The 57671-nt window shown below is 44.0% G+C and carries 52 protein-coding genes and 1 tRNA gene (2 of these 53 only partly in view); 4 read left to right on the top strand and 49 right to left on the bottom strand.

The window, feature by feature from the left end:
• The 18 genes from GH808_RS05545 to GH808_RS05460 form a co-directional block, all read right to left on the bottom strand.
• Positions 1-40, bottom strand: partial view of a DUF7973 family transport facilitator gene (locus GH808_RS05545; protein WP_186841786.1) — the 5' end (the start) only. It extends 917 nt beyond the left edge of the window; only the first 40 of its 957 coding nucleotides appear in the window; it begins with the start codon at positions 38-40; its stop codon lies off the left edge, out of view.
• A gap of 24 nt (positions 41-64) precedes the next feature.
• Positions 65-1390, bottom strand: a complete 1326-nt coding sequence (locus tag GH808_RS05540; protein WP_186841785.1) for a 4Fe-4S dicluster domain-containing protein — start codon at positions 1388-1390, stop codon at positions 65-67.
• Positions 1391-1404: 14 nt separating this feature from the next.
• The gene (locus GH808_RS05535; protein WP_186841784.1) at positions 1405-2814 is read right to left on the bottom strand and encodes an aldehyde dehydrogenase family protein; all 1410 of its coding nucleotides are present in this window, start codon (positions 2812-2814) and stop codon (positions 1405-1407) included.
• A 170-nt stretch (positions 2815-2984) separates the two neighbouring features.
• A complete protein-coding gene (locus GH808_RS05530; protein WP_186841783.1) occupies positions 2985-4001 on the bottom strand; it encodes a cob(I)yrinic acid a,c-diamide adenosyltransferase in 1017 nt (338 codons plus the stop codon).
• A 12-nt stretch (positions 4002-4013) separates the two neighbouring features.
• On the bottom strand, positions 4014-4292 hold the full coding sequence (locus tag GH808_RS05525; protein ID WP_186841782.1) for a EutN/CcmL family microcompartment protein: 279 nt from the start codon (positions 4290-4292) through the stop codon (positions 4014-4016).
• A gap of 16 nt (positions 4293-4308) precedes the next feature.
• On the bottom strand, positions 4309-5148 hold the full coding sequence (locus tag GH808_RS05520) for a flavoprotein (RefSeq protein ID WP_243166124.1): 840 nt from the start codon (positions 5146-5148) through the stop codon (positions 4309-4311).
• A 24-nt stretch (positions 5149-5172) separates the two neighbouring features.
• Positions 5173-5997: an ethanolamine utilization protein EutJ gene (eutJ, locus tag GH808_RS05515; protein ID WP_186841780.1), complete on the bottom strand. Its 825-nt coding sequence runs from the start codon at positions 5995-5997 to the stop codon at positions 5173-5175.
• 4 nt (positions 5998-6001) lie between these two features.
• A complete protein-coding gene (gene pduL, locus GH808_RS05510) occupies positions 6002-6655 on the bottom strand; it encodes a phosphate propanoyltransferase (RefSeq protein ID WP_186841779.1) in 654 nt (217 codons plus the stop codon).
• 61 nt (positions 6656-6716) lie between these two features.
• Positions 6717-7079: a BMC domain-containing protein gene (locus GH808_RS15535; protein ID WP_186841778.1), complete on the bottom strand. Its 363-nt coding sequence runs from the start codon at positions 7077-7079 to the stop codon at positions 6717-6719.
• A gap of 11 nt (positions 7080-7090) precedes the next feature.
• Positions 7091-7459: a glycerol dehydratase reactivase beta/small subunit family protein gene (locus tag GH808_RS05500; RefSeq protein ID WP_243166115.1), complete on the bottom strand. Its 369-nt coding sequence runs from the start codon at positions 7457-7459 to the stop codon at positions 7091-7093.
• A gap of 7 nt (positions 7460-7466) precedes the next feature.
• Positions 7467-9281: a diol dehydratase reactivase subunit alpha gene (locus GH808_RS05495; RefSeq protein WP_186841776.1), complete on the bottom strand. Its 1815-nt coding sequence runs from the start codon at positions 9279-9281 to the stop codon at positions 7467-7469.
• Positions 9282-9317: 36 nt separating this feature from the next.
• Positions 9318-9821: a diol dehydratase small subunit gene (locus GH808_RS05490; protein ID WP_186841775.1), complete on the bottom strand. Its 504-nt coding sequence runs from the start codon at positions 9819-9821 to the stop codon at positions 9318-9320.
• Between the two features lie 15 nt (positions 9822-9836).
• A complete protein-coding gene (locus GH808_RS05485) occupies positions 9837-10490 on the bottom strand; it encodes a propanediol/glycerol family dehydratase medium subunit (RefSeq protein WP_186841774.1) in 654 nt (217 codons plus the stop codon).
• Between the two features lie 18 nt (positions 10491-10508).
• Positions 10509-12170, bottom strand: a complete 1662-nt coding sequence (locus GH808_RS05480; protein WP_186841773.1) for a propanediol/glycerol family dehydratase large subunit — start codon at positions 12168-12170, stop codon at positions 10509-10511.
• A gap of 46 nt (positions 12171-12216) precedes the next feature.
• Entirely contained in the window at positions 12217-13002 is a 786-nt protein-coding gene (pduB, locus tag GH808_RS05475) for a propanediol utilization microcompartment protein PduB (protein WP_186841772.1), read from the bottom strand.
• Between the two features lie 29 nt (positions 13003-13031).
• Complete coding sequence (eutM, locus tag GH808_RS05470; RefSeq protein ID WP_186841771.1) at positions 13032-13310, bottom strand: ethanolamine utilization microcompartment protein EutM; 279 nt, start codon at positions 13308-13310, stop codon at positions 13032-13034.
• A gap of 289 nt (positions 13311-13599) precedes the next feature.
• Positions 13600-14685, bottom strand: a complete 1086-nt coding sequence (locus GH808_RS05465) for a response regulator transcription factor (protein ID WP_186841770.1) — start codon at positions 14683-14685, stop codon at positions 13600-13602.
• A gap of 2 nt (positions 14686-14687) precedes the next feature.
• Positions 14688-15941 carry a sensor histidine kinase gene (locus GH808_RS05460; protein ID WP_186841769.1) on the bottom strand — a complete coding sequence of 418 codons (1254 nt, stop codon included), beginning with the start codon at positions 15939-15941 and terminating at the stop codon, positions 14688-14690.
• Between the two features lie 323 nt (positions 15942-16264).
• On the opposite strand from GH808_RS05460, the gene GH808_RS05455 reads away from it, so the two are divergent.
• Positions 16265-16340, top strand: a tRNA-Ala gene (locus GH808_RS05455).
• Between the two features lie 233 nt (positions 16341-16573).
• Here the strand turns inward: GH808_RS05455 and GH808_RS05450 are convergent.
• The 4 genes from GH808_RS05450 to GH808_RS05435 all read right to left on the bottom strand — a co-directional run bounded on the left by GH808_RS05450 (position 16574) and on the right by GH808_RS05435 (position 19483).
• Positions 16574-16888: a helix-turn-helix domain-containing protein gene (locus tag GH808_RS05450; protein ID WP_186841768.1), complete on the bottom strand. Its 315-nt coding sequence runs from the start codon at positions 16886-16888 to the stop codon at positions 16574-16576.
• 212 nt (positions 16889-17100) lie between these two features.
• Complete coding sequence (locus GH808_RS05445) at positions 17101-18549, bottom strand: ATP-binding protein (RefSeq protein WP_186841767.1); 1449 nt, start codon at positions 18547-18549, stop codon at positions 17101-17103.
• A gap of 297 nt (positions 18550-18846) precedes the next feature.
• A complete protein-coding gene (locus GH808_RS05440) occupies positions 18847-19266 on the bottom strand; it encodes a type II toxin-antitoxin system HicB family antitoxin (RefSeq protein ID WP_186841766.1) in 420 nt (139 codons plus the stop codon).
• Positions 19267-19312: 46 nt separating this feature from the next.
• Positions 19313-19483, bottom strand: a complete 171-nt coding sequence (locus tag GH808_RS05435) for a type II toxin-antitoxin system HicA family toxin (RefSeq protein WP_186841765.1) — start codon at positions 19481-19483, stop codon at positions 19313-19315.
• A 436-nt stretch (positions 19484-19919) separates the two neighbouring features.
• On the opposite strand from GH808_RS05435, the gene GH808_RS05430 reads away from it, so the two are divergent.
• A complete protein-coding gene (locus GH808_RS05430; protein ID WP_186841764.1) occupies positions 19920-20780 on the top strand; it encodes an SDR family NAD(P)-dependent oxidoreductase in 861 nt (286 codons plus the stop codon).
• 167 nt (positions 20781-20947) lie between these two features.
• Here the strand turns inward: GH808_RS05430 and GH808_RS15615 are convergent, their stop codons facing one another.
• The 10 genes from GH808_RS15615 to GH808_RS05380 form a co-directional block, all read right to left on the bottom strand.
• Positions 20948-23011, bottom strand: coding sequence for a tetratricopeptide repeat protein (locus GH808_RS15615; RefSeq protein WP_186841763.1), 2064 nt, complete (start codon positions 23009-23011; stop codon positions 20948-20950).
• Between the two features lie 198 nt (positions 23012-23209).
• A complete protein-coding gene (locus tag GH808_RS05420) occupies positions 23210-25864 on the bottom strand; it encodes a cation-translocating P-type ATPase (RefSeq protein WP_186841762.1) in 2655 nt (884 codons plus the stop codon).
• Between the two features lie 335 nt (positions 25865-26199).
• The gene (gene cls / locus GH808_RS05415; RefSeq protein ID WP_186841807.1) at positions 26200-27696 is read right to left on the bottom strand and encodes a cardiolipin synthase; all 1497 of its coding nucleotides are present in this window, start codon (positions 27694-27696) and stop codon (positions 26200-26202) included.
• Positions 27697-27943: 247 nt separating this feature from the next.
• Positions 27944-28864 (bottom strand): ATP-grasp domain-containing protein, encoded by a 921-nt coding sequence (locus tag GH808_RS05410; RefSeq protein WP_186841761.1) that lies wholly within the window; start codon positions 28862-28864, stop codon positions 27944-27946.
• Positions 28858-29784: an ATP-grasp domain-containing protein gene (locus tag GH808_RS05405; protein WP_186841760.1), complete on the bottom strand. Its 927-nt coding sequence runs from the start codon at positions 29782-29784 to the stop codon at positions 28858-28860. The genes GH808_RS05410 and GH808_RS05405 overlap by 7 nt, the downstream gene beginning before the upstream one ends.
• A 194-nt stretch (positions 29785-29978) precedes the next feature.
• Positions 29979-31754, bottom strand: coding sequence for an ABC transporter ATP-binding protein (locus tag GH808_RS05400; RefSeq protein WP_186841759.1), 1776 nt, complete (start codon positions 31752-31754; stop codon positions 29979-29981).
• Positions 31751-33490: an ABC transporter ATP-binding protein gene (locus GH808_RS05395; protein WP_186841758.1), complete on the bottom strand. Its 1740-nt coding sequence runs from the start codon at positions 33488-33490 to the stop codon at positions 31751-31753. The genes GH808_RS05400 and GH808_RS05395 overlap by 4 nt, the downstream gene beginning before the upstream one ends.
• On the bottom strand, positions 33491-35173 hold the full coding sequence (locus tag GH808_RS05390; protein WP_186841757.1) for a GH3 auxin-responsive promoter family protein: 1683 nt from the start codon (positions 35171-35173) through the stop codon (positions 33491-33493). It abuts the gene before it with no gap.
• On the bottom strand, positions 35167-36882 hold the full coding sequence (locus GH808_RS05385; protein ID WP_186841756.1) for a GH3 auxin-responsive promoter family protein: 1716 nt from the start codon (positions 36880-36882) through the stop codon (positions 35167-35169). The genes GH808_RS05390 and GH808_RS05385 overlap by 7 nt, the downstream gene beginning before the upstream one ends.
• A gap of 31 nt (positions 36883-36913) precedes the next feature.
• Positions 36914-37216, bottom strand: coding sequence for an STAS domain-containing protein (locus GH808_RS05380; protein WP_186841755.1), 303 nt, complete (start codon positions 37214-37216; stop codon positions 36914-36916).
• Between the two features lie 633 nt (positions 37217-37849).
• Here GH808_RS05380 and GH808_RS05375 point away from each other — a divergent pair.
• Positions 37850-40063, top strand: a complete 2214-nt coding sequence (locus GH808_RS05375; protein ID WP_186841754.1) for an Ig-like domain-containing protein — start codon at positions 37850-37852, stop codon at positions 40061-40063.
• Positions 40064-40179: 116 nt separating this feature from the next.
• Here GH808_RS05375 and GH808_RS05370 read toward each other — a convergent pair whose 3' ends face one another.
• The 10 genes from GH808_RS05370 to GH808_RS05325 all read right to left on the bottom strand — a co-directional run bounded on the left by GH808_RS05370 (position 40180) and on the right by GH808_RS05325 (position 52930).
• Positions 40180-43608 (bottom strand): pyruvate carboxylase, encoded by a 3429-nt coding sequence (locus GH808_RS05370; protein ID WP_186841753.1) that lies wholly within the window; start codon positions 43606-43608, stop codon positions 40180-40182.
• A 256-nt stretch (positions 43609-43864) separates the two neighbouring features.
• The gene (locus GH808_RS05365; RefSeq protein ID WP_186841752.1) at positions 43865-44119 is read right to left on the bottom strand and encodes a hypothetical protein; all 255 of its coding nucleotides are present in this window, start codon (positions 44117-44119) and stop codon (positions 43865-43867) included.
• Positions 44116-44415 (bottom strand): chorismate mutase, encoded by a 300-nt coding sequence (locus GH808_RS05360; RefSeq protein WP_311135754.1) that lies wholly within the window; start codon positions 44413-44415, stop codon positions 44116-44118. Before GH808_RS05360 ends, GH808_RS05365 begins: the two co-directional genes overlap by 4 nt.
• Positions 44416-44432: 17 nt before the next feature.
• Entirely contained in the window at positions 44433-45512 is a 1080-nt protein-coding gene (aroC, locus tag GH808_RS05355) for a chorismate synthase (protein WP_186841750.1), read from the bottom strand.
• Positions 45490-46791 (bottom strand): 3-phosphoshikimate 1-carboxyvinyltransferase, encoded by a 1302-nt coding sequence (gene aroA, locus GH808_RS05350; protein ID WP_186841749.1) that lies wholly within the window; start codon positions 46789-46791, stop codon positions 45490-45492. The genes aroC and aroA overlap by 23 nt, the downstream gene beginning before the upstream one ends.
• A 34-nt stretch (positions 46792-46825) precedes the next feature.
• Complete coding sequence (gene aroB, locus GH808_RS05345) at positions 46826-47893, bottom strand: 3-dehydroquinate synthase (protein ID WP_186841748.1); 1068 nt, start codon at positions 47891-47893, stop codon at positions 46826-46828.
• Between the two features lie 354 nt (positions 47894-48247).
• Positions 48248-49180 (bottom strand): ABC transporter permease, encoded by a 933-nt coding sequence (locus tag GH808_RS05340; protein WP_186841747.1) that lies wholly within the window; start codon positions 49178-49180, stop codon positions 48248-48250.
• Positions 49181-50245 (bottom strand): ABC transporter permease, encoded by a 1065-nt coding sequence (locus GH808_RS05335; RefSeq protein WP_186841746.1) that lies wholly within the window; start codon positions 50243-50245, stop codon positions 49181-49183. It lies immediately after the preceding gene.
• Positions 50242-51768 carry an ABC transporter ATP-binding protein gene (locus tag GH808_RS05330; protein WP_186841745.1) on the bottom strand — a complete coding sequence of 509 codons (1527 nt, stop codon included), beginning with the start codon at positions 51766-51768 and terminating at the stop codon, positions 50242-50244. Before GH808_RS05330 ends, GH808_RS05335 begins: the two co-directional genes overlap by 4 nt.
• Before the next feature lie 67 nt (positions 51769-51835).
• A complete protein-coding gene (locus tag GH808_RS05325) occupies positions 51836-52930 on the bottom strand; it encodes a BMP family ABC transporter substrate-binding protein (RefSeq protein WP_186841744.1) in 1095 nt (364 codons plus the stop codon).
• 238 nt (positions 52931-53168) lie between these two features.
• Here GH808_RS05325 and GH808_RS05320 point away from each other — a divergent pair, with 238 nt between their 5' ends.
• Entirely contained in the window at positions 53169-53786 is a 618-nt protein-coding gene (locus GH808_RS05320; protein WP_186841743.1) for a MarR family winged helix-turn-helix transcriptional regulator, read from the top strand.
• Between the two features lie 70 nt (positions 53787-53856).
• Here the strand turns inward: GH808_RS05320 and GH808_RS05315 are convergent, their stop codons facing one another.
• The 7 genes in view from GH808_RS05315 to GH808_RS05285 are tightly spaced (at most 28 nt apart) and all read right to left on the bottom strand, a layout consistent with a single transcriptional unit that may run on beyond the window.
• The gene (locus tag GH808_RS05315) at positions 53857-54540 is read right to left on the bottom strand and encodes a hypothetical protein (protein ID WP_186841742.1); all 684 of its coding nucleotides are present in this window, start codon (positions 54538-54540) and stop codon (positions 53857-53859) included.
• The gene (locus GH808_RS05310) at positions 54540-55127 is read right to left on the bottom strand and encodes a PilN domain-containing protein (protein ID WP_186841741.1); all 588 of its coding nucleotides are present in this window, start codon (positions 55125-55127) and stop codon (positions 54540-54542) included. Before GH808_RS05310 ends, GH808_RS05315 begins: the two co-directional genes overlap by 1 nt.
• A gap of 28 nt (positions 55128-55155) precedes the next feature.
• Positions 55156-56157 carry a hypothetical protein gene (locus GH808_RS05305; RefSeq protein WP_186841740.1) on the bottom strand — a complete coding sequence of 334 codons (1002 nt, stop codon included), beginning with the start codon at positions 56155-56157 and terminating at the stop codon, positions 55156-55158.
• Complete coding sequence (locus GH808_RS05300) at positions 56154-56582, bottom strand: hypothetical protein (RefSeq protein WP_186841739.1); 429 nt, start codon at positions 56580-56582, stop codon at positions 56154-56156. Before GH808_RS05300 ends, GH808_RS05305 begins: the two co-directional genes overlap by 4 nt.
• Positions 56566-57078 carry a hypothetical protein gene (locus GH808_RS05295; RefSeq protein ID WP_186841738.1) on the bottom strand — a complete coding sequence of 171 codons (513 nt, stop codon included), beginning with the start codon at positions 57076-57078 and terminating at the stop codon, positions 56566-56568. The genes GH808_RS05300 and GH808_RS05295 overlap by 17 nt, the downstream gene beginning before the upstream one ends.
• Positions 57075-57482: a type IV pilus modification PilV family protein gene (locus GH808_RS05290; RefSeq protein ID WP_186841737.1), complete on the bottom strand. Its 408-nt coding sequence runs from the start codon at positions 57480-57482 to the stop codon at positions 57075-57077. The genes GH808_RS05295 and GH808_RS05290 overlap by 4 nt, the downstream gene beginning before the upstream one ends.
• Positions 57472-57671, bottom strand: partial view of a GspH/FimT family protein gene (locus tag GH808_RS05285; protein WP_186841736.1) — the end only. It continues 316 nt past the right edge of the window; the window shows 200 of its 516 coding nt (coding positions 317-516); its start codon lies beyond the right edge, outside the window — the gene reads right to left on this strand; its stop codon occupies positions 57472-57474. The genes GH808_RS05290 and GH808_RS05285 overlap by 11 nt, the downstream gene beginning before the upstream one ends.

Genomic DNA, 57671 nt, shown 5'->3' with positions numbered 1-57671 from the left:
GGCCACCACCAAATGCGGCGATTAATAAAGAAAAGTCCATAATTATCCCCCTTTAAAATATGATTCAGGACTCGATGGTGATTTTTTCACCATCCACGGCAATTACCTTGCCGCTAATACTTGCAAAAACTTTCGAGCTCAGTTTCCCGTCTGGAATATCCCCGACGAGTTGTCCTCTTTCAACTTGATCTCCAACCTTCACCACTGCCATTGCCGGAGCACCTATATGTTGTGACAATAATAGGTTGACCTTGGTGAATGTTTTGTCCGTTTCAACCATCGGGGTCGGAAGATCATACTTCGTCAGTCCCAATCGTGATATTAAACGGTGAACATCCATCTGTTTGCCTTCTCTAAATGATTCGGCAGCGGTCGGAGCATTGTGATGAGGATTTTTTATCCCTTTGCTTCCAAGTTCTTGTTTCAGCATGGTATTGAACTTCCAAGGTTGTAGGTCCATTACACATGCATATTGACATAAGCCACATGCACAGCATAGAAAAGCGTTTGTGGCTTGGGTGGTCGTATCACAGGTTGAACCATATGCGGCAATACGCATCAGCTTGTGCGGTTGCAAATCATGTCCCAATGCGTATCTAGGGCACAATTCGGTACAGTAATTACACTGCATGCAGGCCATTGCTGCCATCTTTACGGTTTCATGAATCGACTTTGTTTTGGAAAGAATCAAAGGATGATCCTTTGCCAATACAATCAGTCCTTTTGTCGTTTTGGTAATCGTGGATTCGAGATCGACAATTTTTCCCATCATCGGTCCGCCATTAATAACAACGTAATCATCAATGGTTGTACCGCCTGCTAATTCCAAAGCTTCGCGAACCGTTATGCCCAAAGGCACTTTTGTTGTGATCTTATTTTTGACCTCACCTGTTAGCGTCAAATAGGTATCCATAACAGGTATATTGTTTACCATTATATCATAAATGTTCAACAGAGTCTCTACATTTATAACCAATGCTCCGACATTTAACGGAATTCCACCTTCCGGTACGATTCTTTTTGTCGTTTCATAAACAAGAACCTGTTCGTCTCCCGCGGGATAGAAATTCTTTAGGACATGTGTTCTTATTCCGGGAAATGCCGGCAATTCTTTGTCTAATGACTCAATTGCTGATTTGTATTTCTTTTTTAGGCCAATAATGCCTTCTTTTGCTTGTGTGTGATCCATAACGGCTCGGAGAGCTGTTAAGATCTTAACAGTCTCCTGTGCCATCAATTGTTGATCAACGCGCAATAATGGTTCGCATTCTGCACAATTGACAACGACCGTGTCAACCGTGCAATTAAGTTTGACCTGGGTAGGAAACCCCGCCCCACCGGCACCAACGATGCCGGCGTTTTGTACCAATTCAATTAAATTTGCGCTCATGAACAACACCTCGATTATTTAATATCAAATCCTCCCACTAATACACATCTTCTTTTGCGAGTAAATGTCTTAGCAGACGTCAGACCTTCACCGGTTGGTCCGGCAATCGTAAAGGTCGTATGACCTTCACCACCAACGCCGATACCTGCAAATGATGGACCATTTTTAACAAATATTGTGGTTTGAATTCTTTTCGCCATTTCAGTTAAGTTATTAACATTCGTTGAATGCATGATGGCTGTGTGTCGGTTACCATGTTCCAGGTTTACCGCAACGTCGATGCCTTCGCTGATATCTTTAACACGAACAACTGGAAGAATCGGCATCATCAGTTCTTCGACTGCAAAAAGATGATCTTTGCTGGTTTCCATCATGATGACACGAACTGAAGGATCCGCATCAATGCCAATTGCCTTTAGAATTGTAATCGCATCGCGACCTACAAAATCACGGCTTAGACGTCCATCAGGGTACACGGTCGCTGCCAGTTCTTCAATCTTTTTAGGATCCTTTAATTCATAGGCGCCATTCTTTTTCATGTTAAACATCAGATAATCAGCTACCTGGTCAACAACAACTACTTCTTTTTCAGCAATACATGGCAGGTTGTTGTCAAAACAGCATCCGTCAACAATGTCTTTAGCTGCTTTTTCAATATCCGCTGTTTCGTCAACCAGTGCGGGTGGATTTCCAGCGCCGGCGCCGATTCCTTTTTTGCCGCTCTGCAGTACCGCTTTTACGACTCCTGGGCCGCCGGTTGCACAGAGCATATTGATCTGGGGACTCGAAAATACCAGATTGGCACTTTCAAGCGATGGTTCAGCGGTTGTAACGATCAGGTTTTCTGGTCCGCCGGCTTCAATAATCGCTTTGTTTAACAGTTTTACACATAAAGCGTTTGTTTTTTTAGCACTTGGATGGGGCGCAAACACGACCGTATTTCCGCCAGCCAGCATCCCGATTGAATTACAGATGACGGTTTCACTGGGGTTGGTTGAAGGTGTTGAAGCTCCAATAACGCCAAATGGTGACTGCTCAATTAAAGTCAAGCCTTCATCTCCGGTCCATGCTTCGGCAACAAGATCTTCAACACCAGGTGTCTTTTTTACTGCCAGTTCATGTTTGATCAATTTGTGTTCATATTTGCCCATGCCGGTTTCTTCAACAGCCATGCGGCAGATGGTTTCCATGTTTTCTTTTTTGAGCATTTCCGCTCTCATGGCGGCAATCATTTTGCGTCGGAATGCCAGCGTTTCACGCATATAGGACTTTTGAGCAATTTGAGCTGCATCGATAGCATTCTGCATATCGTCGAATACACCCAACTCACCGTCTTTTAACGCTTTACCGCTTTCTTCTGCGCCATCAATTTCTGCCATTACTTTTTTTACAATATATTCAATACCTGTGGTATCAATATTCATACGAGGTACCTCCTGGATCAAGTTAATTTTTTGTCTTATTTTATAGCTGCTAGTCCAGCTTGTACAACTAAACTATCTTCTGCTGCACGGTTGCCATTTTGTTCGCCATAGCTAATCATTTTCTGGTTTTAATTTTTGTTTTATATCTTTCTCCAAAAATAATTAGCTGCTTATAAAATAGCGAGCGCAGATTTTGCAATTGTCATGTCTTCGTCCACAGTTCCTCCGCTTACTCCAATCGCGCCAATGATTTGACCGTTGTACTTAAGGGGATATCCACCTCCGAATACAACCATGCGATCATTGTTTGTCCATTGGATGCCGTAAAGAGAACCGCTCTCTTTTACCAGCCCCGGAAGTTTATCTGTCGGTATTTTCAATGCATTGGCGGTGTATGCTTTATTGACTGAAATGTCGGTGCTGGCCAATAGTGCATCTTCCATACGTTCGAAGTATGCCAGGTTTCCGCCTGTGTCAACAACTGAAAAAACGATTGGAACATTTATTTCTTCCGCTTTGACTCTGGCTGCTGCAGCCATTTTTTTTGCTAAAGTGAGTAATGAATAATCATCTTTCTGGCATTCTGTATCGACTTCAACATCTGCTTCAGCTTTTTTTGCGAACGCTTCGATTTTCTGTTTAACGCGGTTGACAACTTCTTTGATCATCCCGTTAAATTCTTCCGTACGCGCTAAAACAAAAAGTGTATCCGACAGTCGATTCACAAATTTTACCAATTCCGGTCGGCTTCCTTCACTTTCCCGATTGTAGGTTACAATCAGTCGCTCACCTCTTCTTACAACGGTTCGCGCTACATGAAGGGCTGCCGATGACGGGTTCGAACCGGGAATAACAAAATCCCGTTGCGGTCCGATTATTGCTAAATAATGGTCCAAAACGCCTTCCATATAATCAACGTCGTCCTGGGCAATTTTATCCGTCAACATCGTCTTGCCTTTTTCATCGCTGGCAAGTTCTGCTCCTAATGCAAAAATTCTCTTTTGCAGATAGTTCAGAATTTCACGGATTTCTTCATCTTCGCAAAGTGAATAGGCTAAGCCAATGGCTGAATTAGCTTCATCCATTGTTCCATATGCATCAACGCGGATATCGTCTTTTGGTGTTCGACTCGACCCGAATAAGCCGGTCTCGCCTTTATCCCCGCCTCTGGTATACACATTAGGCATCTCTTCACCCCACTAAACAATCTGAATTTCATCAACAATGCCAACGATGGTCATATCCAGCGGGGCCATCTTATCACCATAAACGTAACGGGCATTACTGCCTGATGTTACAATGACTGTTTCACCGATGCCGGCACCGACCGAGTCGACCGCAATGGCTGTTGACTGACTTGAATATTTCTCATATTCGCCATATTCGTCAATTTTTTTAATAATCAGCAGCTTACAACCCACCAGATTTTTATCCTTCTGGGTTGATACTACGTTTCCCACTACTTTTGCTAACTGCATAAATTCACCACCCTCATTAAATCCTTGTAATCTGTAGTCCAAATGTATCAATGGCTTCTGCAGCGTATTCCGTCACAATCGATCCGACCGGTATTTTGACCACTTCTGCATCCCGAATTTTTAAAATATCTGAACGTGAAATAACTTTTTTATTTAAAACACATTCACCACTTTTTCCGGTGATCGTTGGCTTTACCGTTGGTTCTTTCGTTTCCGAAACTGCTGGTTCTGCGACGCTTGAATCTTTGCTTACTGTGGGGGTTCCACCAATACAAGTAGCGTATAAGTCTTCACCATCTACTAATTGCATTCCAAAATCAGAAAGTGTCTTCATATTATTGATCAGCAATTGACGATACTTCTGGGGTGATTTTCCCATTCCCAGTGCTACTCGCTGAGGATCATCCGGATCGCATGCGTTTTTGGCAGCAACCACCGGAACACCAGCCATGATGCCATGGTTAATGATCGTCAGGAATACCGAATCCGTAACACCTGTCGCTATTTTTGCAGCCGTGTTGATGCTCATGGTTCCGATAATAAGAATATCTGCTGAACTATACAGTTCTTTCTGGCTTTTGATATTTCCACTGTGATAGACGACATCAAGATTCAATTCCTTTTGAATAGCGTCCGGATTTAATACCTTCATACCATCATCAGAAAGGACAACTTTTAATTGCCAACCATCTTTTTGTAATTTCAACAGTGAATCCATCGACTGCCTGAATCCAATTGCTCCTCCTGTAAAGAATACAACTGCCTTTTTGGGTTGATTTTTTATTCGTCTGACAACCTCATCAACAATTCTCTGGATTAAAACATCCATAAAAGTGTCATCGAGAATTTTATTCATGTCCAAATTTTATCACCACATTCCTTACCTTTGACAATTAAAGGCGATCCCTAAGGGTGTTACCAATAATGGTTCTACTGGTTTTATGGTTTTAATGCCGGTTTCGGCTTCGAATACTTTCTCGAAATCATCGAATATACAGGCACCGCCAACCACGTAAATCACATCGACATCATATCCCGAAATGAATCGATTGACAATGGATGCCATCTTCTCGACCACGGGTTTGATAATCGGAAATATTTTTCGTTGTTCTTCGTTTCTCTTAAGTTCTTCTGCCTCTTCAAAGCTTATATGATGAAAACCTGCCAGTACCAGACTCATGTGTGTTCCACCGGTTGCTTCATCAGCTGTGAAGATGACTTCACCGTCTTTAAGAATACTGATCCCGGTAGTTCCACCACCCACATCGACTACTGCTCCATCACGGATGCCGAGCACTGTGGCTGCCGCTGTCGGTTCATCCACCACGTTTGTTACAACGAAGTCTACAGAATCCACAACATTGGCAATGATCTTCGCATTCCCTTCCATGATTCCCGGCGGAATGGCAGTGGCAGCTTTGGCGTATGAAAGATCCACGCCCAATATTGCCTCCACCTCAGCTTTGAGTTTTCGTACTATTTGGCTCGCTCCGATATAGTCTACAACAATACCATCGCGAACGACTGACGCTCTTTGGGTAGCACCTGCAATGGGACGGTTATTCTCGTCAACCACTGCAATAACAATATTTGCAGTCCCAAGATCCACGCCAACTTTAAGCTCTCCGGTGTATGGGTTTGCTTTTTTTTCACGGATAAGCTCTGCAAATTCCAGTATTGCGTCATTTCCAGATTTCCAGTCCATTATTTCACCTGTTTGGGATTATTTTTAAATAATCATCATTCTTTAGTCCTGCTGCATTTGCCTCGTCGGTATCCAGATGCATTTCATAATCAAACTTATCCGATACGCGGGCTAATACATTACAGAAAATTGTCTTCCGAACACCACACGTTTCAACACTGACCCAGTCCTTATCCTTAATACCAAGCTTTGCTGCTATATCAAGAGGCATATGAATATGTCTCAGGGCAACCATAACGCCTTTATCAAGTGTTATCTTTCCGTTTGGTCCTTCTAAAGTAATTCCTGGTGTGCCTTCCAGCTTACCTGATTCACAAACTGGCGCATGTAAACCTAAACTTCTGGCATCAGTTAAAGAAATTTCCACCTGACTTTCGGGCCTTGCCGGTCCTAAAATACGGACCTTATCAAAGCAGCCTTTCGGTCCAACAACTTTAACGGTTTCTTTTGCCGCATATTGTCCCGGTTGCTTTAGGTCTTTAATATTGGTCAGCTCATATCCTTTTCCAAATAATACATCAATATCCGCCTGGGAAAGGTGTATATGCTTGTTTGATATTCCTAAAACAACTCGATTCGGGCTTTCTTTTTCGTCTAATAATTTTTTGACCGTATTAATGACGATCTGCTCAATTACCTTTTTTTCGTTTTCGTTCATACTCAACACCTTTTCTTCAAAAGATCACTTTTGTCTGAATCGCGGGAAGATCAATTTTCATCTACTCTTCTTCCGTTTCTTCTTGTTTTTCTTCAATGTCGGCTTCTGTTTCAGGCTCTTCAGGCATTGTATATCCAACTGTTTGCCTATTGTAAATTAGTTTTTCAATTCCTTCACTGGGCCGGGCAATGACAATGCTGGTCCAGCAACCTCTTCCTTTTGCACAAGCAGCGGTGGCAGCTTCAACAGCTGCTTTAACAGCTCCGACATCGCCAACCACTTTGATGGTCGACATGCCATCACCGCGACATGCTTCATAGCCAAGAAGTCTTACATTTGCTGACTTTACCGCCGCATCTGCTGCCTCTATCGCAGTGGCCAACCCAATAGCTTCAATTAGGCCTACGGCCTCTCCTCTATCCAAATTAACCCCTCCTACGACAGTTCAGTATTATCAAGATTTTTGAACGGCATCCTTTTGACAAGACGAGCTGCATTGCTTCCAATCGCTCGCAGCGTTGTTTCATCACTGTAAGACGGTATTCTGAAAATTGGCTGATCCTCTTTTAATTTAATATAATGCAGAACCACTTCTTTTTCCGTAATACCGATACCAACTCCAAGATGGGATAACTCGGCCCCTCTGAAGGCAAGCTCCACAGGATCGGCTTCTCCCATTTCTTCAACTGAAAAAGGAATCCCTTCTTCCTCAATACCATGTAATACTTCGTCAACGACCTTTTGATAAGTAATATTTTTTCCGTGTAATACTTTTATTTCTGGTTTTGGAGCATCAAAATCCATCCGCATCTCATTCACCTTCTTCGTAAGCAAGTACTAAACCAGTGGCGACTGCGTTACGTGGACCTTCAACCCCTCTAATATTCGCCCGTCCTGCAACAATGCTGTATTTCGATAGTGTATCTGTTACCAATTGGGGAATTTCAAAGTCCAATGCTGAACCGCCAACCAGTGTAACAAATTCAATATCCCGCACGTTTCCGGTAGGACTAACCCGTTCTAAGGAACGAATCGCATTGACAACAAACACTTTTGTTTTCGCGTCTCTGCGAACTGTCCGAATCCGCTCCAGCGAATCATTGCCTGGAATGGGAAACATTCCGTTTGGTGTCAAGATAACGACACGTGCAAATGTTCTGGGATCAAGCGGTTTGTCAAAAAATTGAACGGTTCCGTCTTCATGACGAATATGGAATAAACTTTCAACTTTTGCTAACGGATATTTTTTTATGTCTTCCGCCAGGCCCATATCCTCGTATCCCAACTCGGATGCAATCAGCAGTGTGACCATGTTGCCGGCACCTGCTAAATGGATCGACTTGATTTCGCCCGCCTTATTTATTATTGCTGCATCTGTTGATCCGGCACCCATATCGATAATTGCTAAAGGTCTGTCGCTGCCTGGTGTTGTCAATGCGCCACGAATGGCCATATCGGCTTCGACACCACCGACTTCAACTTTCACACCGAGTTCAGCTTCCAATTCGTGTGCAATCATGCTCATCTGCAATTTATCAGCTTTGACCATGGCGGCAATTCCTACTGCATTTTCCATGGAAAACTCATTGGCCATTCCACCTTTTACGGTTTGCGGCACAAACGTATCGACAGCCAATAAATCCTGAATCTTAATTGCACTCGGAAGCTGATCGGTCAGGTTTGACATAACCTGTCTGACCTTCTCCAGCATTCCACCGGCATTTGTGCCAGCTTCACCTTTAATATCTTCTACGGGAGCTACGGAACGTATTGCCTCCATGATTTTTTCAGCACCATCATCCACATTAACCTGAGCCTTTTTATTGGTTCCCTGAATAATGATTTGTCCGGCTGGAATTTTTCTTTCTTTAACATCCCCGGCCGGAGTTTTAATGATAACGGCTGAACGGTTTCCGATCAGCGCGCGTGAAACAGGGACAACCTGTTTGGTCTCCTCTGAATTTAAATCAAAAACGGTGGCAATGCCGTATGGATTGGATAATTGTTCAACTACCGAACCCGGCGCAGCTACTTCAATGGCAGCGCGCATGTTTATCGGCACCTTATCAATGAGGGAAACTTCATCAACAATCGGGATTTTTTTGTCAAGACGGTTATTAATTAAAACGCCATCATCACGCTGGACAATGGCACCATTCACAAATATGCCGTTACTAACAGCATGGTTAATAATACGGGAGGAAGCTTCAAAATCTACCTCTCTTGGAATAATGACGATCACTGATGCGCCTTTATCACAATTATTAACTTCCCTTATATCTACGGTCACTCCTACACCGATCCCCAATCCCCCTGGTGTAGAGGGATTGTGACCGATCATAGTGGATTCCGTAATGATTGTTTCAGTAATTGTTTCCATCGCCACATCGCCAATAACCGGTGCGGCTTCATTGATTCGGATTAAATCAACATCTTCTACGGCTAGTTCAGCTTTTTCAAGGGCTTGTTTTAAAGAGGCGAAAACTCCATGAATATTTTGACGTGTCCCTTTCATGCCAGTCGTATCAACGATACCGCTGGACAGAAAGGCAGGTTTTCCGTCGACATATCGGGCAAGCGCTGTTTCAGTGCTTGCATTACCAATATCTATTCCTGCAATAATCATATTTAGGTCCTCCAAACACTTCCTAAACGGCTAATTTTAGTAGAATTCTTTTGATCGCTTTCTTGCATAATATACTTCTGCAGCTTCAGCTACCAAAGAAGCAGAAATTGGAGCATTGTATTGATTTTTCAATTCTGCCGCAATTGCAAGTAATTCGTCTTTTGTAGATTTGTAAGGTCTTAATGCATTGTAGATTTCCAACAGACGAGCATCTGGAACAGCAATCAGTTCAGCAGCTCTTCTTAAATTCAATGCGAAAGCACCTCGTTTGACAGATTCAGCAACCTGAGCCTGTAATTCAAGTGTTTCAGGGCTGATTCTTAAATCTTCCGGTTTTAATTCGCCAGATAATAATTTGTCCAATGTAAGTTCTTTTAAAGCTTTACCACTTACAGAATGGATCAATTCTGGTCTCTTGTCTCCAATTGGGTAATCTGCTTTAGAAACAGTTCCGGTAGCACATGTAGCGGGAGCTGCAGCGGTACCCATAGAACTCATAACTTGTTTAACAATTTGTTCTAACATCTGTTCTTGTGTCATTCTGGTCACCTCCACTTATACGAATGAAACTTGTTGTTGAACGGCTTTTTTACCTTCGACAACATGTTCTGTTTCTTTAATATGTAACAAAGCTGCTTTAGCTTGATAAGCCGGGCGAGCCATTTGGTCATTTTTGACTGGAACTGGTGCTGGGCTTTCGCCTTTTGCATATTTAGCAGCATTTTTCCCAATTGCTCGGAATGTTTCCAAATCAATCAATGGAGCCTGAGAAAATAATTCTAAGTTACTTAACTGAGGGAGATCTTTCTGATGAATTACAGTTGTTCCTTTTGACTGAATGCCAATGCCAATGCCTGATCCGCTTAATTTTGCAGCAGTATGGGCACATACAGCAACGTCAGAACTTCTATAAACTTTAACGACGCGAGCTTTAAGACCTTCTTCTTCAATACCGGCGATGATTTCTTTTAAAACTTTATCATGTGGTAATCCGATGATTGTTTCATGTTGGGATTCAGCAAAAGCTGGAGCCAAACCAATAACAACTTCATCAGCTGCAGTACCTTGTGCGGCATCTCCAACTGGAGCAAGTTTAACAGAACCTGCAGCTACAGCAGCTTGAGAAGGAGCAGCAGCTGGAGCAGCGCCAGTCATTTCTTTTAATACATCTTCGATAATGCTTTTCAACATTTGTTCATTTATAGCCATATCTATACACCCCTTTCCTTAAATGCTTGCTGGGTCAACAGCCCATGGAATATCTTGGATTTGTTTCCATCTTTCATCACTGATAACATAACCAGTTTTAACTCCATGATAATCATTAGGATAGTTAACTGCAGAAATACATTCCCATGAAGAGCTTAGTTTAGAGGCAGTGTGTAAGTAGTCACCGGCAACTTTCTGTAACTGGATATTAAAGATCGATTCAGCAACATCTTTCATGCCGCCGCGATCCAGTGCTTTAATGAAGTCAACAGCTGTAGCGCCACGTCCCAACAGTTCTTCAACAGATTTCAAGTCAGCTACGACATCACGATCCGGCATATCCTGTGAACCATGTGCATAGGTTGCCGCTTCAACTTCGGCATCTGTGATTTCTGTCAAGCCTAATTCTCTGAAGATTACCTGCATTGCACGAGCAGCTTTGGCACGAGCAGCAACAACCGTATCTTCGTCAGCAGGTTGTAAACCAGCATCGATTTTTAAGTCACGTTGGATTACATTCCAGTCATCATAATCTTCTGCATCCCAGTTAGAGCCGGCAAACATATTATCATAGTTTGGCGTTGAGCTGTAACCTGAACAGATATAATCAGTTCCTGGTACCATCTGCATTAATGAACGGGCAACTCGTCGTAAATCAGAGTGAGTAAATGTCTGGTCATTAGAAGAAGCACACTCAAGGTCAAGACATGCTGCCAATAAGTTTTCAGCCAATACTTCACGGATACCACCTGGAACACCAGCTGGAACACCGATACAGGAAACAGAACCATTCTGGCTTCCTTGTACGCCGGCACCTTTGGTAATATATAAACATCTTGCTTCCAGATAAAGCATTGATTTGCCTTCAGCATAACCCATTTGTACTTCTGATCCGGAACCAGATGTAAAACGCATTTTCAAACCACGTGAAGCGTAGCTTGATGCCAAGAAAGCTTTAGAATAAGGAGTATCATCGCCATCCATGAAAACAGGTTCTGTACCATATACAGAAATCGTTTCAGCGTAAGCGGTGTAGCCTCTCATACCCAAGTCAAGTTCGGTCGCTTCTTCAACGGCACATTGTGTCAGGATACCTGGTCGGCCGACATTGGCACCAACCATGATCGCTAAAGCGTTGAATGGTGCATAACGAGCGATACCGACGGTTGTTTCCATTTCATCAAATCCACGAATAGCAGCTTCAGCCGCATCGGCAGCGATTTGAATCATGTTATCTTTTACGTTGGTGACATGACATTGGTTGGAAGGCATTAAACGAGCTCGCATTTTGCTTTGAGCCATCATCATTTCAAGTACGGTCATATGACCAAGTACTTCTGTGATTTTAGCAGGCGTAATGGATGTCGTAATGTCTACACAAATATCTCTTGGAACATTTATATCAACCAGCATATTGGCAATTTTCAAAGAATCCATTGCCATATATTCTGCTGCTTTTTCAGTACGGATACCGTAGTTTGCGATAAATGTATCAAGCATATCAAATTCTGCTCGTTTTTTACCGTCCATTTCTACGATAACACCATTCTCAATGCATAAGCTTGGAGTAGGATCTCCAGGGTTATTCATTGCGATTAAACCAACTTCTGGCCATTCTTTAACAAAACCGTCCTTTTTAACTGGACGAGCTGCTAAAACTTCAAATCTTTTTGACTTCATAGTCTTCATTCCTCCTTCTTTCTATAGAAAACTTGCTAACAGCTACTTAAATATAAGGAGTTGTAGTTGATGGGCATGGTCCGCCAAGAGCTTCCAGAGCTTGTTTACCGATTTCTCTAGCCGCATAAACAGCTTGACGAACAGCACCAGCATCACCAGTGATGAAGATCATTGACTCGTTTGAGAATTTTGTTCCGCCATTATCAGGAGAAGAATATCCAACAAGATCTACGTTAGCAGCTTTTAAAGCGCCATCAGACATTAATACGCCAATACCGGCTGGAGCACCAACGATGATAGCGAAAGCTTTTCCGATCGGAGCACCGAATACATAGTTACAAGCAAAGCTTGCTCTTGCTGTATACTGGAATTCCAAGTGGCCAGCAGCGTTGCCGTATACGTCACCGAAGGTTCTGTTTAAGTCGTTAAGTGCAACTTCAACAGCTCTTTTAGCATCAGATACATCTTCTGCACCAAAGATAATTAAAGAACCGTGTCCTGCGCCGCCTTCTGTATCTCTTGCGAATTCAACTGATACAACTTCGCAGTTTGTAGCTTTAACAGCTTCATCAGCTGCAAAAACCTGAGGGCCAGCACCAGTTCTAGCGGAGAGGATACCGATAGATCTGTATTTAGGATCGATTTTCATCGCTTCGTGTAAAGTTTTGTCCACGTTTGCAATTACAAAACCGATCGTGGTTCCAACTGCTGTTCCAATGAATTCAGTTAATCCGCAAACACCAGTAGCCGCTGCAACTGTGCCTGTTTCTTCAACTTCTCCCATCTTTTTCATAACTTCTTCCATCAACTTGTTCATTAAATCATCTTTCATTAATTTACACCTCCGTAATTATAAAATTTTTATAGGCCTTGTGGTAAAATTTTCTCTACATCACCGTGTGGTCTTGGGATTACGTGTACTGAAACAACTTGTCCAACTTTATCAGCTGCCGCAGCACCTGCGTCAACAGCTGCTTTTACAGCTCCAACATCTCCACGAACCATGACGGTTACTAATCCAGAACCGATTTTTTCGTAGCCCATTAATGATACATTGGCTGATTTAACCATCGCATCTGCTGCTTCAATTGCTGCAACAAGACCCTTAGTTTCAATCATCCCTAAAGCTTCGTTTGTCATAAGCTCCATCCTCCTTAATTTCAAGATTTTGTTTCTGAAACTAACTATATTTTAATGCAAAGCCTATGGTAATTACTTGCGCTATTCTTATAAAATTATTTACCCTTTGCCATGAAAGCCTTGAAAGCCTTGAATTATCGCTCTTTTTTATTATCCGCCGTAAAATTCGGGTGGAATATTTTGTCTAAGACTTACACTTTATTGCATTCATTTTTTCTCTGCAAAACAAAAAGAACAGGTAACCTGCCAGGTTTTCCTGTTCCTTGATTTTTATCGTTATTTAATTGTTTCAGGAAACTTCCCGCTGTTTCCCGGAACTGTCTTCGTCCTCAGGAACTTCGCCTCTTTTTTCCTTGCGATACTCCGTCGGAGTCATACCGGTACTCTTTTTAAATACCTTGCTGAAATAGTTGGGTTCGTGATACGAAAGATCCAGCGCAATATTGATGATCGGCACATCGGTATTGGCCAGCATATCCTTGGCAATTTCAATTTTTCGTTCCGTCAGATAAGTTACAAAGTTAACGCCTGTTTCTTTCTTGAATATTTTACTTAAGTAGTAGGAACTCATATTGGCATATTCCCCGACTTGATCCAGAGAAATATCTTTATAACAGTTGCGATCGATATAATTCAAAATATCTTCGATATTGTTTTTTCTCGTTTCTTTATTATCCAACATCTTATCGAACACTTTATCGATTGTCTTCATAATTTCAACTTTTAAATCATAACGATTTTTAAATCCGTTTACAACCTGCATATTATTGCTGGAGAACAGCGGACTGGTCAGTTCATAACCACACATGTCTTTCGTCACAATATTCAGTTCTTCCATAAAATGCCGGATTTCGGATTGAATTGACATAATATCAAACGTATAATAATCGTAAATCATGTCCAGGTAGTTAATCAGCGCATTTCTTGCATCACTGTATTTCTTCTGAATGACTGCAAAGATTACCTCATTCATTTTTTCATCAAATCGTTCTTTGGCATTGTTCTTTAATGAAGCGATGCACTGATTGATTGAATCCATCAGTTGCTGGGGACGAATGGGTTTTAGCAGGAAATCATCAACCCGTGCTTTGATGGCCTGGTGCGCAAAATCAAATTCATTGAAAGCGGTAATGAGTATCACTTTCTTTTCGTGGTCTTCTTTTTTAACCATCTTCAGAACGTCAATACCATTAATTTCGGGAATATTAATGTCCAAAAGAACAATATCTGGATTCAAACGACGAATTTCTTCGATAGCTACCAACCCTGAGGATGCTTCGCCAACAACTTCAATATTATCACTGTATTGATCAATAATTAGTTTAATCGCTTCAATTTCTAAATGTTCGTCTTCAACAATAAATAGTTTATACATTTCTACAATCCCCTCCCTACTAGAGATTTACGGGGTATCCTAATGGTAATTTCAGTGCCTTGCTCCATTTCACTTTGTATTTCAACCCCATAATCCACACCATAGTAATACATGAGTCGTTTATTTGCATTGTTAATTCCGATGCCGGTGTTTTTCTCCCGGCCATCTGCTTCATAGGTTCCATCCAATATTTTATGTATTCGATCGCGGGAAATGCCCTTGCCATCATCGATGATTTTCAATAAAGCACCATCTTTTTGAATATCTGCAGTGATCTCCACTCGCCCGCCTTTAGCATTCGGCTCAACGGCGTGGATAATGGCATTTTCAACAAAAGGCTGAACCGTCATAAACGGACACAGGATATCTTCCGCCATCTCATCGATCTGGACCGAGTAATTCAGGCGGTTTCCCAAACGCATTTTTTGAATGGAAAGATAATTCTGAACATGTTCCATTTCTTCCTTGAGTGTTACAACATTATTCTTTTCTTTTTTCAGGGTATACCGCATCATATCTGAAAAAGCGTAAATCATTTCCTGGGTTTTATCAGCACCCTCGAGCAGTGCTAAACGTCCAATCGTGTTCAGGACATTGAAAAGAAAATGGGGATTTATCTGTGCCTGCAGGGCTTTTAGATCCGCTTCTTTCAGCGATGCCTCAACTTCGCTGCGTAGTTTAACTTCTTCCATCAATTCAATGTTTTTATTATGCAATTCTTCCTGCATAATATGAATCATCTGTTTTTCCACGAGATAGTTTGCAATGGTATAAAGGAGATCCGCTGCCGACTTTACCTGCGTCAAAGTTGTCTTCCAGGCTTTATCATAACTCTCCAGAACCTCAGGATGTTTGGTAAAATCAGTTAATTCATGACTCGTTCCATAGGGCAGCTTTTTCATTTCATCTTCCGGAATTTTCACCTGACCTGCCATAATGGCGCCGAGGTAGTTTCCTTTAACCATAATGGGCACGGCAACATCAACCAGGCCGCCATGACAAATATAAATCGCTGGTTTTCCTGATCGCGCCGATTCAATCCCGCCATGCGCATCCGACTGATAGCACAAATCCCGATTATTGCTATCTTTTCTAACACAATTACAGAATTCCGAAAAATTACTGTATTTTGTAACCGGATTGCCTTTGTAGTCAACCGTGACTGCGGCAAGCCCAGTAGCATCGGAAAATGAATCCTGAATTTTTTGCAAGACTTCAACGTCAATAACGTCATTAATCTTTAATAAGACTCTCATAAAACAACCCCTTTAAGACAATAATCCCAACATTAACTGTAAAACGATTTCTGATGTATAATATTATAACACATACAGGAATATTTTGGCATTTTTTTTGGAATTTTAGAATATTTTGCTGCCAATCAGTATTATATTGTTAATCTTTTAAGAGTTCAACCACATTTGATTCAAAACAGGTATTATATTGACTACCTAATTTTATCGGGTTAAAAATTTTTCTCTTCCATTGACCAACAAAAGATTATCTTATCAAAAAAAACACTTGCAAAAGAAAGAAACCTCAATTATACTATACAAGTGTCCTAAAGATAACAATTTTCGGGGGTGTGGCGAAGTTGGGATCGCGTCTGACTGGCAGTCAGAAGGCCAGGGGTTCGAGTCCCCTCATCTCCACCAATAAGAATTGCACAAGAGAGCCGTTGAGGTTCTCTTTTTTTTATGCCACAGGGTTGGAAGCGGTCAACAAACCCCTACCCTGGTGTTTATTTGGTGTTTATTTTAAGAAAAATTAAAGCCCAATAACAAAAGTTACTGAGCTTTACGGGATTTTATTTTAAAGCCATTCCAAAACTGGTCATGATCCACATTGTCAGGCAGTTCAACAACGCCGTTTATTTCTATGTATCGGCTCATTGGTTTGCTGGTCTCTTTTCTTTTGGAACGATGGCCAGTGTATATCCCAATGGATCAAGCAGTTTAAACAGGGTGTCAATCTTCGGGATGGACTTGAGATTCTCCAGGCGTGCAATGGCCGGCTGTTTTAACCCGGTCAGCTCTGCAAGCTTCTTTTGAGACAAGCCACTTTTTTCACGGGCTTCAATCAGTTTGCCAATAAGGGCCACCTCAAATTCTACTTCTGCCCTTTCTGAGTCGCTCATGAAACCAGGATCATTATAAAGGTCATTGAACTCTGTGAACTCTTCGTTGCCGATTTTAATACTCATTTTTGCACGTCCTTTCTTTAAAATCTTTCATGTTATTGATTGGTTTTTTCATTTTTTTGTGATTCTCCCGTTCTTTGTTTGTGTGAATCATCAATATAGAGGTATATATTACCAGCAAGTTACCAGCAAGTTAGATTTGGGCTTTAAATCGGTTCTAAATGGGTGCTCTTAGTTTTTGATTGCCATATTTGGCAAGTTACCAGCAAGTTAGATTATGCCCAAAATGGGATATATTTCATATGCTTAGGAGCTGTATCAGGATCTAGTGGTTTTATTAATTTTTGTTCTATAGTTTCTTTTATCAATCGTGAAATACTACCAGATGAAGATGGTTTTAATCCAAACCGATTTCGCAATGAACTGTTTGTGATTTGTTCGCCTTGAACAAATTTTATACATGCATGCAAATAGCAAGCCCAAACTTTATCTTCGCTAGATATCTGTGAAAAAGGTATTTCTGTATACAAGGTTACTTTTGTACTGTTTTCATATAGATCAATTTTAGGAGCTGGTAATTGTTGCATTTCGCATGTTAAAACAATTTTGTCCCAGCCTGTTCCAAGTTCTTCACAAATCTTCAAACGCCTCATAAGAGCAGCTAATTTTTCATTTCGTGATTTTGGAGGATTATCTATAATTCTTTTTATATCAATAAGTGGTGTTCCTGAATTTGTTATTTCTATACGGTTACTGAATATTTCGATTGTTGGCCCCGTTCCTGAAACAGAAAAATCCTGGTGAATTAAGGCATTAGCTACAGCCTCTCTGATAGCAAGAATAGGATACGCAGCAATTTCTTCACGTAGAGATTCCTTTATTAATTCTTGAGTTGGTACTAAAGCTTTAATAAAATGGATTAAGCCTTCGAAACCGACAATATATCCTTTTGATCCAGTGTCTTCTTTCAGCATATTCAATCGACTATTATCTTGATATTGCACAACCCGTACTGCTTTTCGTGATAATTTCGGAAATTCACTCAAACGTTTTGACAAAAGAAGTGCACCCATATTTGTGATAGAAAACAACCCATTATCTTGTTTGCAAATTATACCTTCTTCCATCATGTAATGTAATACACTATTAATGTCAGTGGGTATCGGCAAACCGATAATGTCAAAATACGCAGAGTAATCTAAATAATTAAGAGCTTCAGAGAAATCTAAATCTTGCTTAGCAAATCTTTCTTCAAATTTTGAATTTCTGATCCGATCCCATAGTTGTGATTGTAAAGAAGGAAACTCTTGCAGTTTTTTTGTGTAACTGCCGATTCTTATATAATCAGTTTTTTGGAATGAAACTGTATGGTTGGTTGCACGTCCAATTATGAGAATTCCAACTTTTTTATTTTCTATAGTAGTAGTGTGAAATTCAAAATCAGCATTTTTTGACAGGAGAGAGCGAAGCCAATTTTCTAATTCTTGATCGCCCTTTTTTATAGATTGAAGATTATCGTTAGTACCAATAATCTCATGAGTTTTATCGTGGATTCCCCAAATCATGTATGCATATGATTTTTCATATAAAGCAGCACTGTTTGCCAGCGCACTAATATCTTCTCCAATCATATTTGGAGTATAATTATTATGTTTTAATTCAAGCCAGGGTGTTTCATTTTCAAGTTTAATTAATTCATAAATTAATTTATCAAGATTTTCCATTGGATTTCCTTTGTATTAATTAAAATAATTAGTCTTTAATAAGTGGTCCGAGGTCAAAAATTGTTTTAAATTTATAAGTACCTCTTCATAAAAAAAATATAACATATTTGTTATAATGCGGCAATCAGTTTTAATTTTTTCCATTATTCCATAAATTGGAAGTGCAGAAAAAAGCACTAGTAGAGTATGGGATTTTTACCAGAGAACAGATTATAGAAGCGTCTAAAATAGAACTTAGCATCGCAGCATTTGTCACACCTTACGACGAAGTGGATGAAAAATGCAAAGGAAGAACTCTTACATTCTATTGGAAACGTGCAGCTTTTCCATAAGGGCATCCTGTAATACTCTGGAAACATTGACGTTTGCTTTATCCGCTTCAAGATTCAACCAATTGGGCAAGGTTACATTACGTCTGACTGTTTTATTATCAAGTCGGCGGCGGTACTCTGTAAAGTCCACATCAACCAATGACACAATGCCACTTCCATCAGTGGCAAAAGTGCCTTTTAAAGGATCAATTTCATTGAATTTTGAAGGTGCTGGAACCTCTTCGCCATCGTCTTGAATCGTGATCGCTTTTAATCCGATGGCATCACGAGCCATATCAATGGCATCGGCCATATCGGCTCCCTCTGTCAGAATTCCCAAATCTGGCACCTCTACCAGAACAATATCATCTGTTTGTGTGAAAATCACGGGATAGATGGCTTTCATTTGTTTATCCTCCTGGTTCTTTATTTTACAAGTGGAAGCAGGGCTTTTACAAGCCCCATTTCCTCAAGATTGCTTTTGCCAGACGTTCATTGATTTCATTGTGACGTGGAATTTCCTCTAAATCTTTACCTTTCCGGTAAACATCATGCTTTCCTCCATGACTATCAAATTCAAAACCAATTTTTTCCAGCTTTTTTATCAAGTCTCTACGTTTCATAGTATCCTCCTGACGCCTATATTATACACACTGCATACACACTTGTCAATGATATCAACTAGGTAGGGCTTAATTTTTTCCATTAATTCTATTTTCCCACAAAACAGAAGCGGATCTGAGAACCGCATAACATCACGGGTATGTGAATTAATTCCATTATTTCCATTTATTCCATGCGTTTAGATTCTATTTACAACATTTACAGCATATATAACAGGAGTCAGAAAACAATTTATGCCAATAGGGAGTCTTTGACTTCGGGGTAACTGTACATTGCAAGAATCTCCACCAATAAGAATTGCGCAAGAGAGCCGTTGAGGTTCTCTTTTTTATTGCATCAAGGTTATGTTTTCTCCTTTTGGGGTATAAAAATTATGCCCCCATCAAATCAGAAGGATGGTATTCAGGATACGCGCTGCAATACCAGGTGTTTACAATGAATCCTATTAAAGAAACCCGAAATGACTATTCCAAAGGCCTGGTCGTTATAACCGGCTGCGACACCGGAATCGGTAAAAGCCTCGTGCCCTTTTTAATTGCCGAGGGATATGCGGTTTTTCTGTCGTATCTGGATCAAAATCCCTTTGAGGATCAGATTCATGTTTTTTCGAAAAAAATGGATATCCGGAAGCCAGCCGAACTCGCGTCCTTCTGCAGGGATATTAAAGCATTATGCAGCAGCGGACAAAAACTGGCAGCCGTCATCGCCAATGCCGGGGTCGCTTTGGGTGGGCCCATTGAAAACCTTCCAATGCATATTTACCGGGACAGTTTTGAAATCAATTACTTCGGAACGGTCGAATTAATCCAGGCGCTGATCCCAGAACTGGTTCAAAGCAAAGGAAAAATTATTTTGAACGGTTCAATGGCCGGCAGAATTGCTCCCCCATTTATGTCCCCCTACGCTTCGACAAAATTCGCAATTGAAGGATTTTCCGATTCACTGCGACGGGAAATGAATCCGTTTGGCGTCAAAACGATCCTGCTAGAACCGGCAGCTGTCGCAACGCCAATCTGGAACAAGGCCAAAGAACAGGACATCTCATTTGTGGACCCAAAATATTTAAACAGCCTTTATTGTTTTCGTGATAAATTCATAGCGGGCGGAAATCAGGGACTGAATGTCGAACTTGCAGCACAGAGAATTATTGAAATATTAGCGAAAAAAAAACCGAAGCCGAGATATATCATTGCCAAAAGCCGCCTGGGTTCAAAACTGCTTCTGCTGATACCAACTGCTATGCTTGATAAGATTTTTATTAAACTATATCAGATGTATTACGGCGAGTCTGACTGATTGCCGGCAACCGCGTTTATTATAATGATGAAAAATAGCATAAGCTAACCACTTTGGCACGCTTATGCTATTTTAATTGATTGTTCTATTGATGATCCTCATTAAACATGAGCCCTGCTGATCCGGCGCATTAACAGCGCTATGTTTCGTTACTTAAGCATCATTGATTATTCAATTTGTTCTTCTTCCAGCTGACCCACTTCATTGAGAAAATAATAGACCGGCACACTGAATATTGCCCCAACAAAAACTATTTTCAGGAATAATGATCCCAGCAGAATCATTCCAATGATAAACAGAATCGATAACACTAAAGAGTAAACCACACCGATTGCCATGTAACCTTTACGCATTTCATAATCAAACAATTCATATTTCCACATTTTGTAAATACCTATCGGCGGCAAGAGACACATGAAAAACATGCAATCCGTGTCATCTCCCCTCTTCATCGATTTTTTCAAACTTTTTACAGCGCTTTTTATTTTCTCATTCTTCATCTCATCAAATTTTTTAAACCCGTTTTCAGAAATCATGATTGCATCCTGATTCTCTCGCGCAATCAGTGGTTTCAATAGCGAATTTGCCTGATCAATATTTCGGATCACGCCTCTGCCTTCGTTGTAGCATAATGCCAGCAGAATGGTGTTATCTTCATAATCCGGATCCTCTTGATAGCCCAGATCAAACCAATGAAAGGCTTCTTTCTGATTCTTTTTCGGCAGATAATAGGCATAGAGTTCGCCTAGCAGATTCATGCTTTTGGAATTATTTAAAACTGCTGCTTTTTTTAAATTCTCAATCCCCAACAACACATCTTTCTTTGCTGACTTTTTTGATCTGACAAGCATTCGGCCATAGACAAAATACACTTCAGATAATAAAGTCTTCACGCAAACATGGTACGGATTATAAAAATCATACGCATTTGGCGTATAAAATTCATCGGGATAGGATTCCAGGACGCTAATCACATTGCCAAAACTCTCACTTACCTCTTGTTCCAGCTCATTCAACATTTCTGTATTGGTACTTCGGTTTATTTCCTCGCAGCACATAATAAAATAATCCGCAATTCCCTGCAAATCGCCATGATCGGCGGCCAGCTTGAAGCATTCTTTTGCATTGACATCATTTTGCACGATGCCGCCATCGCCTCTGGCATACATAAGGCCTAAAAGCGTCACGGTATTATAATAGAATATTTCACTGAGATAAGCACTAAACTCGGGTTCTATTTTTAAAGCTTCCTGCGCCCAGAGTGCCGCTTTTTCATAATCGGGTTTTCCATTGATTGTTCTTCCCATGTAATAATCATGCGCAATCTGGCAAATGCAGTAAAGATCTTCCCCCTGTGCCCCTTTTAGATAAACGTCACGCAAGATCTTTTCACAGTGTTCAAGCACACAGTAAGAAAAATCACTGGCCAAGACCATTGATCGAATTCTTTCCGCCAAGAGCGGGATTTCTGAAATTTCCGCCGTTGCCAAATCGTTAATCTGATCAAGTATCGGAGTATAATATTGCGAATACCGATAGATGTTGTCCAGTTCTTCCTGATCGATGACATAAACATCATTTTCGACGGTTTCATACTGAAATATTTCAAAAAATCGCTTCAATTCCTGACGGTTAACTTCAACTGTTTCCACAATCGGTTCGCCCTGATCATCCAGAACGATTTTTCCCACTTCTCTTTTAATCTGCTCACAATAATACGGCCGGTCTTCCGACAAGTCGACAAGCGCTTTTGAATCGCCGTCGATGGGCGATGTTTTTTCGAGCGTGTTAAACAGCGGCGACATCTTCTGAAAAATCAGATTGTCGATGGGTGCCAGCGCGCTGCCGATATTGTTCAGTTCTCTTTTGACCCGGGCATAGGTAAATGATGCTGCTGTTTTTTGATCTGAATTTTCCAGTTCCCCTTTCAGGTTTCTGATCGCCGTTATCTGGTTATGATTCAATTCCGGATAGGCGCCGGCCATCTGACTCCAGATGTTACGCGTCCCTTCTGGTGGTATCAGCAGATAAAACAACCGGAACAAATCCAGATGATGAATATCATCGTTGACGGTAACTTTGCACTCTGCCCGTGTGCTTGGATCATTCAGCAAATCATTGCAGATATCCCAATAACCCGAACCCAAAACGCTTGCGATGCCTCCGGATAACGTTTTTACAACATATTCATTTAATGCAATTTGTAAAATATTGACTAATTCATTGTTCACAAACGTTTACGCTCCTTTTGCTTTCTAATTCATTATTTTATCAGAGAACGTCCGCTTTTTAAATACTTATTATTTTACCTGTTGCTTTGAGCATCTCTCCTCTTACATTACTACTTATCGACCGTTTTAAAAAAGTATTAAGTTCCTTCAACCAAAAAGCGCATCACTCAATTAAAAGTGATGCGCCATTTTTGTTAATTATGCAGCTTGTTTTGGTTCATATTTTCGCTGAAAAAATTTGACGACTTCGACAATCGGAATCACCATGAACGCCAGGCCCATGGCGACAAAATACTCCTTGAAAGAAATTGGTTCAAACTGGAATGCGGCAGCCAGTGGCGGTACCGCAATAACCATCGTCGTCAGCAACAGGGATGCGGCCATGGCCATAAACAGAAATTTGTTGCGCTTCTTCATCAGGAAGATCGATTGTCTTCTGCTTCTCATGTTTAAAGAATGGAACATCTCTGCCATCGACAACGTTAAGAATGCCATTGTCATCCCATCGGGACTGTTGGTGATTTCCCAGACACCCGCTTCCATAAAATGTCCAATAAAATAGGCGGCAAGGGTAACAGCTGTAACCATTGTTCCCTGCCAGATCACGTCAAAACCAAGACCGCCGGCAAAAATGCCCTCATTGGATTTACGCGGTGGGTTATTCATGGTATCCGCCTCTTCAGCTTCCATCCCCAGGGCAATCGCCGGGAAGGAGTCAGTAATCAGGTTAATCCACAACAAATGCACCGGTTTCAGAATCACAAACCCCAGCAAGGTTGCGACAAAGATTGACAGTACCTCCGAGAGATTCGACGAGATCAGAAACTGAATGGCCTTTCGGATATTATCATAAATTCGGCGTCCTTCTCTTACCGCATGGACGATGGTTGCAAAGTTGTCGTCGGCCAGAACCATATCGGCCACGTTTTTGGTCACATCGGTTCCGGTGATCCCCATCCCGACACCGATATCTGCCGTCTTGATGGATGGTGCATCATTGACACCGTCGCCGGTCATGGCAACGATCATATCTTTGTTCTGCCATGCTTTGACGATGCGAACCTTATGTTCCGGCTGTACCCGGGCATAGACCGAATATTTCACAATGTCTTCCGATAATTGTTCGTCGCTGATATCATTCAGTTGCGCTCCGGTAATCGCTTCTGAATCATCGATAATGATGCCAAGCTGTTTGGCAATGGCAACCGCGGTATCCCGATGGTCGCCGGTAATCATCACGGTGCGGATTCCGGCCGCTTTGCATTCTTCAATTGCCGGCTTGACTTCTGGTCGGATCGGATCGATCATTCCGGTCAGCCCGATAAAGCAGAGCTCCTGCTCCAGATAGCCCGGGGTCTGCTCCTGCGGCATGGTATCCCAAGCGCGGAATGCGGCCGAAAGCACACGAAGCGCCTGATCTGCCAGCGACTTGTTGGCAGATCCGATTTTCTTTTTCATTTCATCGGTCATCGGCTTTTGGCTGCTGCCATCCCAGTAGGTGGTGCAATGCGCCACCAGCACATCGGGTGCGCCCTTGGTATACTGTTCAAAGGAACCGTCCGCCATTTGGTGGATCGTACTCATCAGCTTTCGGCCGGAGTCAAACGGCGCCTCGCCAACCCGTGGCGTCTTTTTTTCCATCTCGTCTTTGGCCAGACCGAGTGAAAATCCGTAATTAACCAGTGCCGCCTCGGTCGGCTCACCCTCGGCTTTATTGTCCTCATTTAAATAGGCATCGTTGCAGAGGGTCATCGCCCGGCCAAGCAGCGGTTCATCCAAGCCGAATTGATCCACAACGGTCATTTTATTCTGCGTTAACGTACCGGTCTTGTCGGAACAGATCACCTGCGTGCAGCCCAGGGTTTCGACGGCTGTCAATTTACGAATGATGGCATTCTGCTTCGACATTTTGGTTACACCAATCGATAATACGATGGTCACAACGGCCGCCAGACCTTCCGGAATTGCTGCCACTGCCAGCGATACCGCTACCATGAAGGTATTCAGGACACCGGTTCCGGTAATGCCGCCATCCATGTTGAGGCGAATCAGGCTGATTCCGAAGATGAACACGCAGATGCCGAGAACCAGCCAGCTGAGCACTTTGCTTAACTGATTGAGTTTGATCTGAAGCGGCGTCTGATTGTCTTTGGCCTGGGTGATCGCATCAGCAATCTTGCCCATTTCCGTATCCATTCCGATCGCTGTCACCATTGCGGTTCCGCGACCATAGACAACGGCACTGCCCATGTAAACCATATTCTTGCGGTCGCCAAGAGAAATATCCTTCTGGTCACCTAAATAAAGGACTTCAATCACCTTGTCGACCGGAACACTTTCGCCGGTGAGCGCAGCTTCTTCAATCTTTAAGCTGGCGCTGTCGAGCAGTCGCGCATCAGCCGGCACTGAATCTCCGGCTTCCAGAACGATGACATCGCCGACGACCAGGTCTTCACTTTTAACAACCTGAATTCTACCGTCCCGCATGACCTTTGATGTGGCGGCGGATATGGCCTGGAGCGCTTCAATGGCTTTTTCTGCCTTGCTCTCCTGATACACCCCCAGCACGGAGTTGATAACAACAACGGCCATGATGATGATCACATCGGCAAACGATTCGCCGGAGTAGGCGGCGGTAATCCCGGAAATAACGGCCGCGATCATCAGGATGATGATCATCGGGTCTTTCAGCTGATTGATGAACCGAACCGCCACGGAATCCTTTTTTTCTTCCCTGAGCTTATTCTTGCCATTTTCTTCTTGTCGTTTGCTGGCCTCGGCATCAGAAAGACCGTCTTTCCGGGACTTTAACGCCTGCAGCACTTCTTCAGAAGTCTGTAGATACTGTTTCATTTAATTCCTCCTCAAATAAAAATAACCAGGTGCGTCTGCACCTGGTCAAAAAAATAACTCAAGTACAGACCGAACACTGTACATGAGTCTCACTCATTAAGATAAGCCAGATATAGAAACTATACCATGCATGTTGACTTATCACGCAAATTGCGCAAATTACTCCCTCATATTTTATTAATTCTACAGAACAAAATCACTTTTGTCAATAATATTTTGTTCTGATTAGCAACAATTTTGTTCTGTGCAATCACCATTTCTATTCAAAAGGCAATTATTCATCACGATAGGCTACAAGCCGGAGCTGTAACGTCATGCAGCGGTCTTTCTTTAAATCACATCAGCGGCGCAAACAACCGGAGAAAGTCCTGCAGGAAGTTCGAGATGACGTTGTCCTTGCAGTCCTGCTTTCTGATTTTTTGCGAAATTTCCAGCGTTTTCAGAAAATCATTTTTCACTTCCATCACGGCGGTGCTGTCGTATAGCCAAACCCCGCATTCGAAATGCAGGTACAGGCTTCTGAAATCCAGATTCGTGGTTCCGACCGTGGCGGTGCTGTCATCGGAAACAAATGTTTTTGAATGCATAAATCCCTCGGTATATTCATATATTTTGATACCGGCTGAAATCAGTTCCCGGTAATAGGAACGGGTGGTGAAATGAACAATTCGTTTATCCCATCGATGGGGGGTGACAATCCGGACATCCACGCCGCTTTTGGCTGCCAGTGTCAAGGCGGATACCATGCTGTCATCGATGATCAGATAGGGCGTGTTGATATAGACATAATCCTTGGCGTTATTGATCATCTGCAGATAAACATGTTCTCCGACATTCTCATGATCCATCGGACTATCCGCATAAGGCTGCACCAACCCGTCATTTTCTATTTCGCAGCGTTCATATTTCCAGGGATAATAATGGTGATAATTCTCGTTGATATTTTTGCAGATCGACCACATTTGCAGAAACATCACGGTGAAGCTCCAGGCTGCCTCGCCTTCAATCATGATCGAAGCGTCTTTCCAGTGGCCATACTTTTCAATCGCATTGATATACTCATCCGCGAGGTTGATCCCACCCGTAAATGCGACCTTGCCGTCGATGACGGCTATTTTCCGGTGATCACGATTATTCTGGATCGCCGATAAAACCGGTCGAAACGGATTGAATACGGCGCACTTGATGCCCCATTTTTTTAATTGTTTGGGGTAATCCTTCGGCAACAGAAACAGGCATCCCATATCATCATAAATCAGCCTGACGTCCACTCCCTGTTTCACTTTTTCCTTCAGGATTTCAAGGACGCTGCCCCACATGATCCCATCATGGATAATGAAATATTCGAGAAAAATATACCGTTCTGCTTTTTCCAGTTCTGCCAGCAGGGCACTGAATTTTTCCTCACCCGGAGTCAGGTATTTTGTTCTTGTATGACGATAAACGGGGAATCCGGCAAACTTCTGGAGATAGCGGATCTGGGGAATATGGCTCGGCGTTTCTTTGCAGGCTTCATTGAATCGGTTCCCTGGCAGTAAAAAACTGGGCTTGCTCCCTCGTTCAACTTTCTCCAGCTCGCGGTGGAATTTTTTACTGGAAGTCTGGAATTTAAAGAGCAGATAAAATAAGCCGCCGAAAACCGGCACCAGCAGAATCAAAAATACCCAGGTCAGTTTATAGGCCCCTTTATTTTTTTGGGTTACAATATGCAGTGCCACCAGAAAGCTGATTACGGTCAAGGTCCAGCTGATGAACAATGACTGCTGACTGCCATTGGCAACCAGATAAATGAACACGCCAAGCTGCAACACGATCAGCACTGCCACCAGCATCCGTCCACGCAACAACTTTTTAAACCATTTTTCTCCCACGATGATCACTCCCACCTTATTTCTTTTTTCTGCGTTAGCCAATATGATAACCCAAACAAACAAAAAGCGCAAACAATTTAAACATCACTGAAATTAAATCTTTCCAGCTACTGTCCTCAAACGACTGCCGCCACGCTTTTTATCGCCACTAAAAAACACCCCCCGCTCTTTAATTAACAGGCAGGGAATGTTTTCACCGTCTTAATCTCTATCGATTTAATTTCCGCCGCGCGGCTTCTTCCATAATACTCTTCAGGGTGATCAGTAACGGATTGCTTTTCTGATCCGTTGCTGCGCCGGAAGAATAAGTCAGCCCGGTCATCGAATTGGCTTCACAGATGAAATAGGTGTCATTTTCGCCAAAGAGAAAATCGATACTGCCGAAATAAATATCCAGCACTTCCGCCGCTTTTTCGGCAATTTCAACGACCTGATCCGGCGGTGTAATGAACTGCAGATCGCCGCCCTGGGAAAGATTTGATTTGAAATGATCGCCGTTGTCTCTGATGTAGGCGGTTGCGAATTTTCCGCCGCTGAGCATGATTCGCATATCCCGGTCTTTTGAAGCAGTGATGCATTCCTGAATCAGAATATGGTCATCAAAATTCATCGCCGCATAAAGATCCAGAATATTCTCCAGTTCTTTTTCCGATTTGATCAGTACCACCCCTTTGCCTTTGCTGCCATGCATGACTTTGACAACACAGGGAATGCCGATTTCAGCGGCAATAAATGACGCTTTTGTTTTGGGGTTCATCAAAACCGTCTTGGGAAACTTGACTGTTTTCGATGCTGCCGCCAGTTTCTGGAAGGTCAGCAGTTTGTCCGCGGTATTGTTCAGACTTTCAGAGCTGTTGACACAAAGCACATTTAAAGACTCCAGCATTTTTACAACGGCTTTGCTGTGATAATTGTTGCCACCGAAAAAAGCGCATAAGGCAAAATCCGGTACTTCCACTGCTTCGCTTCCGATAAAGCACTTCCGGCTGCCACCCGGTTCGCACAACACCTGCACTTCACTCACTTCCACCGTCCGGATGTTCAAATTCATCTTTTCGATCAGCCCAATAATGGTCTGAATCGAGGGTTCATCGAGCGTTCCCTGATTGACTAAAAACCAGCCTAACATGTTTGGCCTCCTTCTCGCAAGCGTTTCTTCCAGAGTGGTTCCGGTCTGCTTGCGACCTGCTGGATTAAATCTTTAAACATGTCCTGGAGATCAAAGGCGATTCCAGGCATGGCATTGGCTTCACATAAATAGAAGGTGTCATTTTCACCAAACAGGAAATCCACACTGCCCATATTGATTTTCAGGCAGGCGGCAACTTTTTCTGCCGCTTCGATGACGGATGCCGGTGGTGTGTACGGCACGATTTTTCCGCCTTTGGCGATATTGGATCGGAAGCTCTTTTCGTTTTGACGGACAAACGCACTGGCAAACTTGCCGTTGCATAAAACGACTCTCAAATCCCGTCCTGACGAAGCGGCGATGCATTCCTGAATGATAATTTCATCCCCAATCTCACTGGCTGTGCTCATGCTGATCAGGTTATCCAGTTCTTTTTCGGTATTGACCAGAACAACGCCTTTTCCCTTGCTGCCGTGCATGACCTTCATAACCAGCGGATAGTCGAATTGCCGGCTGACGAATTCAGCACTGGTTTCGTCCGTCACTAACAGTGTTTTCGGAAAATTGACTGCTTCAATGGACTCCGCCACTTTCTGAAAGGTCAGCAGTTTATCGTCAACGTTCTTGATACAATCATATGAGTTGATGCAGAGCACCCCGACGGATTCCAGCATGCGCAGGACCGATCCGGTATGATAATTTTTTTCTGTAAAAAAAGCGGCAACGACATAATCTGGAACATCCATGACTTCATCGCCGACATAAATTTTGCCATCAAAATCATGATCGCAGATCACATGTATTTTCAGCGGATCCACCACGGTGAGATCAATCTTGTTTGCCTCCACTACTTTCATTATTTTTACAATCGATGGATTATCCATTTTCCCGGGATTTCTTAATAACCAACCTTTCATCATAACCTCCTGAATTTTAATTTACTGATAGACATTTACAAAACTACCGTGTGCTTCGCTGCCGGTTTGCGCGAACCAATTTGTACACTGTACGGCGGACAGTCTATCGACTGTTCGCCTACACGTTACCAAATTGGTTGCGGAAACCGACATCAAAGCTACTTTTGTTCGTATCTTTAGCGTTTTGCAATCACCGATCAATTATCTGACGCACTTAAGTAAAGATTTGCGTACAAGCCGTTTTTATTCATCAATTCACTGTGACTGCCGACTTCGCGAATATCGCCATCCTGCATGAAAATAATCTTGTCGGCATTTTTTATGGTAAAGAGCCGATGGGCTATGATAAAGGTCGTCCGGCCTTTCATCATTTCTTCCATCGCCTGGGTAATCAGAATTTCGGTTCGCGTATCCACTGACGAAGTTGCTTCATCAAGGATTAGAACCTTGGGATCGGCAATAATCGTTCTGGCGATGGCCAGCAGCTGACATTCACCTTCTGACAAAGTGGTGAAATCCCCGCCGATTCGGGTATCATAGCCGGCCGGCAGTTTACGAATAAATTCATCGCATTGGGCTTTTTTGGCCGCCTGAATCACTTCCTCCCGGGTTGCCCCGCTTTTTCCGTAGGCAATATTTTCTTCAATTGTGCCATCGAAAAGCCAGGTGTCCTGCAACACCATCCCGAACGCACTTCTGAGGTTTTGTCTCGTCAAATCGCTGATATTCAGCCCCTCAATGGTAATGGCGCCTTTGTCGATTTCGTAGAACCGCATCAGCAGATTGACCAGCGTTGTTTTGCCGGCTCCGCTGGGCCCGACGACTGCCAGAATTTCTCCCGGTTCGGCCTTCAGCGACACATCATGAAACAGCGTTCGTTCGGGAATGTATCCGAATTCAACATGTTCAAACGCAATGCTGCCTTGGGCATTTTCCACTGCCAGGACGGCAGTTCCGGTATCCTCTTTTTCTTCTTCTTCATCCAGCAGCTGAAAGATCCGCTCCGCGGCAGCCGCGCCGGACTGCAGAAAATTCAGATTATTGGATATCAAAGCAATCGGACTGGCAATGTTGTTGGCGTACATCAGAAATGCCTGAATGCCACCGATGGTAAGACCACCGGCAATAACCAGAATACCACCGATCACACAAATTGCGATATAGGCGATATTATTGATCAGCTTCATCAGCGGCGATGTCAAACCGGAATAGAATCGGGAACTCAGGTAGGACTTGAAAAAGCGCTGGTTGATATCATCAAACTTGCCGGCGGCCTTTTCCTCATAGTTGAATGATTTGACAATCAGATGTCCATCATAGACTTCCTCAATCAGGCCATTCAAAGACCCCAGCTCTTTTTGCTGTCTGCGGAATAAAACCTGCGTCTTTTTAGTGATAAGCTTCATGATAAAATAGGACAACGGCATCACAACAAAAAAGATCAGGCTCAACTGAATGTTCAGCACCAGCATCATGATGATAATGCCGATGATGGTCGTTCCCTGGACAATGATCTGGGTCAGATTGCCTTCCAGCGCACCCGAAAGAGTGCTCGCATCATTTGTCACGCGCGATAAAAGATCCCCTCTTTCATTCTGGTCGATCACATTGAGTGATAGCTTATTGAGTTTTTCCTGGATTTCTTCTCGCAGTCGTTTGATCATCAACTGGGAAAGGTAGGTCGTTCTTCGGGTAGCATAATAAACCAGGCCGGCACTCAGGACATAAAGTACCGCCAGCAGGATCAGCTGCTTTCCAATATAAATAAAATCAATTTCAGCGTTTTGTGCGACACTGTTTGCAATGCTGTCGGTAACATATTTGGTCACAATCGGTGCAAAAATGGCAAACACGGTGCTGAGAACCAGTGCAACGGCAACGCAGCAAGCCGTCAACTTTTTATCGCTCAGATAATTTTTCAAGCGTCCGACAATCGTTCCAAAACTGTATTTGCGTTTTGATTGTTGCTTCATAGTGATTCACCCCTCTCCTCGCGATAGGATTGGGATTTCAGAATTTCCTGATAGACGTAACAGTCTTTTGCCAATTCCTCATGTTTTCCCTGCCCCACGATGGCGCCATTGTCCAACACAAGAATTTTATCGGCATCGCGGATCGTGCTGATTCGCTGTGCCACCATCAGCACGGTTTTATTGCTGAAATTTTCTCTGATGCCTTTTCGCACCAGTGAATCCGTCTTGAAATCGAGAGCTGAAAAGCAATCATCAAAAACGGTAATCGGTGCTTTTTTGACAACCGCCCTGGCAATACTGAGCCGCTGCCGCTGTCCGCCGGAAAGATCGGAGCCACCCTGAGAAATCGTACTCATCATCTGATTTTCCCTGGCGTTGACAAAATCCGCGGCCTGCGCAAGAATCAGCGCCGCGCTGACCTCTTCTTCCGATGCGTTTTCTTTGCCGATGCGAATGTTGTCAATGACCGAGCCGCCAAACAGTATCGATTCCTGCGGCGAATAGGCAATGACGCTTCTGAGATCATGCTGGGTGCAATCTCTAATATCCGTATTATCAACTGTGATGGCGCCTTCGCTGACTTCATAGAGTCGCATGATCAGATTCACCAGGGTCGTTTTTCCAGATCCGGTGGCGCCGACGATCGCGGTGATTTTCCCCGGCTCCGCGACAAAATTGAGGTGACTCAGGACATTATTCTCCGCCCCTTTATAGCCAAAGGAGACATCTTTAAATTCGATCCGTCCTTTCACATTTTCCAATTTTTGCGGTTTCTCCGGGTCTTTGATTGAAAAGTCGCAATCCAGGACTTCCCTGACCCGATTGGCCGATACCTGAGCCTGCGGGTATGCCATCAGCAGCACGGACACCAGGCTTAATGCCGACATAAACATCAGCACATATTGAATAAATACCATCAGATCACTTAGTTGGACAACCTGCTGCTGCACTTCCTTTGAGCCTAGCCACAAAATCAGAACCATTGTCAGATTCATCATCAGCTGCATCAGCGGCGAAAAAAATGCGACGGCATAGTTTGCTTTCAGGGCCGCATCCATACCTTCCTGATTGGCTTTTCCAAACTTTTCGGTTTCATAATCCTGCCGGTTGAAGGCCCGAATCGAGCGGACTCCGGTCAGTTTCTCCTTAATCAGCAGATTCAAGCGATCCACTTTTTCCTGCATGGTTTTAAACAGCGGCATACTTCTCGATGTCGTGATGACAATGATCCCCATGGTCAGAACAAATGACGTCAAAAGCACCAGCGTCAGGGTTATGTTTTCTCTGAAAGCCATAACCAGCGCACCAACTCCGGTGATCGGGATCAGCAGCAATGAACGCAGCCCGTTGATGACAACAATCTGCATCTGGGTGGCGTCCGAGGTTGACCGGGTCAGCAGGGTTGCGCCCCCGAAGCGGTTAAAATCGGTCTGGGAAAAGTCTTTGACTTTGTCAAAGACATCAGCTCTGATGCCACTGGTAAAGGATGCCGTAACATAGGCCGAATAATAGCTGGATGCGACCATGCAAACTGCGGCCACGAGCGAAACACCGAGCATCATCGAACCGCTTTTGAAAATATAGGCAGTGTCCCCTTTTATCACGCCATCGGCGACGATATTTCCCATCATGACCGGCAGGTAAAGCTGGCAGGCCGCCTGGCTCAGGACAAAAACAAATACCAGGATCATCTGGCTGCGATAATCCTTTAAATATCTTACGAGTAAGCTTATCATTTACTGCTCCTTGTCAACCAATGCAAAAAAGAAGTTCTCTTTAATCAGCGTATCGATGACGCGGACGGGTTTCAGCTGGTTGCCGGAAATCCCCCGGTGAATCATCAGGTCACGATATAAAGCATAGGTTTCTTCTTGCACAAAGGTAATTTCTGATGGACTCAAGATGCCGCTTTTCACTTTTTTGCCTATCGACGGGTTGGCAATGCTTAATTTCTTTTCGATGATGTCGCGATAATCACGGTATTTTTCTTTTGCCAGCCGTTCTTCGGTCTCCATGAAGATGATATATCGGCCCGGTGAAACCATGGTATCGGCATAGACGCTGTAGTCAACGAGCTGGCAGCCGGCTTCCTTGGCAAATTCTTTTACGGCCCATGAGATGCACTCTTCGGTCGTCTTTTCGCCGGCGATGCTGACCATCTGATTCAATCGATAGACAAATTGTATTTTCGGGCAATTCTGATACCACCCCACCACGCGGACCACATCCTTGATTCGGTAACGGTAAAATCCCGAAGTATTGGTCAGAATGATTTCATAGTCTTTGCCTGTTTCCAGCTGATCCATTGTCAGCGTTTCTTCCGAATCGTCTTCCCGATCCATCGGGATAAACTCATAAAAAGCGCTGTCCGGAATCAACACAAACTCCTGGGATTCCATCTCATGACAGATCGCCATAATCGATTCTGACGCCGCATAAACGCTGAAATAAATCGGGATGTCGCCCAAATAGTGGCGCATTTTGTCGGTATAGACAGAGAACCCGCCGCTTCCGATGGCATGAACAAAGGTAAATTCCGGCCAGATTCTGGGAATGATCGGATCTGTGAAGCCTTTTTCAAATTCCCTTCTTAATTCAGCCGCCCGCTTGGGATCAGGTTTGATGTATACCTGCAACTGGGCTCTGACATCGTCCGGGATTTTTATCTCCGGATTGATGGTGCCCTTTTCGATGTCATCGACCAGAAGCTCCCAGTTGAGTTCGAGATATTTCATCAAATCTGAAACTGCCGTCATAAAGGCCGAAACAATATACGAAAGCGAACGATCCGTCAGGGCAAACCGCAGATGCGCATATTTGGAATCCATGATATGTTCCGGAAACACCACTTCTTTGGGCGATGTGAACATCAGAAAGAGCATATCTTTGATGCTGTACACCCCTCTGCCGGAAATCGATCCGGCAAACAGTCCGTTGGGCAGGGTTTCAAATTTAACTTCCATCAGATTCAGGCCGCGGCCTTTTTTCCATTTGTTTGCCATCGCCTGACTGATGACCGCAAAGCTGTAATGCGTCGCATATTCGCGATAGGTTTTAACCGTCTGTTCCGAAACCGGAATCCGCTTGGGATTATCCACGCTTCCTGAAGTCAGGGCATAATGAACAATCGGATCATTGGTGATGAGCCCTGTTTCGCCTTTAATCATCCGTTCGATGAAGGGGGCATAGTCATCATAGGTTGAAAACGGCACCTTCGCTTTATAGGCCTCCAGCGAATCAATCTGTTCAAAATTGTATTGCTGGCCAAACTCGGTGCTGGCGTTTCGCTTCACCAAATCCAGCATCAACTGTTTATTGACTTGGGGTGCATTTTTTGTCAGTTCATCGAATTTCGCAATTTTCTTATTCCCCTTTTTTATAAGCGTGGAATACACTAATTTGGGAACTACTTTTAACATGATTCTCCTCCTGGCCAATTCTTTATATAGTCATTTTCGGGGAATTCTTTCACAATTGTTTTCAGTTTCGTCTGGTTAACATTTTTTCCCGGCAGAATTGACCGGGTAAACAAAGAATCACGGTAGCCGTCCTTCATCACAAGGACCTGCAGTGCCGCCAGTTCCTGAGATTTCCGTTTGTTACCGTATTTTTCATGATGAGCGATGATGTGGTTTTCCAGTGCCAGCTGAAAAGCTTCCCCGTCAATATCTTCTGAAAACGGTTCGACGATAAAGACCAGTCTGTTTTGTTTTTCGTCTGCCAGCACCTGATAAAAACGGATCTCTTCATTGATTTGTTCTGAGACTGTTCTGATCGCTTCTTCTATTTCATAAACGGCCATCTCATAATCATCAATTGCAAGTTTTTCTGATGCTTTGCAGACAAAAACGATTCTCGGAGACAGGCCGATCGTTTCGTCGACAAAGACGATATCTTTCATATTGTAGCGGTACAGCCCCGAATAGGAGGTGATGATCAGCTCATAATACGCTCCCTGCTTCAGTTCATCAGCCTGCAGTGTTTTTTCTTCGCCAATCGGCAGGAATTCAAAAAAATACCCAAATAGAGCCAGGAGTCCTGCCGGATCACACGCTTTATCGGGTATATTAAATTTGCCTTCGCTGGCTCCGTATCCCCATTCCAGAAATTTCACATGCTCAGGCAACTGTTTTTTTACATCATTTACAATTCTCTGGGCAGTAGACGACATCCAGCAGGAGACGACAGAAAAGCATGGCCAAATTGAGCCGACATCCAAACCGCTGCGGCTCTTTACTATTTTTTCCAGTTCTGCAGCTCGTTCCGGGTTGGGCTTAAGTTTTGAAACCAGCTTTGCTCGCAATTCATCATCAATGTTTATTTTAGCACTGATCCCACCATCGCGGATATCTGTCACCAGATCAGCCACCGATGCGTTCATTTTTTTGAGTAGAATATTGAAGTGGGCAATATTACTGCATACGACACCGGCAAGATTCTTCTCCGCAAGCGCATACCGGATCGTCAGATAATCAGTGGCTTCATTGCCGAGATCTTTGGCCAGAATCAATTCAACGGGCAGCGCCATTTTTTTCTGGAGCTCGACCGGAATATCTTTGGCCGCCTGGCCGGAGGCTGACCCCACCGAGATGTTGCCTTCCGTCTTTGCATACTCGGAAGGATTGGCAATGGCGAGAATTTTTTTGTCCGGCGCCATCACCTCCGGTGCCATCATCAGCAGCAGAATAGCGCGGACCTGGGAAACCAGTCCCTTGACCAGCTCACCATTTTTACTTTCAGGAATCAGCTTGGGAACGCCGGTGGAGCCACTGGTTGCAATGAAACTCGCCGTTTTGCCCGCGAACAGAAGATCCGGTTCACCAGCCTTGAGTTTCTCAATATAAAGCTGATAGTCATCATAATTTGAAATTGGCACCGTTTGTTTGAATGCTGCAATGGATTTGATATCTTCAAATCCAAATTTCCTGCCAAATTCACTCTTTTCTGCGTGTTTTAAGATATCCAAAAGAACGGCTTTCTGCATTTCTTCAGGATGTTTCTTTATTTCGAAAAAAAACTGGATCAGTTTTTCATTCGGCATTTCTTTTAATATTTCCGGAATACTCTTTTGAATGTTTCCAGAAATTATTTCGTTGAAGGTTTCTGTTTGCATCAAATTTTTTTCCATTTTATCTTCCCTTACTCCGTTCAATCTTTGCTTACTCAATCGTCAGAATTTCCGAAAAACCGGTCATGTTGAAAACCTCCTGAATTTCAGGTTTTACATTTTTAATCACCATATTGCCATTCAGTGCTTTTCCCTTCTTCTGAATCAGCAGCAAAACACGCAATCCGGCGCTGCTGACAAAATCCAATTTGTCAAAATCAAGGGTTAAGTTAAAACCTTCCTGATTGTAGTAAGCTTCAAGGTCTTTTTGAAAACCCGGAGAGGTATTTGTATCCAAACGCCCTTCCATATCCACGATGGTTTTTTCATTTTCTGTTCTAAACTCGATATTCATTTTTTTCTCCTCTTTGATTATTGGATTTTTATTTTTTGTTACAATACAGGGAGTGGATTCAGCCGCAAATCATCAATTCATCGTTTACATCTTTGGATTATGGATATGCAAAGATTGTGAATATTTCTCAATGCTATCACCCGAATATAAATTTGAAGCTTTTTATAAAATCCCTCTCTGAAGCGTTTTCTGTGAACTGATCGCGGATTAACATCTGCCGCCAGGATGATTTTTTATCATCTCAACCTGGTGTAGCGGCAGGCATCAATACATTTTCTTTATGATATCATATTAATTTTTTATTCGCAACGATATACTTTGAAATTATCAAGTTGTTACAAATCTCCAGACGCTCTGTTTTTCAATGGGAAACGGTTTTTAAGCGACGGTTCGAGCGCCACAATGCGGCACTAATATGAACCCTTGAAAATCAGGATGCATCAGTCTTGATCACCATTTAGCAATATTTTCGATGCATCATTCTATTTTCTTTACATCATTATTTTTTCTTTTACAACTTGTTTACATTCTATTTACATCGTGCATTTATTGTGGTAGACTTAAGACACTTGAATTAAGTCAAATGTAAGCATTATATGCATACATCGAAATAAGAAAAAGGGAAGGAATGTCATGAAGCAGAAACCGATTATTTCTATTATTATTATCCTATTAGTCCTCCTTACCGCAATCATATTTTTCCGGGACAATGGCCAGAACGGAAACGACATGAAAACCTATCGCGCAGCCGGCACTTACAGCGAGACCGCGACCTACCAGAACGCTCTGATTACCGTTTCGGGCGTTACCATTGAAAACGCGACCTTCACCGGAAATGTTACCGTAGCCGACTCGGTTACCGATGGCGAAACCCATCTTACTTCCTGTAACGTGGCGGGTGAGTTATTCGTCTATGGGGGCGACACCATTTATATCAGCAGCGGCGCCTACCAGAAGATTACGGTTGAGAAACCCGGGACGAAAGTCATTCTGCTGGGCGATGCAAAAGTCACTACCCTCGATGCCAAATCAGTCTGCACCGTCGTCGCTGGTGAGAAAAGCCAGATTACAAACCTGATCGCCGAAAAAACAGACGGCCGGATCGCTGTCACCTCGCAGGACAATGGCACCATTACCAATATTCAGGCCAACGGCATTGCCGATATTACGCTGAGTACCGCGATCAGGAACGTCACATTTGGTCCTGATGCTGCCGGCTCAACACTTGTCGCCAACGCTGCTGTAGAAAAAATACAGGCCGGATCCAAGGTTGCCCTGACTCTCAATGCCAACGTCGGTTCGTTGATTATTACCGGCGCCGGTGAAGGCACCACCGTCAAGCTTGGCAATAACGCAGTCGTCGCTTCCCTTGGGGCGGATGCCCGCGTGGAAATCACCGGTGAAGGCAGTATCACCAGCGCCACAACCAATAATGCCGCAAACATTACCGGCACCATTACCCCCGGCACCCTGGCTGTCACAACAACGCCGCTGGTCAATGATCCTTCCGGCGGTCTGATGGTATCCAAAAGCACGTCTCAAGCCGCTACAACCGGTGGTTCATCCAGCTCCGGCACAACATCATTCAGCGCCACCTATGCCACTGGGGACACCCGTGCCGATACGCTCTGGTACTCTGAATCCAGCACGTCAGGCAATCTGATTAATCCCAAATATGAAGTGCCAGTCACCGAACCTTCCGATGAACCCGCTTTCGTTTCGGTAACAGGAATTCAGGTTTTACCCATTGAAGCGGATGTGCTGATGGGCAATACTCTGATATTAAGCGCCGACATTCGTCCCGAGAATGCAACCAATAAAGCGGTTGTCTGGGAATCGGCAAATCCCGGTATTGCCACTGTCTACAATGGCGTTGTTACACCGGTTTCCAATGGCCAGGTCATGATTGTCGCCAGAACCGCTGATGGTGATAAAACCGCTTTCTGCAAGGTTACCGTTAAAACCAGCATCACCGCGGTCACGATGATCGACTCCATCGATGCCGTCAATCATTCAGTTTCGGAAACCATCGATTACAATGCCGATTACACACTTCCGATTTGCGTGACGGTACAAGGTTATGGCAGCAGCGACGTCTTCTCCTGCTCTGTAAACTGGGCGCCGGAATCCGCTGATAATAAGAAGGTTGGCGAATCGACTTATGTCGGCACCTTGACCATGCCTGACGGCTACGTTAATTATGATGGTATCCAGCCAACGATTAAATTGACGGTCAGATCACAGCCAGTCATCACGGTTACTTCCGGTTTATCTTCCCAGCGCATTTACCTGAACGGCAACCCTGCTCCAATCAGTGTCGATGCAACGGTCTCACAGGGGAAAACGCTGAGTTACCAGTGGTTTAAACGCATCAACACGGTTGATACCACCATTGACGGAGCAACCGAGTCAACTTATGACCCGGGGGTATCAAAAACATCCGGTACGGTCTACTATTACTGTACGATAACAGCGGACAATGCGGAAACGGTGACAAAGCTGGCCGGCATTGTTGTAACGGGATCTGATCCTGCCAGTCCGACAGCTTTGTCCGAATTGCCCCAGATCACTTCCGAACCCGAAAGTACGTCTCTGATCACAGCCGGTTCTCCGGTTTCCCTTACTGTCGAAGCCAGCGTTGATGACGGGACCTTAACCTATCAGTGGTTTACCAGCCCCGAAGCCGTCGCTGCCGATGGTACTGCCATTGCCGGTGCGACCGACAAAACCCTCAATGTAACGGCTCCAGATCCGTCGGGCAGCACCTGTTATTATGTCGAAATTACCAATGCCGAGTACGGCTGTTCTCCAACCACGGCGGTCAGCCGCCCCTATTTATTGAAATAGTTTCTTTAGGCAAACAAAAATATCCATTACAATGATCAGTCATTGCAATGGATATTTTTTAGTTTCTGCGCTTAAGATTAAGCTGATGTTATATCATTTGGTTGAAAAGGAGTTTTCTACTCCATTTCAACAATCAATTCTCCCGATTGAACACTCTGTCCTTCTGAAACATAGATCCGCTTCACGACACCATCTTCACTGGCCACCATCTCTGTTTCCATTTTCATGGCTTCAACAATAACCAGCGCCTGGTTCCTGGTGACCGCATCCCCTTCATTAACGAGCACTTTCAGCACCGTCCCCGGAATACCCGAACCAACTTGCTTTTTGTTTTTCGGATCGGCCTTAAGCATGGTCACTTTTTGTTTAGCCGAAAGGCTGCGCTTATCTTCGATATAAATTTCCCGGCGGAAACCGTCCACTTCAAACATAATTGGAACCATCCCCTCATCATTGGGCGCACCCATGGTGACAAATTTGATGACCAGACGTTTTCCCTTGGAGATTTCCACATCGATGACTTCGCCTTTTTTCAGTCCGAAGAAGAAAGCATGACTTTCCATCCGCATAAAATCACCGTAATCCCGGATGAAATCCATGTATTCCCGCAGCACTTTTGGATACAGTGCGGCACTGAGTACTTCACGATCATCCAGTTTGTAATCATACTCATCGATGAACTCTTTTCTGATGGCATCAAAGTCTTCGTCTGGAAGTAACGCCCCCGGACGGATCGTAATGGGTTCGATTCCTTTTAAAACAATCTTCTGCAGTTCCGGATCGAATCCCCCTTCCGGCTGACCGATCATCCCGCTGTAAAAGTCAACAAGAGAGTCCGGATACGCCAGGTCTTTGCCTTTTGTCTTAATATTATCAGCCGTCAAACCATTTTGAACCATGAAAATAGCAAGGTCTCCCACGGTTTTGGAGCTTGGGGTTACTTTTACAATATCACCCAGCATCAGGTTTGCTTCTTTGTACTTGTCTTTCACTTCTTTGAATTTATGACCCAGGCCAAAACTTTCCACCTGAGCTCGCAGATTTGAATACTGTCCACCGGGGATTTCATATTTGTAAATCTCGGTGGATCCGGATTTCATTTCTGATTCAAAGTTTCCATACACCTGTCGCGTTGTGCCCCAGTAATCTGACAGCAACTGCAGATCATCCTCATTTAATTCGGTATCTCGCGGTGTATTTTTCAGTGCCGCAACAATGGAGTTTAATGCCGGTTGCGATGTTAATCCGCTCATGCCGTTAAAAGCCGCATCGGCAATGTCCACTCCTGCCATGCATGCCATGAGCACTGTGGCAACACCATTTCCCGTGGTATCGTGAGTATGAAGATGAATCGGCATTTTGACTTCTTCTTTCAACGTACGGATCAGTTTATGGGCCGCTGCCGGTTTCAGCAACCCTGACATATCTTTGATGGCTAAAATATGGGCTCCTGTTGCTTCAATTTCATGCGCCATTCTGACATAATAATCCAGATTGTATTTGGTTCGCGATTCATCCAGTATATCACCGGTATAACACATGCTGACTTCGGCAATTTTACCTGTTTTCAGCACTTCGTCGATGGAGATTTTCATCCCATCCATCCAGTTGAGGGAGTCAAAAATACGGAAAACATCAATCCCGGATTTTGCGGATTCCTGAACAAAGGCACGAATGACGTTATCCGGGTAATTTTTATACCCGACGGCATTTGCCCCGCGCAGCAGCATCTGGAAACAAACATTGGGAATCCGCTTTCTCAATTCATCCAGTCGTCTCCAGGGCGATTCTTTCAGATAGCGGTAAGCAACGTCAAAGGTTGCCCCGCCCCACATTTCCAGTGAGAAAAGATCCGGCGCCAGTGCCGCTGTTTCCCTGGCTATCTTGATCATATCCCGGCTTCTGACACGGGTTGCCGCAATGGACTGATGCGCATCCCGGAATGTCGTATCGCAAAGCAGCAGTTTATTCTGGTTCTTCACCCACTTGACCAGGCCGTCGGGCCCCTGTTCGTCCAGAATTTGTTTGGTTCCGGTGAAATCTGTGTCCACTGAAATGGATGGAATATAGGGTTCGTCAAAATCAGGTTTGTTTCCAAAGGTTTCGTTGACAATAATATTTCCGAAATAACGCAGCACATTCGACGCTTCACTTTTCTGCTCAGCGATATCAAACAATTCCGGATGATCATCGATAAACTTCGTATCACATTTTCCGGCTATGAAAGTCGGATGCTGAAGCACATTGATTAAAAAGTCCTTGTTTGTCTCCACGCCTTCAATTTTCATTTCCTTAAGCGCCCGAACGGCTTTGCGTCGGGTATCCTCAAAGGTTCGGGAAAATGCGGTGCTTTTGACCAGCAGACTATCATAGTAAGGAGAAATTTCCGCTCCCGTAAAACCGTTTCCGGCATCGAGTCGGATCCCAAAACCGCTACCGGTTCGATAGACATCCAGTCGTCCGGTATCCGGCATAAAGTGATTTCTGGGATCTTCCGTTGTAATCCGACACTGAATCGCCGTCCCGCGGGTTTTAATGGAATCCTGACTCGGAATGCCGACCTCTTCCGAATGCAACGGCAAACCCTGGGCAATTAGAATCTGGGATTGCACCAGATCAATGCCGGTGACCAACTCGGTGATTGTATGCTCGACCTGGATTCGCGGATTCATTTCGATGAAGAAATGATCGCCGTTTTTATCCATCAAAAACTCGATGGTCCCGGCATTTCGGTAATTCACTTCTTTCGCCAGTTTAATGGCATCCCGGCAGATTGCCTGTCGCTGTTCTTCCGTGATGCTCAGAGATGGTGTGAATTCGACAATTTTCTGATGCCGTCTCTGAATGGAGCAGTCCCGTTCAAAGAGATGAACAACATTGCCGTAATTATCCCCTAAAATCTGAACTTCGATGTGCTTTGGTTCTTCCAGATATTTTTCCACAAAAATGGTTCCGTCGGCGAAGGCCTTGGTTGCTTCGCTGGTAGCTGAGTGAAATTCTTTCAGCAGATCTTTTTCATCCCGAACGATTCGCATACCACGACCGCCACCGCCGGCAGCCGCTTTTAAAATGATCGGATATCCGGCTATATTCGCAAACTCGATCGCTTCCTGATCTGAAGTGATGGGTTTCTCAACGCCAGGGATGGTGGGCACATTCACGCTTTTTGCCACAATCTTTGATTGAATTTTGTCGCCCATTTTTTCCATCATTTCATGGGTCGGTCCGATGAAAACAATACCTTCCTCTTCGCAGCGTTTTGCAAAAACTGGATTTTCCGACAGAAAACCGTATCCGGGATGGATGGCATCGACTTCTTTTTTCTTTGCCAGGGTGATGATTTTGTCCATATCCAGATAAGCTTCAACCGGTCCGGTTGTTCCGGTAATCAGATAGGACTCATCCGCCTTCGTTCGAAACAGCGAGAGCTTATCTTCCTGGGCATAAATAGCCACGGTGTGAATGCCCAACTCCTGGCAGGCCCGAATAATTCGAATGGCAATTTCTCCCCGATTCGCAATGAGTACTTTATTAAACTTTTTCATATTACCTTCTACTTTCTTGCACGCATTTTTATGCAGTCCAAAATAAATCTTTCCAAATTAAAGTTAACTGTAGATATTATATATAATCATATCCAAATGTTAAAGCTGTTTTTTTTAAAAAACAAAATGATTTTGCATAATTTTCGGCATTTTAACATCCAGCTCGTTAAGGCTTTTTATTTATTGTAATATGTTGACTGCAGCAATATTAACGTTACCCTTAAAGAGTGCCTTTTTATTCTATCTGTGCTCCCGTTTATTGTTTTAGCGCTTTTTGATCTTCTTTTTCCAGATCAACTTCATCGCTTTTGTCATTTTCGGCGGCTTCTTCCTGAAACTTCTCATTTACTTTCTGAAGCCCCTCCTCAAAACGTTGAACTCCATAACGCTTTTTGGACTTTTTATTTAAATTGCTGTTCTCTGAGTAAAGCGTTTTGGCCATTCGGTTAACAATAAAAAATCCCGGCACCACAATTGCCACAATAATCACAAACATCATCAGATTACTCATGGCTCATCGACCTTCATCTTCTTTTTCTGATCATTGATCCATTGTGTCTGATAGACCTTGCTGGTATCCATGATTTCATGCAGAAAAAGCTCATATGCCTTGGCATATTTTTGGTTTTTGAGCTGATTTAAGTTTTTTTCAAGGACGCATTCTTCGCGATTGTGATCGAATATTTCATCATCATTATTGTATTTATATTCAGCAACTGCCTGAATGCAATCCATTCTTCGTTCGAAAAGGACACGCATTTCACCATCAATCGCATCAATCGTCGTTCTTATTTCTTCCAGTGTCACATCCAATCCCCCCATCTTTATATTAAAAAATCTGCCAAACAGATGGCCGTTACGGCCTCTACTACCGGAAAAGCCCTGACCACAATGCAGGGATCATGCCGGCCCTGTATGCTTAACGTCGCAGCTGCCATTTTTTTCAAATCGATGGTCTGCTGTTCTTTTCCGATCGAAGGCGTTGGTTTGAACGCGACCTGAAAAACAACTGGCATGCCATTTGAAATGCCGCCGTTAATGCCACCATTGTTGTTGCTTAAAGTTTCGATTTTCGACCCATTGATCGCCAGTGGGTCGTTGACTTCCGAACCATGCCTGGACGCGATCTCAAATCCAGCGCCAAAGGTAACACCTTTTACTGCCGGAATAGAAAACAGCAGACCAGCAAGACGGCTTTCGATGGATTCAAAGAACGGATTTCCAACGCCTGGCTGCAATCCGGTGACAAAACCTTCGACCACGCCGCCGACGGAATCCGCTTCTTCCATTGCGGCGATGATTTCCTGCTTCATCGTTGCTTCGAGCTCCGGTGTATAGAGCGGAAACTCAGGATTTATGAAGCCCTTTGTCAGCGCTTCATATTCTTTCCAGTTTTTTATTTTCTGGTCTTCTTTTGTGCCGATCGCGATGATTCGGCTGCCGATGGCAATCTCGGGTGCGATGGCTCGCAAGACTGCTTTTGCGACTGCTCCGGCAAAAACAAGTGGCGCCGTCAGACGGCCTGAAAAATGTCCGCCGCCCCGATAGTCCTGAAAGCCATGATAACGGATGCTACTGGCATAATCGGCATGGCCGGGGCGCATCAGGTCTTTTGTTTTTGCATAATCGCCGGAGCGGGTGTTTTCATTTCGAATCAATCCCGCCAGCGGTGCGCCGGTTGTTTTTCCGTTGAACACACCACTGAGAATCTCGATCCGGTCGCCTTCTTTTCGCGGTGTCGCCAGGGGATTTCCCCGGGCTGCCCGGCGGTTCAGTTCCTGTTGTATGCGCTCCGGATCAATATCAATACCGGCTGGTAGACCATCGATCACAGCGCCGATTCCTTCTCCGTGAGACTCTCCAAAAATCGCTACTTTGAATTTATTTCCCCAGGTCGATCCCAACAGCTTCACCTCCCAGTCTTTCAAAATCTTTCCAAAAATGCGGATATGACTTATTGACGGCTTCTGCTCCAGCCAGGATGATTTTCCCCTCAGCTCGGATGGAGGCCACCGCCACCGCCATAGCAATACGATGATCATTATGACTCGTGACGCTTCCGCCGGTGAAGTTTTCCACCCCCTGAATGATCAGGCCATCTGCCGTTTCGGTAACATTGCCGCCTAAAGCATTGATCACATCTGCGGTCGCCATTAACCGGTCGGATTCTTTAAAGCGCAGCCGCTCTCCATTTATGATCGTCGTTGTTCCCGCGCTCAGACTGCCGAGAACCCCTAATATCGGAACCAGATCCGGGCATTGCGCTACATCGATCGTCACGCCTGTGGTTATCGAATGTCTAACCACCAACGTATCGGCTTTTGCCTGGATATTGCCACCCATGGCCTTGATGATATCGACAATCACCTTATCTCCCTGCCGGGAATCAGGATTCAGATCCCGGCATTCGATGGCTTCTCCGATGATGCCGGCGACCAGCCAAAACGCCCCCTGGGAAAAGTCACCTTCCACCCGATAATCACAGGGTGAATAAGCCTGGTTGCCTTTGATGTAAAAACACTGATCATGCTCATTGACAATCGCAATCCCGAAGGATTTTAAAACGTCCAGCGTGATATCAATATAGGGTTTTGATTCCAGGGGGGATGTCAATTCAATGACTGAATCACCTGAAAGCAGCGGCAGTGCGAAAAGCAGCCCGGTAATGAACTGGGAACTGACGCCGCCATCGATCTGATAAGTGCCGGGTTTCAATTCGCCTTCCAGTGCCAGCGGCAAATCCTGGCCATCCATTAAGTGTTCAAAAGTGATTGATTTTTCCCTGAAGATCTTGTAATAGGGTTCCATCGGACGAGTCACCAACCGCCCTTTTCCGGTAATAATGACCCGCTTGGGCTGCAGCAGCGCAAGCGGAATGATAAAACGCAGGGTCGATCCGGATTCATTGCATTCAATCGCATCCGTCTTTAATTGAAGCGGTTCGCCGCCTTCAATGATCAACGTATAGCGCTGATTTGATTCTTCCTGATACGCGATGACGGCACCCAAAGCTTCCATCGCTTTACAGGTGGCAATCATGTCCTGTGACAGCAGCACATTGGAAATGACGCTTCGGCCTTTTGCCAGACCGGCTGAAATAATCGCTCGATGGCTCACACTTTTTGATGGGGGAATTTCCAAACTGCCCCGCAGTTTGGCGGGGCTGATCTCAATAGTCTTCATCTTAATCCTCATCTATTTCTATAACATAAACTGATTATCTGAACAGCTCAATGGCCTGCTGCTTTTGTATTTTCACAATTTGGCCTTTGCCGATTTTTTCCAGGGCGCAGATGTAAAGTGCGTCATTCTCGAATTTTTTATCGGTAAACAGAATTTCCTGAACTTTATCCAACGGCATTTTGGGCAGTTTGGTCGGCAGTCCGTAGGCTTCCAGAATCTCGATGACGTTTTTATAGGTGTCAGGCTGAGAAATTCCTTCCGCAACGGTCTTTTTCGTAATCTGCGCCATTCCGATCGCCACGGCTTCTCCATGCGAATATTTCTTGAATTTGAAATAAGTCTCCACCACATGGCCAACGGTATGTCCGAAGTTCAATATCCGCCGCAGTCCCTGTTCATGCTCATCGGCCTGAACCACATCCCGTTTGATCTTACAGCATTTGGCAATGATATCCTCCATGTCCTCCATCAGGTCTTCATGATAGGAATAGCCCATCAGTTTGACAAACAGCGGCGCGCTGCTGATGCAGCCGTATTTAATGACCTCGGCCATGCCATCAATCAGAAAATGATCTTCCAGCGTCTCCAGAAAAAGCGGATCGATGAGAACGGCCCGCGGCTGATGGAAAGCACCGACCAGGTTCTTGCCGAAGTCCAGATCAATTCCGACTTTTCCGCCGACGCTGCTGTCAACCTGCGCCAACAATGACGTCGGTACCTGAATCAGATCAATCCCCCGGAGATAGGTTGCTGCGCAGAAACCGCCCAAATCACCAACAACACCGCCCCCAAGGGTCAGGATCGCATCGCTGCGGGTAATATTGCACTTGACAAGTTCATCATAGATTCCGGCCGCTTCATCCAGGCATTTGCTTTGTTCTCCCGGCGGAATGACAATGCTGTAAACTTTCGGCCCGGCCAGTCGGACCTGGCGTTCAACATCGCTTAAATAGTGTTTTGCCACGTTTTTATCGGTAATAATCACAACTTTATGGTACTGTGAAAAAAGAGCCTTCATTTGCGACAAACGCCCTTTAAGTCCTTTTTCGATAATTATTGGGTATTGGTGCATATTTTCCGTTTTACAAATTAATTCCTTCATTCTTTCAGCTCCTTTTAATTCTCTTAGAAATTATACCATAATTTCAGGGGTTGTCGAGAACTCCCGTACTTTGTCTAGCGTATCAGAAATTATACCATTATTTGATATTCTAAAAGAGCCGTCTTCTCTGAAGACGGACTCAGGTTGTCGACAAGCTCCGTACCGACCAATTGTTAATCAGTTGGTTGCTGCAGCTCGGACACTCTTCGAGATATCCGTTCTGATGCAACCAACACGATGTAACAATTGTCGGTACTGCGTTAGTTCTTTGTCTACAGTCTCTGCAATCTTTTTGAAGACGGGCTCTTAGTTTTTTTAGTAACATTGTCCGATCACGGTGAACAAACTGGTGTTCTAGCGATCTTCTTTGAAGTAATTTTTCCCCAACCAAGCCGGTTCTTTTTTATTTCCGTTCTTTCGCATCGATGTAAAGACCAAAACAAAAACCGTCGCCAGATACGGCAATGCCGTAAACAGATAGATCGAAACAGGAAGACTGTACTTTTGCAGCCAGAAGCTGGCGATATCCAGGGCTCCGAAGAAATAGGCGCCCAGCATCGCTTTTCCGGGATTCCACATCGCAAAAATAACCAGGCACACGGCAATCCAGCCCCGTCCGCCGACAACATCCACCGGATAAACACTGATATAAACCAGTGACAGGAAGGCTCCGCCCAGTCCACATAGTGCACCGGAAAGCAGAATGTTGAAATATTTATATTTGTCAACCGAAATCCCGCTCGCATCAGCGGCCACCGGGTTCTCACCGATCATTCGGGTGTTGAGCCCCCATTTTGTCTTGTAAAGATAAATATAGATGGCGATGACAAGGAGATATGAAAAATACACATAGACGCTCTGATTGAAAAATATATCTCCGATATAGGGAATATTTCCCAACCCCGGCAATCTGACCGGTTGAAAAAAGGTCGTGATGGCTTCCGGCACTTTTTTCCCCACAAAATCTCTGCCAAAAAAGGCGGCAAACCCAACCCCGAAGATACTCAGCGTTAGTCCGGTAACCGTCTGGTTGGCTTTGAAACTGACTGTCAGCAAAGCGTAAATCAGCGCCCCGGCCGCTCCGGCCAGAGCGGCGCAGAGAACCGCTGCAATCGGATTGCCAAACGTGAAGCCGGCAATAAAACCGATGACCGCCCCCATCTGCATCATTCCTTCAACACCGAGATTCAAGTGACCGACTTTCTCAGAAATAATCTCTCCCAGGGTTGCGTAAAGCAGACACGTTCCGGCTTTAACAGCCGCACATAAGAAAAATACTAATTCCATTTAAGCAACCTCGCTTTCCGTTTGATCCCGCACAAACCGATACCGCAGTAAAAACTCGCTGCCGAGAATAAAGAACAGGATGATCGCCTGAATCATCTCTGCCACCGAGCTTGGAATCTGGAATGCCGTCTGAATATAAGATGCCCCCTGAAGCAGGATCGCAAAAAAGAATGCATTGGTCACGACAAAAGGCACCTTAAGCCCGGAAAGCCAGGCGACAATGATGGCGGTAAAGCCGAGGCCGCCGGTGATTTCAACCGAAAGGGCACCGCTCACGCCGCTGATCTGAAACATGCCAACCAGGCCACAAAGGCCGCCGCTGACCAGCGCGGCAATCATAATTGTTTTCGTAATGTTGAGGCCGATATAGCGGGCAGTGTTTTCGCTTTCGCCCAGCACGGCTATCTCAAACCCTTTTTTTGATTTGTTCATAAAAAAATACATCACCAGCACAATAATGACAACGAAAAAAATACTGAGATTAAATCCACTCACCGTAGGCAGTAGCGCATTGTCCGGCAAATTTGCAATTTTAGGCATCCCACTTGCTGCAGGGTCCTTCCAAAAATCATATTGCAGTGCCGTAACCAGGGTCAGCGCGATATAATTCAACATCAGTGTGAACAGCGTTTCGTTGGTGCCGAAACGGGCTTTGAAGAAGGCTGGAATCATCAGCCAGACTGCCCCAAATACAAAAGCAAGGATCATCATGCACAGCAGCATGATCGGCAGTGGTAGATTGGGCAGCAACCTGACCACGAGCGTCGCACCGACTGCGCCCATCAAAAACTGACCTTCCGCTCCAATATTCCAGAACTGCATTTTAAAAGCAACCATTACCCCTAATGAAAGCACGAGTAAGGGGACCATTTTTTCCATGGTTGCGGCAAACCGGTGAACACTGCCGAAACATCCCTGCAGTATTCCGAAATATAACTGCAGCGGATTTGCCCCGGCAAAAATAACAATGATCGATGCCACGAGAAGAGCGGCAAGAATTGCGGCAACCCGGATGATCATTTTATCCCGGGTTTTGGGAACCTCTTTTTTAACTATATGAATCATTTCTCTCCACCTTCATCCATTACCCCGGACATCAGCAGCCCGATAGCTTCTTTGGTCGTTTTTCTGGGATCGACAATCCCGGTAATTTTTCCTTCACATAATACCATAATGCGATCGCACAGATTCATCAGCACATCCAGATCTTCCCCGACGTACATAATAGGTTTCATTTTGACTTTTTGAGCATTCAGCAGTTCATAAATAATCTGGGACGAACCCACATCCAGTCCGCGCGTTGCATAAGCCGTCACCATCAGCTTCGGATCAAGGGCAATTTCACGTCCCAGCAGAACTTTCTGAATATTTCCTCCCGACAGCAGGCTGACCGCATGATTTTCAATGGCCGGTGTTGAAACATTGAGTTTTTCGACTAGCATTTCGGCTTTTCCACGCGAAACAGCCCGGGAAATTCCCCAGCCTTTTTTGTTACGGTAGTCCTTGAGCAGGACATTGTCAATGATATCCATCGATGAGACCAGTCCCATTCCCAGACGGTCCTCCGGAACAAAGCTCAGGCTGATCCCCAAGTCGTAAATCTTTTCCGGTGTTTTACCGACAATGTTCTCCCCTTCAAAAATAACTTCCCCGCTTTTTATCGGGTACAATCCAGCGATGCCTTCGCAGAGTTCTTTCTGTCCACTGCCTGCAATTCCGGCAACCCCAAGAATTTCTCCGGCATAAAGGTCAAAACTCACATGATCAAGGATATTGACCTTGTTCCGGTCAACCGCCGTCAGTGATTTGACTTCCAGGCACTTTTTGCCGCGCTCCACCTGAACGTAAGGAACATTGAGCTCCATGACATCCCCGACCATCATGCCCGCCAGCTCCTGCTGATTTGTTTCATTTTTATTGACGGTCTGAATCGTCGTTCCTTTTCGCATGATGGTAATCCGGTCACTGATTTCCATGACCTCTTCCAGTTTATGGGTAATAATAATGACGGAGCAGCCATTGTTCACCATTTTTCTGATAATGCCAAATAAATTGTTGATCTCCTGAGGAGTGAGCACTGCAGTCGGTTCATCCAGAATCAGGATATCGGCGCCGCGGTAAAGCACCTTGAAAATTTCCAGACTCTGCTTTTCAGCCACCGACATTTCATATACTTTTTTATGCGGATCAATATCCATGCCCAATTTGTCGATCAATTTCCCCATATCATCTAAAATCTTTTTTTTATTTAAAAAAGGGGGCGTCTTCCGGCTGCCGGCGGCAACATTTTCAATGGCGGAAAAAACCTCCACCAATTTATAGTGCTGCGGCAACATCCCGATACCTAAGTTCAGCGCATCTTTGGGGGAGGTGATCTTCACGATCTGTCCCTTCACTTCTACCGAACCTTCATCCGGCATATAGATACCGTTTAAAACATTCATCAGTGAGCTTTTCCCGGCGCCGTTCTCACCCAGTATGGCGTGCACTTCTCCCTTTTTTAATGAAAATTCCACATGATCCAGGGCTTTGACCTTGCCAAAAACCTTTGTGATGTTTTTCATTCTAACAACATAATCATTATTCATGCTTTCACCTTTGCTATAAAAACAGCGGACAGAGCCATTAGGACCCTGTCCGTCATTAGTTTTTTGACTATTTTACGCTGCCGACAACATTATCGACAAACCAGTCCATACTTAATTGAGCATCATCCGTCAATTCTGCACCAGCATTGACTCGTACCGTTCCAGTTTGATCTTTGATCTCGCCGGCAAATACTTTGAGTGTGCCACTCTTGATCGCTGCGGTTGCAGTATCAACCTTTGACTGAGCAGATCCAGGTGCCAATGAAGTCAGGGTATCCAGTGAAACAATGCCATCATTCATGCCGCCCCAATATTGACCGGTTTTCCAGTTGCCGTCAATAACAGCCTGAACACGGTCGATATAGTAGCCACTGTAATCCCAAAGCGGTGCGGTCATGTAAACTTCCGGCATCGTGGTCGCGGCACTGAGGTCATAGCCGATGGACAGTTTTCCGGCTTCTTTCGCAGCTTCCATTGTCGCTGTCGAATCCTGATGTTGCGCAGTTACGTCGCAGCCCTGTTGAATTAGTGCTTCAGCAGCTGCTTTTTCAACGGTTGGATCATACCAGGTGTTGGTCCATGATACATTGACAGTCGCGTCCGGATTGACTGATTTTACGCCCCGCGCAAAGGCATTGATGCCACGAACAACTTCTGGAATTGGCATGGCGGCAACGTAGGCAATTTTATTTGATTTTGTTGTCAACCCAGCAACGATCCCTGATAAATAACGGGGTTCTTCAATTCGTCCAAAATAAGTTGCCATATTATCAGCGGTCATATAACCTGAGCAATGTTCAAATTTAACGTCTGGGAATTCTTTGGCAGCTTCTGCCATCCCTTCCATGAAACCATAACTGGTTCCAAAGATAATGGTACAGCCCTGATCAACCATATCTCTAATCGTTGAAACAACGGCACTCTTTTCTTCTGCAACATTTTCCTTAACGACGGTCTCAACCTTGCCATTAAAGTGTTCAACCATTTTTGCCCGACCTTGATCATGAACCTGTGACCAGCCACCATCATCAGCAGGGCCGACGTACATAAAACCAACCTTTGTCACCTGATTTGATTTTGATGTCGAACCTGAACTACATCCTGCAACGCTTACGACGATCATAATCAGCGCAAGCATCAATACTCCCAATTTCTTTTTCATTCCGTTCCTCCTAATTAAAATTAGGTGTAACCCTGTTTGTTCTATGAAACAGTCTTACCCACGTTATTATTTTAACTAAAAAACATCTAAAATGCAATCTAAAAAAGCAGAATAAAACAATGAACAAAAGTACAATTTCTGTTGCAATCAGCGCTATAGTTCGTTATTATTGTAGTATGTAAACATGGTGAACAAAACCATCGCCATGGTTAAACAATTTTTTGAAAGGGGTATCGTTTTGAAGAAAGAGAAAAAGAGCAAGAAACTGACTGGCAAAGAAGTCAGGGATTCCAAGAAAGAATCAAAAAAGAAGAATCTGAATGAAGAAAAAAAATCAGGTACCGTTGAAAAAAAATCAAAAACTTCCGATATTCAGCCGACTGCAGCGGTTGATCGGACGACGGTAAAAAAACTCATCGTGGATTCAGCAAATCTATATCAAAATATCCTTGTGCTCCCCCAGAATTTCAATGTGAGCAGCCGTTCGTATTCACTGTTTCCTTCTGAGCTCAAGGCGCTCGATATGATTGGTCATTTTCCAGAAATAAACTTAACGCAACTGGCCAACAAAATTGGCATTTCCAAGAGTGCGATTTCCAAATGCACTTCCAAGCTTCTGGAAAAGAGCTTGATCAAAAAAGAAAAATCAGCGGTCAATACGCGTGAAGTCGTTTTTACACTCTCCGAAGACGGTCAATCCATTTTTTCTCAACTTGGCAGTGCTCATACCGATTTATTCAAACCCGTTAACGAAGTCATTGAAAACCTTTCCAGCCAGGAGATCGACGAACTTCAGCGTATTTTTTCGGATTTTTATTCAAGTTTAAACGAAATCCTCGATCGCCGCGAAATTTAATCCCGAAAAGTAAAACATTTTGTAACAACGCCATTTAAAAAACTATCATTTTAATACCGTGAAAGCTGATTCAACTATTCTGATCAGCTTTTTCTTTCGTTATTTCATCAACTGTTCCGTAACTTTCCAGCTTCAAAGTCATGGTCTTGCCGGACAGAACATCGCCTTTTATTTCCGTATCGATTACTTTTACAATTGGTTGATAGACTGCCACTGCCTGAAGCAAGCGGATGAAGTTCGCTTCATTTCCCGAGCAGACAACCGTGAACGAACAACTGGCCAAATATCTGCCATCCGGTCCTTTTATTGTTTTGTCTTCATTTTCAATAAACGCCTTGTCAATTTTCACACCGACTGCCTCCTCCATTTGAGTATTCAGTGTGTTGAACTCGATCGATACCAGCGTGACTTCTGCATCCTCTGCCATCTGCACCATTCCGTAATAGAGCCCTACCGTATCAATATTTTCCGGAATATCATTTCGGCTCTCATTAAGTTTTTCGCGAATGCTTCCCACTTCCGACAAATACGCCTCTTTTGTCATTTCTTCGGGAAAGCCCGTGCTGATGTTGCGCTTTTCCTGCAGAACTGCCTTGTTTAAAGCATACGCCTGATATTGGGGAACCAAAATAAATGCCGTCATCATAATGAGAACGGCAACCAGAATAATGCCTTTTTCGATTTTCAGTTTCAGGCCCTGATCACTTGTTTGCGCTTCTTTTTGACTGGTTTTGTCGATAACATTTCGGCTCATTATTTGTCACCATCTGCAACCTGGATCGCGAACGTGAATTCCCAGATGTTTGCATTTGCAGCCTCATTGGTGGTGCTTTTATTTTCACCATCAGGCAATGTTTTATTTGAAGTATTCTGGATGCTCACATTCTTGAACAACTCACGTGTCATCAGCTGATCTTTGAACAGAAAGATATCCTCCTGGTTTTTCGTACGACCAGTCACTTTCAAATTTCCGTCAATGAATGTATATTCGATCAGGCTGACGCCGGTCGGAAGCGTATCACATACGTCAATTAATGACTGCAGCGATAAATCTTTGTTCTGCGTCAAGGCTTCCTTCAGTATAATTTGATGTTCCAATAACGCGTTCTGATCAGAAATATTCTGATAGACAATCTGGGATTCACTTTTATTCTTGATAACCGCATCAACTTGTTGTATGCTCGCCAGACAATTTTGATTGAGTATGCTTAAAATACCATCGGTCGCAATAAATAAAATCGTCAATGCAATAATAATCATGATCCACATGTCTCTACCTGATAATTTCCCGATTCTTTCCTTCCCTGAATGAATTGGCAACAGGTTTATTTCTGTTTTCATATCAATTTCCATTCCTATCACAAAACTGTTATCTCAGCATACCACTTAAACAGGGCAACAATAAGCAAATCTCGTCTTTGGTTATTTCTTCCGGGAAACGAAACAATTGCTGATTTTCCAGAAAACATGAAAGCGATTTGATTTCTTTGTTAATCTTCGCTCCGATGCTGGCCAGAACTCCGTCCTTGATGCTTTCTCCACCCAGTAAATAGATATTGCTTTTTTCATACCCTCTGGCAATCCCTAACGGCGATTGAAAACTATCCATTATTCCTTTGACAATCGGTGCCAGATAACCATCCAGATCCGATGAGACCCGCGTTTCGATCCGTCTTTCTTCCTGAAGGAAGCCCTTATCATAAAACATCAGACGGGCGCCGGTCTGACCCATATCAATGAGCAAATCCATTCTTTTTGCTTCCGCATCGAGCAGTTTTCCATATCCGTAAAACTGCGGTTCAATCCGTTTCAGTGCATGTTTGGTGCTCTTGAAAACCCTGCAGTATGCATCCAGCAATTCTTTTTGTACCGCTATGCCCAGGGCATCGATTTTCTTATCATCGAAGCCCAGATATTCAAATCTTTCAATCCGCTCTTTGGCCAAATAATCAATCCGCCAGTCATCAATCTTTTCAGTGGCCTTGGCCTTGGTAGCGTTACTGATTTCATGGTAAGCGCTGTCCCATTCAGCCAACTTTTCTGGGATCATCACCTGCATTTCCCATTTGACGGCCTTTTTGAGATCCTCCTGGGTCATCATCGGATAGGCAAAAGACGACACGATCATTTTTCTGTGATTGAGCACCAGCATCAAATCATCTTTTCTGCTATGACCCTTAAGCAGTGTTCTGAGAAACACCACCAGATCGATCTTTTTTTCCGGCATCCCCTCATTAAAAACATCTTTCGGTGTTTTCTCAATCCAGTAGTTTTCGATTTGCACAATGCCGGCTTCATTGCGGTATCCACTGATTATTTTCGTTAGTTCCGTACCCAGATCAACCACCCATTGTCTTTTTTCCTTTTTCATTCTACCTCCACCATTTTCCATTTAAATGACAGGATTTTCCCCTTATCTGTTTCTTCACTCGCGGGCATAATCTCGATCTCACCAGTTATGCCTTTTTTGAAATCACCATACCGGCTTTTTATCTCGACAACGCGTAGGTTTTCAGATGCTTCTGTGACTGCAATGCTGTAACTGCCGCCATTTTCATCGTTTTCCATCGCCGCTGTTCCGTTATAATGGATATTGTTCTCCAGTTCGGCTTGCACAACCGCCATGGCATTTTTCCCTGTTAAAACACAAAGCTCGTAATCCTGATTCAACACATTTGCATGCAGTTCGGCAATTCCCTGAGTTAATAAGTATCCGACGCCTCCGGCCAGCAGAGCAATCACCACAAGCACCAGCGGCAGGATAAATCCTTCTTCGTTGTTAATAAGCTTTATCAAGAAATTCCACGGTCTTTCCGTGCTGAATCGTCGTTTTCCGCTGATAGCTTTGTCCATCAACGGCCAATGTATATTCAAGCACTATTTCGTTATGCGGTCCCAGAGTAAGGGCAAAACTCCGGATATTATCAGAAAACTGACTGTTTTCCCCGCCTCCGATCAGGTTGAATTTTATATTATCGACTTTGAAACGTCGCAACAAACCATATTGATATTGATAAAAATTATAAAAACTGTCCGGGCTATCCAAATCCTGCAGGTAGACGCGGTTGTGTTTAACGATGATGCGCTCCGATTTCAGAACCTGTTTTTGAAAGAAAAGGTTTAAATAGCGTTCGTTGTAGGCGACTTTTTGGTTGATTTGCGCTTTATCATGAATGCTGTTCACAAATACCAGTCCTGTCAACAGCATGACCAGAACCAGCGCGATCACCATCAAAGCCATGATGGCTTCAATCAGAGAATAACCGTCTTCATTAAAAGGCTTCTTTTTCATGACGGCCTCCAAATAACTTTGAAAAAGAATACCTTCTCCCGACTGTTTGGCCCTTGATGCGAAATTTTGATCGTATACAGATTCGGCTCATCATTGCTTTTTATTTCTTCCAGCCGATAATCCGGATAGCCGCTTTGTAAAACGGCAGCCACTTTTTCGGAAAGCGTTTCGGCGGCGGGTTCCTTTAAACTTCCAGAAATCTCATCGTACATGCTGTTGATTTCAATGGACTGTTCAAAAATATTTTTTGAAACCATCTCCGTTTTAATCGCCATTCCATAGAGTCCCAGAATGGCGGTAAGCCCAAAACCGCAGATAGCAATCGCAATAATCGCCTCCACCAGGGTATAGCCGGTTTGTGTTTCCTTTAACCGTCTGAATTGACCGTTTCGTTTATGGCTCATCCAAATAGATCCTTCCATTGCCGGGCTGTATAATTATTTTTCTGACGCTGCCGCTGGGACTCGTCAGCTTCACCGTTCCTCCTGTTGAGACGGTGCCACTGCCATAGAGCTTGAGCGAACTCAATCCCGTATAGGCACCGAAAAAACGAAATGTCGCCACCGGAATCACGGTCTGATGATTGATGCTAT

This window comes from Acetobacterium fimetarium, from assembly GCF_014284475.1.
In the GTDB taxonomy this organism is placed as follows: Bacteria; Bacillota; Clostridia; order Eubacteriales; family Eubacteriaceae; genus Acetobacterium; species Acetobacterium fimetarium.
Note: the sequence above shows the minus strand (reverse complement) of the source record. Positions and strands in the feature narration are given on the sequence as shown.

What these genes read in the sequence shown, in the direction of transcription:
- eutJ (WP_186841780.1), bottom strand. Translation starts at nt 5,997, where the DNA reads ATGGACTGGAAATCTGGAAATGACGCAATACTGGAATTTGCAGAGCTT.
- GH808_RS05315 (WP_186841742.1), bottom strand. Translation starts at nt 54,540, where the DNA reads ATGAGCCGAAATGTTATCGACAAAACCAGTCAAAAAGAAGCGCAAACA.
- GH808_RS05485 (WP_186841774.1), bottom strand. Translation starts at nt 10,490, where the DNA reads ATGGCTATAAATGAACAAATGTTGAAAAGCATTATCGAAGATGTATTA.
- GH808_RS05405 (WP_186841760.1), bottom strand. Translation starts at nt 29,784, where the DNA reads ATGATGAAAGGTTGGTTATTAAGAAATCCCGGGAAAATGGATAATCCA.
- GH808_RS05465 (WP_186841770.1), bottom strand. Translation starts at nt 14,685, where the DNA reads ATGTATAAACTATTTATTGTTGAAGACGAACATTTAGAAATTGAAGCG.
- pduL (WP_186841779.1), bottom strand. Translation starts at nt 6,655, where the DNA reads ATGAACGAAAACGAAAAAAAGGTAATTGAGCAGATCGTCATTAATACG.
- GH808_RS05460 (WP_186841769.1), bottom strand. Translation starts at nt 15,941, where the DNA reads ATGAGAGTCTTATTAAAGATTAATGACGTTATTGACGTTGAAGTCTTG.
- cls (WP_186841807.1), bottom strand. Translation starts at nt 27,696, where the DNA reads ATGCTGGTGGCAGTGCTGATCGTGTTGCAGCTTGGCGTGTTCATTTAT.
- GH808_RS05375 (WP_186841754.1), top strand. Translation starts at nt 37,850, where the DNA reads ATGAAGCAGAAACCGATTATTTCTATTATTATTATCCTATTAGTCCTC.
- GH808_RS05395 (WP_186841758.1), bottom strand. Translation starts at nt 33,490, where the DNA reads ATGATAAGCTTACTCGTAAGATATTTAAAGGATTATCGCAGCCAGATG.
- GH808_RS05310 (WP_186841741.1), bottom strand. Translation starts at nt 55,127, where the DNA reads ATGAAAACAGAAATAAACCTGTTGCCAATTCATTCAGGGAAGGAAAGA.
- aroA (WP_186841749.1), bottom strand. Translation starts at nt 46,791, where the DNA reads ATGAAGACTATTGAGATCAGCCCCGCCAAACTGCGGGGCAGTTTGGAA.
- GH808_RS05335 (WP_186841746.1), bottom strand. Translation starts at nt 50,245, where the DNA reads ATGATTCATATAGTTAAAAAAGAGGTTCCCAAAACCCGGGATAAAATG.
- GH808_RS05445 (WP_186841767.1), bottom strand. Translation starts at nt 18,549, where the DNA reads ATGGAAAATCTTGATAAATTAATTTATGAATTAATTAAACTTGAAAAT.
- GH808_RS05530 (WP_186841783.1), bottom strand. Translation starts at nt 4,001, where the DNA reads ATGCCTAATGTGTATACCAGAGGCGGGGATAAAGGCGAGACCGGCTTA.
- GH808_RS05330 (WP_186841745.1), bottom strand. Translation starts at nt 51,768, where the DNA reads ATGAATAATGATTATGTTGTTAGAATGAAAAACATCACAAAGGTTTTT.
- GH808_RS05365 (WP_186841752.1), bottom strand. Translation starts at nt 44,119, where the DNA reads ATGAGTAATCTGATGATGTTTGTGATTATTGTGGCAATTGTGGTGCCG.
- GH808_RS05520 (WP_243166124.1), bottom strand. Translation starts at nt 5,148, where the DNA reads ATGAATAAAATTCTCGATGACACTTTTATGGATGTTTTAATCCAGAGA.
- GH808_RS05440 (WP_186841766.1), bottom strand. Translation starts at nt 19,266, where the DNA reads ATGAAAGCCATCTATCCCGTGATTTTCACACAAACAGATGATATTGTT.
- GH808_RS05390 (WP_186841757.1), bottom strand. Translation starts at nt 35,173, where the DNA reads ATGTTAAAAGTAGTTCCCAAATTAGTGTATTCCACGCTTATAAAAAAG.
- GH808_RS05495 (WP_186841776.1), bottom strand. Translation starts at nt 9,281, where the DNA reads ATGATTATTGCAGGAATAGATATTGGTAATGCAAGCACTGAAACAGCG.
- pduB (WP_186841772.1), bottom strand. Translation starts at nt 13,002, where the DNA reads ATGAAAGATGATTTAATGAACAAGTTGATGGAAGAAGTTATGAAAAAG.
- GH808_RS05290 (WP_186841737.1), bottom strand. Translation starts at nt 57,482, where the DNA reads ATGAGCCATAAACGAAACGGTCAATTCAGACGGTTAAAGGAAACACAA.
- GH808_RS05340 (WP_186841747.1), bottom strand. Translation starts at nt 49,180, where the DNA reads ATGGAATTAGTATTTTTCTTATGTGCGGCTGTTAAAGCCGGAACGTGT.
- GH808_RS05295 (WP_186841738.1), bottom strand. Translation starts at nt 57,078, where the DNA reads ATGAAAAAGAAGCCTTTTAATGAAGACGGTTATTCTCTGATTGAAGCC.
- aroB (WP_186841748.1), bottom strand. Translation starts at nt 47,893, where the DNA reads ATGAAGGAATTAATTTGTAAAACGGAAAATATGCACCAATACCCAATA.
- GH808_RS05325 (WP_186841744.1), bottom strand. Translation starts at nt 52,930, where the DNA reads ATGAAAAAGAAATTGGGAGTATTGATGCTTGCGCTGATTATGATCGTC.
- GH808_RS05490 (WP_186841775.1), bottom strand. Translation starts at nt 9,821, where the DNA reads ATGACACAAGAACAGATGTTAGAACAAATTGTTAAACAAGTTATGAGT.
- GH808_RS05480 (WP_186841773.1), bottom strand. Translation starts at nt 12,170, where the DNA reads ATGAAGTCAAAAAGATTTGAAGTTTTAGCAGCTCGTCCAGTTAAAAAG.
- GH808_RS05430 (WP_186841764.1), top strand. Translation starts at nt 19,920, where the DNA reads ATGAATCCTATTAAAGAAACCCGAAATGACTATTCCAAAGGCCTGGTC.
- GH808_RS05500 (WP_243166115.1), bottom strand. Translation starts at nt 7,459, where the DNA reads ATGGATTTTGATGCTCCAAAACCAGAAATAAAAGTATTACACGGAAAA.
- GH808_RS05435 (WP_186841765.1), bottom strand. Translation starts at nt 19,483, where the DNA reads ATGAAACGTAGAGACTTGATAAAAAAGCTGGAAAAAATTGGTTTTGAA.
- GH808_RS05370 (WP_186841753.1), bottom strand. Translation starts at nt 43,608, where the DNA reads ATGAAAAAGTTTAATAAAGTACTCATTGCGAATCGGGGAGAAATTGCC.
- GH808_RS05535 (WP_186841784.1), bottom strand. Translation starts at nt 2,814, where the DNA reads ATGAATATTGATACCACAGGTATTGAATATATTGTAAAAAAAGTAATG.
- GH808_RS05420 (WP_186841762.1), bottom strand. Translation starts at nt 25,864, where the DNA reads ATGAAACAGTATCTACAGACTTCTGAAGAAGTGCTGCAGGCGTTAAAG.
- GH808_RS05385 (WP_186841756.1), bottom strand. Translation starts at nt 36,882, where the DNA reads ATGGAAAAAAATTTGATGCAAACAGAAACCTTCAACGAAATAATTTCT.
- GH808_RS05410 (WP_186841761.1), bottom strand. Translation starts at nt 28,864, where the DNA reads ATGTTAGGCTGGTTTTTAGTCAATCAGGGAACGCTCGATGAACCCTCG.
- GH808_RS05305 (WP_186841740.1), bottom strand. Translation starts at nt 56,157, where the DNA reads ATGAAAAAGGAAAAAAGACAATGGGTGGTTGATCTGGGTACGGAACTA.
- eutM (WP_186841771.1), bottom strand. Translation starts at nt 13,310, where the DNA reads ATGACAAACGAAGCTTTAGGGATGATTGAAACTAAGGGTCTTGTTGCA.
- GH808_RS05540 (WP_186841785.1), bottom strand. Translation starts at nt 1,390, where the DNA reads ATGAGCGCAAATTTAATTGAATTGGTACAAAACGCCGGCATCGTTGGT.
- GH808_RS05525 (WP_186841782.1), bottom strand. Translation starts at nt 4,292, where the DNA reads ATGCAGTTAGCAAAAGTAGTGGGAAACGTAGTATCAACCCAGAAGGAT.
- GH808_RS05400 (WP_186841759.1), bottom strand. Translation starts at nt 31,754, where the DNA reads ATGAAGCAACAATCAAAACGCAAATACAGTTTTGGAACGATTGTCGGA.
- GH808_RS05450 (WP_186841768.1), bottom strand. Translation starts at nt 16,888, where the DNA reads ATGAGTATTAAAATCGGCAACGAAGAGTTCACAGAGTTCAATGACCTT.
- GH808_RS05380 (WP_186841755.1), bottom strand. Translation starts at nt 37,216, where the DNA reads ATGAATATCGAGTTTAGAACAGAAAATGAAAAAACCATCGTGGATATG.